Genomic DNA, 57,671 nt, shown 5'->3' with positions numbered 1-57,671 from the left:
TGCGGCCATCGAGTTCCCAGAGGAGGCTGCCGAGGGCCAGGTAAAGGTTGTTGGCGCCCGTCTCCTCCAGCTGGGTTTTGGCTTTGTACGCCAGGCCGCGCATCTTGGCGTTGTAGGCGTCCTCAGTCACCTCGGCAAACACGGCCTTCTTCGAGCTCAGCAAGGCGATCAGTTCGTCCTGAGGAAGGTCCCTGCCGAAACGGATCCCGCGTTCCTGGTGGATAGCGCTGAGCTGGTTGGCCGGGACAAGGCTGACGGGAGTGCCATTGTTTACGAGATCTTCAAATCGGCCCAGCCATGAGCTGGGAACTGCGAGCGGGAAACGGGCTGTGTCCGTGAAGTTGATCAGCCGGTTGCGGAGGCTGAGATCCAGGAGTGCGTTCTTCCATTGGGTAACCCGGGGCGGAATGCTCGACGTCGAACGGCCGGGCGCCGCTCCCCGGCCGTGTTTTTCGGGTACTACTGGCGCCGTTTTGGCTTCCGGGACGTAGTTGGTGACCACGAGCGCCCCGGACTCGTTGGTTGTCCGCGCGGGCAGAGGATAAATTCCGTCCAATCGCGCCCGCCGGACGTCGGTGACGGCTTGGATCTTTTCCTGGCCCGAGTCGATGTATTCGGCTTCAGGACTGCTCCGCAGCAGTGCCGGGGTGATGGGATGGCTGCCTGTGAGCAGGGTGGTCTCGACCAAGCCAATGAAGCCGCGCTGGACGAGGCTCACGAGTTCGAGGGCGTCGTCGGACGCGGCGGTTGGCAACGTCATTTCTTCGCGCCAGTATCCGAGGAAGGCGTGCCCCTCCACGACCCACAGGAGCGGCGCGATTCCGCAGAACTCCAGCGCTGCTGCCATCACCACGGTGGTGTCGAGACAGGTGCCTAAGCGGCCCTCAAGAACCTGGGCCGGTGTGCGCACCTGCTGGCCCTGCAAACCCCAGCTGGCGGGTGGCATGCTGTACCGGATGTCGCGGTGGCTGGCTGCCTGGGCCAGAGCGAAGACAATTTCGTCCACGCGCTCGGCGCCTTCTGTGTAGCCGTCCAGGCTGCTCCGGCCCGTAGCTTTTCCCAGGGCATCGGCAGCTTCGGAGACAAGCTGGGCAACAGCAGGGTGGTGTGGCTGGACGAAGGCTGCCAGGAATTCGTAGGAGACGAGTCCTTTACCGGCGATCCAGAGCTGCGCCGGGAGGAGCTGCAGGCTAGCTTCCGACCTGCCGATTTCGGCGGCTTCCACGCCGGCGGCAGCGGACTCGATCGTTACCAGGACGCGCCCTGGCTGCTTATCGTTGAGCTCATACATGGTCGTGGCAGACACGTGCACATCGACGTCGTCCAGGACCATCGCCTGCCCTGCGGCGAGGTCGACGTACTGCTGGAAGTCTTCTGAGATCTTGCCGGCGCTGGAGTGGACTTCGATGCGTACGACGGCGCCGCGGATCTCAACACCCGGGTTGGTGATCTTGATCTGCCGCACGAACTTGAAGCCGTTGTGCACCATTGCGTAGCTCAGAGACTCCGCCGCCGTGATCTCGACGCTGACGGCATGCTGAAGGTGCTGATGGCTCTCCACGTCGGGCTGAGCGACGGGCAGATCAACTTCGCTTCCAACGGTCGACTCTGTGGCTTTGGGGACTATGAGCGCTTCTCCGCGCGTCTTGAATTCGTCGACGAGAGCACTAAGTTCTTGGGCTGCGCCGGTTAGTTCCAGGTGCTTGGCCAGTCGCTCAGCAGTGTCGAGGGCGCGGAAGGTGTCTGCGTCGTCGAATGCCTCGTTATGGGCCCAGAGATTACGGGCCTGGCGGAGCTCGGACGTGTAGCTGCGCGCGTCGTGGGCGAGGTTGAATGGATAACCAAGGGAACCCAAAGCCTCTGTCATCGTCCGGAGCTGGACGCTCAAATCCTGGGCTGAATAATTGCTCGCAGTTCTACCCGCGGTAGCATCCTTGTGCTCCAGAATCTTTGGCCAGGCCACGCCCGGCGCAAGTGCCCCCAGAACCGACTCAATGTATGACCCTAAGCTGGCGGCCAAGATGTCCAGCGACCGGCCGACGTACTCTCGGTTGGAATGCCCCATTGTGTTCCCCCATCTTCGGCGATCGCCGACCTTCAACTCAGCTCAGAGTAGTGCGGCCAGACACGTCTTCCAACCTCAGAAACGGAGGACTAACAGGTTTGAAGGAGAAAGTAAGGACCGACAATCGCGCGTGGGGCTTCCGTCGAGAACCTGGACAGCCGCCGACATAGCCATTGAGTCCCTTCATCGCCGAGGTCATTGGTTCCGAATAGACCGGTCTTCGAAAATCCTGCTCGCTAAGCACGCCAATTTACTGTGGGTGGGCGCTTCCGTTAGTGATTGTGGAAACACGAGCTGCAGTTCATCTACCGTCCGAGCTGCTGAACGAACTCGCTTATCTCGCGCCGCGATGCCTCATCACCGGTTGACGGGGCACCCTCGACCATGAACCGCTGCCACATGGGTGGTACCGCGCTCTCACCAATCACACTGAGGAGACTGTGGATTTCCACTTGCCACGCGGTCTGGAGACTCGGGTTGTCTGGCCGCCCCTCATGAACCAGCTGGGTCAAACGTAGAGCCTGCTGAATATGAAATTGTTGTTGCGCCTGCTCTCGCGTATGCTGCCGGTCCCCCTCCGCCCGCCGATCCGCGGCGCGCCGGTCGTCGGCCGCTCGTTCATCGGCAGCCACACGATCTGAAGCCGCCACCCTCATCGCGGGCTTCCGATCTTTGGCGCCATTCACGAGCGCCACGCCGACGCCTACCAAAGTGACGATGACTGCAACAGACTGCAGCAAGTTGGCCCACGCCTGGCCGTCCATACCTCGAACGAAATCTAGGTTCACTGGGCGATCCTGAGCTTAGGCCACATCCCAGATTCTCTTACTAACCTCAAAGAGCAACCGGTGACGCGCCTCGACCTCATCCAACCCGAAGTTCTCGAACGGCCGGAAATTCAGACCTTCGCGTCGGGTGAAATCCAGGAAATCCAGTTTGCTCTTGTAAGTGTCTTCGCGAAGAGTCTCATTCCAGTAGAGAGTATTTGCGTAGGACCGCAGCTTCTCCTCATAGGGCTCGTTACTGCTTGATATGTTGTCGCGTCCCCGGAGCAGGAGTACGGCTCCAAGCCGATTTCTTTCCACCTCGAAAAGCTCTTCATTACCATCGAACTGGGCCAAATTGACTTCGTTATAAGACAGCACGTGCTCGATGTGGAAGCCGTTACGGGTGCCCGTCCTCGAAACGAGGTCATATATGGGGTGCTTCAACTCCCGTCCCATGCCTCCAGCCAGATAGCGCTCCACTCGTCCGAAGAAGTAACGTGCGAAGCGACTGGTAAGTCTATCCACTGTCATGGGGCGGAAGAGCTGGTAGCTGAACGGCTCCGTTGCACTCGTCTTCCTGCGCTCCTCAAGCTCTGCAAGAAGCTGCTGATCCATGAGGTGCCGAATCTTGTCTGCGGGTTGATCCCGGATGGCTGAACTCATCTCGTAGATTCGCCCGACGAACTCGTTGGAGTCGTACTGGCCTTGTAGGCGTAAAAGCGAAAATGCGCGGTCGAGCCCCTCTGACACTAGGGCGATCTTCTCGTCTTCCTCTGGATCATTAACGACGCATGCGGACATGATCAGCTGCATCTGGCTATTCATCTCAGTGAGTCTGCCGTTAAAGAAGACTGCCGGGAACTGCGAGGTTTCTTCGCCTGCGAGGGTCAAGACTTTGTGATAAAGCGATGAAAAGTAGTGGAAGTCTCCGGCAAGGAACTGCTTTACACCAAGAGGATTATGATCCAGTTTCAAAAGATCATTCAGATCTTTTTTGAAGATTTCTCGGTGATAGTCCATGTCAAAGCGCACGCCCAGGCCCCTGGTAGCGGCAAACTTTGCCTTGAGCCAAGAGCGGAAGAAGGCATCAATGGTGTCAGGTCCGAAGTGATTGAGTTTTTCAACCTGTCCGTCCCACAGCTCGTTGTATCCGCCGGTCGCGAGCTCACGCTTGTCGATTTGTCCCAGGAGCTTGCCCTTGAGAATCTCATGCGGCTTGAGGCGGACCCCCCGATCATTGATGACTTCAAACACCATGGGGACATGCGTCGTATCTACGGATAGGTTGATCAACACCAGGCGGTACAGAAAGTAGTGCACAAATACTTCAAACTTGCGCTGGCCTTGAATCTTAGAATCGAGGATCTGACTGATCGTCTGGAAGTTGGCAACGAGATTCTCGGCCGTCACCCCCGAGCTAACATCGATGGTCGAGGGGTCTTCCCCGTCGAGGAGCGCCTTCAGGACACTGAGGTGCCCTTCATGATTCATCCAAAATGAGCGCTCCATACCCGAGTAGCCCGCGATCCTGCTCTCTAGCCACGGGCCGGTTGGAGAACTGAAGCCCTGAGCCATGTGGGCCAACTTGATGAGCGTCAGAGTGAGCGTAGTGAGCCTCTGCTGCCCGTCCACAACAAAGACCCGACCCTCCACGGTATTGGTGACGTAGGTATTGAGGTAGTACCAGGGATAGTTGGCGTCGATGTTCGCACGATTTGGATCGAGATCTGTATTCTTCTTCCAGGACTCTTCGAACTCGTACAGGATGTCATCGAAGAGTCGCTGGACCGGTTCCTCGCCCCACTTGTAGCTCCGCTGATAGAAGTCGATGTGAAACACCGTGTTGGAGAAAGTCTGGTCAAGGTTCTGCTTTTCCGGCTGTATTTCCAATGACTTTCGCTTTCAACTTGAGCGGTCGGAGATTGCGGAACTCTGACCGCATCCGGCCGAGGAACCTTCATAAACATAGCTATCGGTGTAGGAGACCTCTTGGAGGCGGTGTGCGGCGCGCCGTTCGCATTGGCTAGGTGACCGGTGCTCCCACGGATGAAGTGCGTTGGTAGATCACATTAAACGACTTGACCCTGCGGAACTCCTGAACGCTCTGTCCGAGGTAGAGCTGCTTCTCTGACTTCTCGAACATATCCAGCCCACGTCCAAGCGAAATGTCCCAGCCGGTGTCAGCCCTCACCCAACGGTCGTGTAGCTCCGCCGGCTTCAAGAGCTGCACGTCCATCTTTATCCCGGCAGCCTCGACCGATCCCTTGATCTGCACGAGATCTCCAAGCTGTCTCTGTGCGTAGCCCGGGTCGTCATCTTGCACTGTCTTCACTAAGAGATTCACTTCATCACCCGGTTGGATCAGCCTCGCCCACGTGGCGATGAAGTCGACCAGGTTGCGCATTTGGTGCGGGGTGCGAAGATACGGATCTTCCAAGACGACACTCGTCGCGCCGGCCAGATAGGGGCCGAATATCCTCTCGTAGCTCGCCCCAGTTTCTCCGTTTTGGAACGTTAGGGTCTGCCCCAACGGTTGCGACGACGGCCGCGGGGCACCCGTCGCAGCTTCCTCTTCAGATGGAGTATGGGACGTCGACGGGATTCCGCCGTTGTCTGTCCCACGGCCTCCTTGTTGCGTGTTGCCACCGCCAGGTTCCGGCTGACCGCCTAGCCAGTTGTAGATACTGGGGTACCGAAGTTCCTCGGCTGTCGCAACGCCTCTCCACTCGCCCTCGAGCGTCTCGTAGCCGAACTTCACGGCCGACATTGTCTTATCGATTCTGAGGATCTGGTCCTTAACTCGCTTCCTGCCCTCAATTGCAAGGCGCAGTATCTCTTCGATCTCCTCTACGCTGGCATCACCGTGCGGGTACAAGATTTTCATGAGTCCCGAGAATGTCTTATGTATACCGTCGCGGTCTCGAGTGGAAATGTCCGCCGAGAGCGTGAAGAACTCCGTGTAGCGGTCGGAGTAGTCGTGGGCCCTCTGGGATTTCAGGATCTCGGCGATGTAATCGACTACGAACCCGTATCCGGCGGAGAACATCTCACCGCGGATGATGTCCACTTCCCAGCCGGGGATGTAGTGGTGCAATCGATCGAGGAAGGCAGCATCGTGGTACGACGGCGGCAGCTCGTCGAAGAGGTCCGAGTGCTTCAGCATATGGGGAACCGTGTGCTGAGTGTTGCCCACAAAGACCATTGAAGCCTCTGCACCGAGTGTCTCCACGCCCCGGGAGAACGTCTTGTTCGCCATGTAGTTCTTCATAATGTCGACCAGAGCTTTGTCCGACTTCTTTGTCTTGCCAGCAAACTCGTCGAATGCCACGGCGTCCCAGTAGCCGACGAGTCCCAGCCGCCCGTTGGCGTTGTTCACGAAAAGCTTCGGGACCGTGATTTCTCCACCGGAGATCAGCATCCCGTGCGGCGAGAACTCCGAATAGATGTGGGATTTGCCGGTGCCTTTGGGACCCAGCTCGACTAGGTTGAAGTTGCGTTCGCAGTATGGAATGAGCCGAATCAGCTGGATGAGTTTGGCGCGGCGGTCGAACATCTCCGGATTGAACCCGATCGACTGGATGAGCAAGTCAATCCACTCGTTGGTGGTGAACTCAGACCGGTTCGACAAATAGGCGTCCAGGTCAAAACTGGAGAGCTGGATTGGCTTGAGGGAGGCCAGGATCCACGGGCTCTGGCCTTTGTCGGGCGAGTGCTCGTACTCGACGTCTGCCAAGCACCATACTCCGCTGACCAGCAGCTTGGGGTGCTGCTTTACCGTCCCCGCGTCGACAAGCACTTTGCTCAGTTTCAGGTTCGAGAAGCTGGCTTCATAGACATCGTCCTTGTCGTTAAGCGTCACGCTGATCTTGTCGATGACTTTGTGGCGTCCACGTTCGCGGATGGTCGAGCGCACGAGCTCGGATTCGTTGCGGTGCACGTAGTGGTCGGCGAGGATCCTTCGCACGGATACGATACCGCCCTGGATCTGTGCCTCGTCATCTGTGGCACAGTACTGTCCAAGCAGATATTCCAAGACGTATGAGGGCACAATCGCGTTGCCTTTGACCGTTTTGACGAGGTCTTTACGCACCACAGAGCCCGCAAAGACGCCGTTAATCTTTTGATCGAGCGACACAGTGGTATGCCCCTTTTCCTGTTCCGTATCGAGGACGGTCTCAGCATCCATCAGAACCCCGTGAACTTGTTGTTTAGTGCCGCCCCAAATTTGGGGTAGTTGGCCTTCACCCCGTCGTCCAGGTCGATAGCGATCTGCTCGGTCGCCAATGGATACAGCACGCTCTGCTCCCACTCCTCCAACTCCAGCAGCATCTTCCCGATCTGCTCCGATTCCTTCCGGGCAGCCGTCTGTTCCTTCGCCGTCGACAACGTCGACATGGCCACCTGATCCAGATTCGCCCGGCGGGCGCGCAGCTTCGCTTGGAACTCGTGCAGGTAATCGTTCAGCACCACGCTAACCGTGTCGGGCCGGTACCTGTGCATGTAGATCAGCGCGTTAAACGAGCCCTTCGGCGAGGAGAACAGCCAATAGATAGGACGCTTCTTGTACCGCTGCACGTGGTCCTTGTAGAAGTCCTGTACAAAGTACTTCCGGATGTCCTTTCCCAACGCCTCCTCCACAAAACGAAGGTTCTCTTCGAAATGCTGCTCGCCGAAGGAGACCTTCAGGAACTCGCGGAACCGTTCGACGATGTCATCCTCGAACCATCCGTCCGACAGGACGGGAAGCACGTTGTCCTCGTCCGGCAGGAACGACGGCGACGGCACCTTCGCCAAATAATCCGCCAACGTGTCCCCCTGGTCGGCCAATACTAGGCCCGGGAGGTCGAGACTGTATCGACCAAACATGCACCCCACTGCGTATGAAACGAGATCGCGAATCGCATCTCCCGCGAGCATTCGGTCAGCGGCTTCGGTCCCCACCTCAAGTCCATACTCGGCCTGCGGGTTTCTATGGAGCGTCACTCCCGCCATCGAGTAGGACTCAGTTTCGATTTCTCGAAGGCCGTACGCTTCCCCCACACGACGTCGCACTGCTTGTTCCAGAGCATGCGTCCGTAGGGTCGCAGCGTTCCATTTCTCCACGACGCCCGCCAAAACCTGTTGGATGGCACTCGCCCGCATTCCCTCTGTAAGGAGGGGATGGGCGGCAAAGTTCCAGGAGGATTCGCGGCTATCCCAATCTTCTTTGGCAAACTGTATGAGCTGTTCGACCTTCTCCGAGACCCCGTTTTCCAAGTCCACAATCGGCAACAGGGAGATCTGCCCCACCTCAAATCCCATGGTCGGCGACATAGCTCCAAGCATTGCATCTGCAACCGCCGAGTTGCCGAAGGCGAGGAGATCCAAAGCAACTTCACGTGAGCTGCTGAATATGGAGGGGCCCTTGCCCGTAAATATGAAGCCCTGAGGATAGAATCGGAAGGCGGGAGACGCCGTACCTACCAAGGACCACGAGACCGACTCACGGAAGTAGAACTGAGGATTTCGAATACCAGAGCGCGGCTGAAAGCCGTACAACTCTTCCCCGTCATTTTTCCAGTTTATGACGAGATCGTGGTTTCCATACCAACGACGGCCACCGCCGCCCTTATTACATGGGAACCAGGTGCACGACGATGCTGCGGCTGAATTCCGTGAATCAACATTCATTGCGATTCCGTGAAAACTGACCTCTGACCACCCTCGCATAAACCTTTGGTCATCACCCGTGTACAGACCTAGCTTTGGATCTGCCACCGTGGACAAAGGCCGCCCGCGTTCGAAAGCGGCCAATAACTCCTCCGCGAGCCAGTATGCGACTGGAGCCCCGGGGACTCGGCGAAAGGCGTCGGACGACGTTCTGTATAAGTATTCGCCTGCGCCCCTATTGGAGGCGTCCCTTAGAACGGCTGCCTTCTCGGATTCTGATTTTCCCTCAACGAGCCGCAGATAGTCTCCCGTATGGGCAGCCAAATGGCAGTTGGACAGGACAAATGCAGTCGCCGCTACAACATCGCCCCCGATGCTGTCGAATGCTCCACGACCCAGGTGTGCCATCGTCAGCATAGTGCTGCGCGACCATAGCCGTTGACGAAGACGGCTGTACGACGTGAGGAACATCCAAGACTGCATGGTTATCATCGCTACGCTGCCGGCTCTTAGCGCGGCCTCGCCGGAGCGTTCTATGAACATGGCAAATAAGTCTGTACGTGAGTCCGGGTATTCGCGTTTGGCGAACTCGGCGAGCTTCGGGCCCATGTTCCCGGACCCCATGTAGGGCGGGTTCGCCACGACCACGTGATACCGCGTCGAGAGATACTCGGACTGGCGGAGCACGGTCCGGGCCCGGTCCAGGACATCCCCGCCGAACAGCGTCTCCGCCTCCCCCAGCGACTCCACGTGCGCAGTGAGCGGCCCGATGAGGTCCTGGTTCGGGCGGATCAATGACCCGAACGTGTCCGCGTCCTCAAATGCCTGCCAAAACGCAATCTCCGCGTGCTTGTCCCCGCCACGGGTCAGCAAGGTGTCCAGCTCATCCGCGGTGAAGCGGACCGGTTCCAGCACACAGATATTCGGCTCCGTGCCCTTCCCCGGGTTCAGGAACCACTTCTGCATCCCACGGGCCTTCATCACCAGCGCGAACGCCGCCAAAGCACCGGCCCGCGGATCAATCTCCGCACCAAACAGATTGTTCTTCAGGATCAGGCCCGGGATGTCCGAGGGCGCGTAACCTGCCTCCTCATACATCAGGAACAACAGATCAAAGGCATACGTGAGCATGTGCCCAGACCCGCACGCCGGATCCAGGACCTTCAACTCCTCCGGGCCGCTGATCTGCAGGAAGTCCGTGTCCGGCTCCCCCGGGGCAAGGTACTACTCCATCCGCGAAGCCAGGGCCGAGTGCGGGTTGTTCAGCAGCCACAACCGGCCCAGGGAGTTCTCCACCCGATACTTAACAATCCAGTGAGGCGTAAACAACTGCGTCGCCGCCGGGATCTCCTTCGCAGTCGCCTTCTTGTTCTTCTTAAACCCCGCGAAGACCTCGTCCTTCCGCGCGGCAATATAGAACTGGTACAACCACCCGATCACCTCAACATCCGAACAGACCTCAGGCGTCAGCGTCCGCACAATCCGCGCCACAATCGACCGGTCCGACAGCAGATCATCCGGAACCAGCAACTCCGTGAAATCCCCCGACCGCTCAAACATAAACGGCATCGGACCCGCCCAATGATTGCAATACGCCGCCAAAAGAAGCTTAAACGCCTCCCCCTGAGCATCCCCGGACACCACAGAACCCGACAACAAACCGATCACCCGGTCCCGGACCTTCTCCCCCACCACACCAACATCAACATGACCGGCCTTCGCATCCGCCAACACCTCCGGCTGCCCCGCCACAGCACCCCCACCGGGAGACACCACACCCACACCCGTGTAACCATTCACGTCCATAAACCGCAACGCCACCAAACGGTTAAACCACGTATACGCCACCTGATCCACTACAACGTCACGACCCGACCGCGCCACCACGCCATCAAGACGCCGCACCGCGTCAGGAAACTCCACCCGCTCCACCGACCCAGGCAACAACACCCCAGCCAACCGCGCCCCAACAACACCCACCAACTCAACCCGAACACCCGCAGCAAACCCACGCAACAACGACAAATCCATGCCTATCCCCTAGAAATCAAAGTCGCTGGTGAACGAGCGGCTGAGCTTAAGTGTTTTCGATGCATACACGCCCCAGTGTGTGGTTTTGGGGGCCTTTGCCAGGAGTCGGAGCTCGACGTTCTCCTTCATGAGGTCGTCTGCGTCCTTGCTAAGAACGAGCTGCAGAGACGCCATCCGCTCGCGCTTGTCGAGGCTAGTCAAATCGAAATCATGGATCACCTCATTTGAGATGAGCCGGTCGCCGAAGTAGAGGCCCACCTTCAGTTGCCGCGCCTGGACTTTGTCGCTGACGGGTTCTTTCTGGAACAGACCGACTACGACCTGATTGGTTGTAATGGAGTCCTTCTCCTGCATGATTTCGACGTCGACGAGCGAGACGTCCCCTGCCTTTTTCTTATTCACCCGAAGTACGGGGACAACAACTTCCTGCAGCGATGCACCGCCGTGCACGAAGCGGGCACCTGCCCCTTGACGCTTCAGTCTCTTGATGGATTTCGGGATCTGAATTTCGATCTCGCCCTCGAGACCCAGCTGAGCCGAAGTAAACATCCGGAGACCGTGCAAAGGCTTCAGGTTTCGTCCGAGCACGAAGCGACGGTTCTCAAAGAAGAATTCGTCACCCTGAGGTGCCTCAGACAGGAAGTCACTGGCGTCGATGGGCTTGTCTTGGTAGATGAACCCGTGATCCGCCGTGACCAGCATGTTGCTGACGTTGGCGCCGGCCGTCTTCTTGACCAGTGAAACCAGATCGACCAACGCCTGTTCTGCCGCATGGAATGCGGACGTCTCTGTGGCGAGCTTGTCGCCGGTGTGGTCAATGGTGTCGTGGTAGATGTAGACGACCGCGTTGTCCTTGAAAAGGGCCCTTTGCTCATCACGAGTCAGATCAACAAACGAGGTCGCCTTGATGGCCGTGCCACCGACGGACAGCAGGATTTTGGACCGATTTTCGGTGCCCCCGGACGGCACCCCGTCCAGTAGGACCAAAGCATTCTTTCCGGCCTGCTGCTCCAGCTTTGAATGCGGCAGCAGCGACGCCATGCCCAGCTGGGTGTAGCTCGGAAGGACGCCCAGCTGCGCGTCCAGAACAGCCTCATAGCCACTTTCTTGGCGCACGCGGGAGCCGAGCTCCTCGGCGATCTCATAGCGCATGGCGTCGGAAATGATGACGCAGACCTTGTTCTTCTTTGCCAGCTGAGGTTGGACATACTTGGCGAAGAAGTCGCGTTGTGATGGGACGACAGCGGATTTCCACACGTCCAGAGCATCCACTCGCACCTGCCACGCATCGTTCAACGGAATCAGGAACTTGTTTGAGTAGTGGCTCTCGACGACGTCGCGGAGCTGCTCAAGCGGCTGACTGAACTCAGTCTTGCGGACCCGATAAATGAAGCGTCGGTAGAGACTGTCAATCCGCCACCACGTTTGTGAGTACTTCGTCAGCCCGTCGTCAAAGGAGTTGATTTGCACCTGGAAGGCGTCGACTTCCTCGAGAAGGGCGACCCCGGCCTCGATAGCGAGATAGAGGTCCTCGTAGTTTGTCCACCACAGCGAACGGCGCCGGTGCCGCAAGACGGCACCGGCGTCTTTGCCGTTCAGAGTCTTGTCCGCCGCCAGACGGGCGGTCTCCGAGAGGATCTTCTGGTCCACGACTTCGAAGGCCAGATTTTCGAGCAAATCAGGGTACGGAGTGTTCTCTATAGCCTTGTCGATTAGGAGAATCTTGGACGCATCGCCCGACAGCGTGGTGAAGGCTTGGGAATGCCTAATGTCGTGGCTCCAGGAGCCGAAGAACAGCCTCGCATTGCGGGCCTGATGGCTCGCCTTTGGCTCATATCCCGGCAAGGTGGACTTGAAGAGCCAAAGAGCGAAATCCTCAAGACTGGGTTCAACCGAATCGTAACCGTAGATCGACTGCAGTCCCTCGAATAAGAAGCCGGTCAGATCACAGTCCGCGATCTTCTTAATCCGAGCGACGTTGTTCTTTGCGGAGTCATCCAGCAGAATCCCTACGATCTCGTCCAGCCGGTGGTCCGCGGCATCGCAACAGACCGCCAGCATCTTCGCTTTGACGTCGACCGGGGAGTCAGAATTTCTGAGCATCGCTTTCAGGGCTTGCCGGTTTGAATCGTCAGCGAAAAAGCCTGAATGCTGGGCCACCAAGTACTTGAGGTCCTGCGGGAGTCCGCTGACGTCCGCGGCGAGGTCAACTTTGTTGGCGCTGAACTTTGCGTAGAAGAGTTCGACATCGTAGAGCCAGTTGTCGATCCCTTCCTTGACAGGACCTGAGCGGTAGAGGACGTAGCGCGGCGCGGGATTGCTTCGGAGGGCTTCGAACTTCCGCGCGAACTCGTCGTTCTTGATCTTGCGTTTCTCAACGCCGTGCGCTTCAAACGTGTCGAAGTCCGCCTGGAACTCTCCAGACGGGTCGTTCCAGACAACAATGCGCGACTTCTTCAACGCCTCGTTGAGATGCTGATGAATCTCACTCATTGGCTTCCAACCCCACAATCTTCTTCAGCGCGGCTCCGAATTTGGGGTAGTTTGCTTTGACCCCGTCATCCAGGTCGATTGCGACCTGCTCCGTCGCCAGCGGGTACAGCACGCTCTGCTCCCATTCCTCCAGCTCCAGCAGCATCTTCCCGATCTGTTCTGATTCCTTCCGGGCGGCCGTCTGTTCCTTCGCCGTCGACAACGTCGACACAGCGGTTTGGTCCAGGTTCGCCCGGCGGCCGCGTAGCTTCGCTTGGAACTCATGCAGGTAATCGTTCAGTACCACGCTCACTGTGTCCGGACGGTACCTGTGCATGTAGATCAGCGCGTTGAACGAGCCCCTCGGCGAGGAGAACATCCAGTAGATCGGCCGCTTCTTATACCGCTGAACGTGGTCCTTAAAGAAGTCCTGCACAAAGTACTTCCGAACGTCCTTACCCAAAGCATCCTCGACGAACTGCAGGTTCTTCTCAAAATGCTCTTCCCCGAAGGAAACCTTCAAGAACTCCCGGAACCGCTCAACGATGTCATCCTCAAACCAGGAATCCGACAGAACCGGCAATACGTTGTCCTCATCCGGCATGAACGACGGCGACGGCACCTTCGCCAAATACTCCGCCAACGAATCGCCCTGGTCAGCCAACACGAGGCCGGGCACGTCCAGGCTGTAACGGCCAAACATGCAGCCAACAGCAAACGAGACAAGCTCGGCTACAAGACCTGAAGTCTCGGAAGCCTTCCCAGCCGCGGACAGACCATCACCGAAGTCGCCTCGCTTCAACGTGACCATCTCCCGGCTTACCGCTGAATCCGCCCCATCTTCCACACCATAGGCTCGGTCTACAAGCCGATTGATCTTCTCCTCTAGGTGGGCAGCTCGCGACGTCGATGCCAGGGACTTGTCCATATGTTCAACGCAAGCCCTGCCCAACTCCTTGTGTTGCGACTCTCCAATCAGCACGTTTTGTTGAAATTCCCAAGACGTCTCATATGAATTCCAGTCATGAGCGTGCATGGAAACGAGCTCTGTCGCGATCGATTCAAGTTCGTCGCCAATGTTATCCAGCGCATCTTTGTGAATCGGAAGCGATTTTATGTTTCCAACTTGAAAGTTGAGCGTCGGGTTCATAGCTCTAAGAAGTTGGAAACATAGCCGAGAACACATGAAAGCCAAAATCTGCAGCGGACGCACCACGAACAAGGATGAACCAGCAACGTCGAAGACAAAGCCAGCTGGGGAATACCTGGCCGCGAAGTACGAACTTGATATGAATGTCCACGTAATTCCGGGGACAAAATAGTGACTCTTTCCATCATGACGGTGCCCAGGGAATGTGGACATTAGCTTATTACCATACTCGTCATAGCGCAGGACGAATTCAGCATTCCCGTACCATTTGCGGTAGTCGCCGCCCTTGTTATAGGGAAACCATTTCTTGCCGCTCGATAGAGCCTCCGGGCGGGACGGGATCCCCAATCCGAGATCGCTGCCACTGACTTCAGCCCAGAAACGAACAACTTCAGAGTTTTTACCAGTTGACAGCCCATGCTTCACAGTCGCATAGTCCTCTAGCGGCTTGCCTTCGCTAAAAACTCGTTTCATCGCACCGGACAACCAAAAAGCAATTGGCGCTCCAGGGACTTTGAAGAAATCTTCAGAAGACGCCCGATAGAACCATCCGCAATCCTCGTCAGCTATGGCCTGCAGTGTACGCGGCCCTTGATTTTGCGCCCCCCTAAACGCGTATAACTGAATAAATCCCCCTCGATGACCCAACGATGGCTTCTTCCGAATCGTGAATGCGCACACTGGGACAGTTGCACCTTCGAAGCCCGAGTACTCCAGCTGAACCAGCGACGTCAATGGAGTTTCTTCGAGAACCCGTCTCCGGAATTTTTCAAATGTCGATATAAACATCCAAGTGTACGGTGTCATGAAACCGAGGTGCCCATCGGTCACAACGAGTTCGATGCCTCTTCGTACGAACATTGCGTACATGTCAGTCTTGCCATCGGGATAATTGATCTTGGCAAACGATGCCGTCAGGGCATCCATGTTACGGCCGCCCATGTAGGGCGGGTTCGCGACGACCACGTGATACCGCGTCGAGAGATACTCGGACTGGCGGAGCACGGTCCGGGCCCGGTCCAGGACATCCCCGCCGAACAGCGTCTCCGCCTCCCCCAGCGACTCCACGTGCGCAGTGAGCGGCCCGATGAGGTCCTGGTTCGGGCGGATCAATGACCCGAACGTGTCCGCGTCCTCAAATGCCTGCCAAAACGCAATCTCCGCGTGCTTGTCCCCGCCACGGGTCAGCAAGGTGTCCAGCTCATCCGCGGTGAAGCGGACCGGTTCCAGCACACAGATATTCGGCTCCGTGCCCTTCCCCGGGTTCAGGAACCACTTCTGCATCCCACGGGCCTTCATCACCAGCGCGAACGCCGCCAAAGCACCGGCCCGCGGATCAATCTCCGCACCAAACAGATTGTTCTTCAGGATCAGGCCCGGGATGTCCGAGGGCGCGTAACCTGCCTCCTCATACATCAGGAACAACAGATCAAAGGCATACGTGAGCATGTGCCCAGACCCGCACGCCGGATCCAGGACCTTCAACTCCTCCGGGCCGCTGATCTGCAGGAAGTCCGTTTCCGGCTCCCCCGGGGCAATGTAATACTCCATCCGCGAAGCCAGGGCCGAGTGCGGGTTGTTCAGCAGCCACAACCGGCCCAGGGAGTTCTCCACCAGATACTTAACAATCCAGTGAGGCGTAAACAACTGCGTCGCCGCCGGGATCTCCTTCGCAGTCGCCTTCTTGTTCTTCTTAAACCCCGCGAAGACCTCGTCCTTCCGCGCGGCAATATAGAACTGGTACAACCACCCGATCACCTCAACATCCGAACAGACCTCAGGCGTCAGCGTCCGCACAATCCGCGCCACAATCGACCGGTCCGACAGCAGATCATCCGGAACCAGCAACTCCGTGAAATCCCCCGACCGCTCAAACATAAACGGCATCGGACCCGCCCAATGATTGCAATACGCCGCCAAAAGAAGCTTAAACGCCTCCCCCTGAGCATCCCCGGACACCACAGAACCCGACAACAAACCGATCACCCGGTCCCGGACCTTCTCCCCCACCACACCAACATCAACATGACCGGCCTTCGCATCCGCCAACACCTCCGGCTGCCCCGCCACAGCACCCCCACCGGGAGACACCACACCCACACCCGTGTAACCATTCACGTCCATAAACCGCAACGCCACCAAACGGTTAAACCACGTATACGCCACCTGATCCACTACAACGTCACGACCCGACCGCGCCACCACGCCATCAAGACGCCGCACCGCGTCAGGAAACTCCACCCGCTCCACCGACCCAGGCAACAACACCCCAGCCAACCGCGCCCCAACAACACCCAGCAACTCAACCCGAACACCCGCAGCAAACCCACGCAACAACGACAAATCCATTACGGGGTCACCTTGGTTCCATTAGAGATCTCGGCCTTCAGGGCTCGGCGAACAGCATCCACAAAATCCTCGATGTCAGCCATCGTCTCGATGAGCTGGATGTCCGAGTCCAGCTCAAGGGAGACGAAAGGCACAATCCTGACGGTCTTTTTGGGCTCGGGATCGCCGTTCCGACCGGTTGGCGATCCAGTGGGCCGCTCCTTTGGATTTTGAGCCAGGATTTGGAACAACGCGGGCTTCACATCATCCTGGAAAGCGTTTGCTTTTCCTTTCAAGGTGACGATCTGTTTTTCCGCCGCGATGCCGGCTTCAAAGCCTTCAACACGTTTGAGCACATCTGCCTGCGCCGCGTCCGTTGCCTTTAGGAAGTGATCACCGCCGGTAATCGCCGCTGCTGCCTTTCCGACAGCTTCCTGGGCATCTGAGCGCGCTGCATTTACGGCCCCTTCCAGCACCTCGCGGAGCTGCAGGAGCTGCATGTTTAGCGCGGGTGTCTTTCCACCACGGAAGATCGTCGGATCATCCAGGAGCTTCTCGATAGCCCCGGGCAGCTCCGAGTCAATTTGCGTCAGGTTTGACTGCTCACCCCTCAGCAAGGCGGCGGCGTCGTCGTAAATCCTCTTCTGCTGTCCGTTGATGAAGCTTTCGATGGGGTCAATGACATCAGACTTAAAGTCTTGAAGCTCGTCCATGTGGGTCCGGAACGATGTGAGGTACCAATCGTCAGCCTGACCGCACACTTTGGCCAGCGCCTCTGTGGCGTGCGAGAGGGAGCTCATGAACGGGTAGTTGAACTTGTCGCGGTCCGACGTGAGTTTGTCCTGCAGGGACTGCAAACGGGCCTTGGTGGCAGCGGCCAATTCCAAGGGGTCAGCAGTCGGCTGCGGCTCGAGAAAGAAATCCTTGTAGAAATCCGCCAGCGCGCGGACGTCCGCTGACCGGTAGGCAACGGGGACGGTGAGAACCAGGACGGGGAAACGGGCAGTGTTCTTCAGGTCTGATCCCGCCTCCGTGCGGGCCAACTTCACGCCGTCACGGCTCACAGCAACTTTGCCGAGGCCGATCAACTTTGCAAGCTGCACCTGCATTGCAACGGTCGACCACCCGTACGGCTTCTGCACGAAGTGTTCGTCGACCGACTTAACTGTGACTTTGGCAGCTTGGGCATTCTGCAGGGTGACCCAGTTCAGGATTTCTTGTTCGCCAGCCGAGACCATTTGGGCAGCGTTGCTTTCGAGTGCGCCGTCGAGGACTTTAAGGTTCCGCTGAATCTGGTCTTCAGTGAATTTCGCACTGCCAAGCATCGAGAGCATCGGGTATGTCCGGGCAATAAGGTCCTGGAATGCCAAGTCAATCCGCGCGGCTGCGTCTTCTGAAGTCACCGCGATCTCCGAGGCGTTGGCCACCATGGTCGCTTTCGCAACCAGGTTCCGAAGTCGGTCGACCACTTCTTTCCGTCTCTCGGCGAGCTGCCGCCCCTTGACTTCCAGAATGTGCCGCACAGAGTCGGATTGCTGGCTAGAGCTTTTCAGTTTGAGGTACTTCTCCGTCCTGAGATACAGCCGCAAATCTGCCATGAGTCTGCCGTCGTCGGCGATGACTACGCGGAGCTCATCCTTGCCGGAGCTGTGGGCCTTCAGGGTCTCGAGCGAGTCTGCGTACTCGTATTCAGGGCTGATGAAGTGAAGAGTCAGCTCCTTCTGCTGGCCATAGGGGCTGTCGTCAAGTCGTACCCCGAACGGGAAATCCTGGCCATTGGAGACGTAACGCACCTTCGATGACTTCAGGATGTCGCCGGTAAGGAACGCCGCGAAATCGGATCCGAACTTGTTTGAGTCCAGAGGAGTCGACTTGATCTCGTGCTCGATGTCCTTTTCGTCGCTCGTCAGGTACTCGTAAGTGGATCCATTGAGCTGGATGTACGTTTGCTGCTCCAGCAGGTTGAGAGCGTCCTTCACTTTGTTGGAAAACTCAACCATGTTCAGACCGAAGCGGCTGAACATGAGAATGGTGAGATTCCGCGGCGTGGCTTTGAAATCTGGCACGTACTTCACTAGGAAGAGCGCTTTGAGCACCTGCACCGCAAAAAGGTTCTGTTGGCTGAGGTGATCCTCAGCGGTGATGATGGCGCCCTGAAGCTGGGATTTCAGGGAGTGCCGGATGCCCTCGAACATGCGGTCAAAGGTCGCGAGTTCGCCGACCGGGGTATCTTGCAGCTGTTGGATGACGTCCTGGAAGACTCCGAGCATGGACCGTGCTCCGACCGCAAGGTTGTTGCCCTCAAACGCATTGTGGGCGGACAGCCCCTTGAGGGCGTCCTGGAACAGGGTGTATTGGTAGGTAATGAAGGGGTAGCTCGATGTAAAATGCTCTTCATCCTGGAAGATGCGGTACTTGCGTGATCCGTCCGCGAAATCGAAGAGCGTTTTGAAGTTGTTCGCCTCTGCCGCGTAAATTCCGCCCAACTGGATTGCTCCGCTAGCGGTTTTTTCCAGCAGGCGTTTCTGGATGACTTCTTCCACATCCGCGCTTGTGAGCTTTACCCGGTTCTTGAAGCGCGCCTGGATCTTGGAAAAGTCGTTACCCTGTTTGCTCGTCCGGTCGCCGATGACGGCGTCGACGTCCTCCTGGGAAGTGACTAGTACCCATGCCCGGCCATTGCATCTAGTGGCGAGCGTCTCCGCGACAGTCTGGAGATTCAGCATGAGCTTCGTGTTGTCCGCAATGAACTGCCCGACCTCGTCGACGTAGAAGTTGAGCCGGTAGTTTCCGTCCTGGCTATCCAGCCACTCCCTAACGTCGTTCGCAAAGTCTTCGATAGAGACGCTGTAATCGGAACGGTACTTTGAAAGGATCTGTGTGGGCGCTGTTTCGTCCTGGCCCGTTACACGCGCGTACGCCTTGGCGATGTTGCCTTCTTGGAGGATGCCGAGGGTGCGCCCCTCTTCCCATGTTTTGGACGAAATCTCCTGGTAGACGCCCTTGAAGCTGCCGAAAATGCCCTCTTTGACGAGGTCCCTCTCGAACCTTGCCACGTGGCCCAGCTGCCCGTAGAAGCCGCAGGACTCGTTGAAGACTTTCACGAAGACGCTGAGCAGCGCATCCGGCTGGTCCTTGCTCTGCAAGGTCGCCTTCTGGTCGATGTTGAAGAGGATGCTCTTCGCCGGTATCTGCCGGGACTTTTCTATCGCCGCACGGAGGATGCCGTTGCCGGCGGTCTTCTGGATGAAACTCTCGACTACCTGGTCCCTCGAGACCTTTTGCCCGTCGACGTCGCCGAGTAGGTGAGCCAGCATCTTGAGCATGTGGGACTTACCGGATCCGAAGAATCCAGAAACCCAGGCACCGTTCGCGCCGGCGTAGTTGTTGTAGGCGTCCAGGAGGGATTCCATCCGCTGGCTTGCCTCGTTAGTGAGCACGTACTCACTAACTTCTGTGCCAATCTGGGACTCATCGTCGGCTTTGACGACGCCCTCAATCGTTCGCGAAATGTCCTTCGCAAAGATGTCATGAAGTTTCATGGTTCCCCCTAATTAACGTGGTAATCGAAGATGTTGAACGCGCGGTAGTACTGGTCATCCGTGAGCTGCCCAAAGAGCACCAGCGAGGACCCCTGCGAAGCTGACTGGCGGTACTCCCCTGGAAAGAACATCAGCATTGGCTTGTCTTTCGAGATGCTCAACAGATTGTTGAGCACCGTGTGCGACCGGATGTAAGGAAAGACTTCGCCAATCCCGGTGAGGAAGAAGATGTCGTGCGGCGCTTTGAGTTTCTCCCTTACGCGCGGAGCGAGCTCGTGCGCTGGATCGAAGATCTGCTGGAACAACTCTCGAAACTCGTCCTTGGAGTGCTGGGGTTCCGCCTCCAGAACACTGTCCCACAGCTCCCGTTCTTGGAGGATCTCGACTGTAAGGTCGTAGAGATTGATCTCCAGGACTTCGATGCCGTCGACTCTGAGACGGCTCTGAAGTCGCTTCTGAACCTTCTCCATCGCGAGAGCCTCAGCTGGCGCGAAGGGACAGATAAAGAAGGGAACTTCGTTCCCGGGCACCTTGTTGTCAAGGAAACGCCGGCTCGTGAGCGCCTTGAGGAGGTGCTCTTCGCGCTTAGCGAGGGGCATATCTGAGACCTTCTTATGCATGCATCAAACTTTCAATTTCGAAATCCGTGATGGGGAAAACCAGGAAAGACCCCGGACCGCGTCGGCGTAAGGCTTCGGCCACCCGTTCTCCTATCACTTGAGGAAGGATATGGCCTGCCTCTGACACTATTTGCGCTTCCCGGAGCATCCTGAACAAATTCTGCCGAAGCTTGTTCTTCGTGCTGGGCTTGAGGTCCTCCAACTCACCGTGCCAGAACGACTTCTTCACGAAGAATGTATCCAGAGCAGCGGGGCCCAGCTCGTTGCTCATGGATAGGTATTTCTCTCTGACTTCCTCTTCGGCGAAGTCAGCGACGAAGGGGTACTGGAGGCAGATAGCCAGCCAAACGAGCTGTTGGCGCTCGGGGGCGTTGCCGCCGACCACGATCTCCAGCTCGGCGTCAGTCAGCATGCGGACACGGTCCATCGCCTCGCGGCTAATGCGCGCGACGGCGGACGCGGTGCGCTTCTGGATGAGGTTGTTGGCTCTCACCGAGGCTCTGGCCTCCCGCCAGTCACCGAGGCGCAGATACTCCGCAGCGAGGACTCGGCACTCGTTCGCCAGGAGTCCGCCAGTGGTGAAGGACAGCTTGTAACGTGTCTCGTCGCTCAATCCGACGGTCCACCTTCGGCCGCCCCGCCGGCAATAACCCACGTATCAACGTCGCTGATCTTGAACTTCCACAGCCTGCCGACGCGATGAGCCGGCATTTCCCGCTTTGCGAGCCAGGCGTACACAGTGTCCTTGCTAACGCCGAGGTGCTCGGCTACGTCGTCCACTGAAGACCACGGCTCAGCCATTAGAACTGGAATGCGACTCGGATGTTTGCGGCATAGGCCCGATCTTATAGGACGAAGGCTTCTTGGCTAGTAGTTCGGGAGGCCGCCGATGCAAGGAGTCGCCTTCACGAGCCGTAGTCAACCTACAACGCCGACTGAATGCCACGGACTGGTCCGGGAATGTCGGACTGCTCTGCTTTAATTTGTTCGATAAGGCACAGGGGGAAGCATGACGGCGCAATTGCAGGACACCGACCGGGAAGCGTTTGAGGCCGAGAAGGCCGTCGAGCAGGGCTTTTTCGACGATACGAAGCTGGTTTACGACAAACATCTCGAAGATGCGGCCAAAGCCGTCGTCAGTGGAAACACCCACGAGCGATCAGCACAGCGCGCGGCGCTGCAGAATCGGAAACGACTTGAGCCGACAGAAGCGGTTGCCACTGCTCGCATGGATCTAGACAACGGCGAGACCATTTATCTCGGTAGCATTGCCATCCGCGACCATGATTATGAGCTCCTGGTCTGCCCCTGGCAGTCAGAAATCGGCAGTTCCTTTTACGCGGCGACACCTGAAGACCCTCACGGCGTCTCCCGGAAGCGCGTGTTCGCTACCACGTACAACCGGATCGATACGTTCACGGACCAAATCTTCCAAGAGCTCTCTGATGAGTTCAAAGCCGAGACGTTCGTCGGTCTGGATCCCCTTCTTGAGGATCTTGGGCGCGACCGTGGTGAGTTCATGGCTGACATTGTTCGCACCATCACGGCCGATCAGAATAGGATCATTCGCGCGCCCAGAGAGCAGCTGCTCGTTATCCAGGGCGGTCCAGGTACCGGCAAAACGGCGGTAGCCCTTCACCGCGTTTCGTGGATCTTGTTCAATTTCGCGGAGGAGCTCCAGCCCAAGGACGTATTAGTTGTGGGACCAAATCCGACCTTTACGAAGTACATAAAACGCGTATTGCCCACCTTAGGCGATGTCGATGTAGTGCAGCAGTCACTCGCGCAGTTGCTGGCTGGCAATCTGGCCCCGCGCGGTCAAGAGAGCAATGAGATCGCTCGCAAAAAGGGCTCGGCCAAAATGGAGTCCATTGTGCACAAAGGGCTTAAAGATCGTGAGCGCATCCCAGTCAATGGACTCTCTGTGAGGCGTAGTGACTCCACAATCCGAACACTTCAAATCACAAGTTTCGAGATTAAGGACGCATTGGAGCGCCTGTCCTCTAGCAAGCACAACCGACGTCGAGCCCAGTTGAAAACTGCCCTCCAAGCAGTTTTGTTGTCAAAGAATTTCGCTGGGCGCCTCGATCCCCTCGCGCTAATCGATCAAGAGTCATTTGAGGAGCAAGTCGACAGGGTTTTACCCCGGCTGTCGCCTCAGCAGTTTGTGAGGGACCTATATGGATCAAAGGAGAGGCTCGTCCATGCGGGTGCAACCGCAGCCGAGGCAGAGCTCTTGTACCGCCGACCTGCGGCGAAGACGGGCGAAGAGGCTTGGACGATGGCTGACCTCGGCGTTATTGATTGCGCAACCGACTCTATCAACGGTACGCCCCTTAAGTACGGTCACATCGTTGTCGATGAAGCGCAGGACCTCTCCTACCTGCAGCTCCGCGCTGTTCGACGCCGTAGCCAGAATGGCTCCATGACTGTCGTCGGTGACATTGCGCAGGCAACATCGGCATACGCACGGAAGGACTGGAATCAGGTTCTTACAACACTAGGCGACGAAGACAATTACACGGAAACTGAACTTACCGTCGGGTATCGAGTTCCCGCCCCTGCCCTAGCTGTCGCTGCCAAAGTCCTTGAAACGGCGGCCCCCGGTTTGGCTCCCCCTAAGGCATTCCCTCGCCCAATTGAGGAGGAACCTCAATGGCACGTCGCCGAGGAAATCGAAATGATGGACTCTGTCGTTCGGGCAGTAATGGCACATAGTTCACGTGGACTGTTCGTAGGTGTTGTCGTCCCTCCAACCCAAATGAACTCAGTTCAGGGTGCCTTCAAGGCCGCCGGCATGAAATTCAGCGAGTCGGCCACTGGTGGTCTTTCGCAGGGTATCAACTTGATATCTCCAGAGGAGGCAAAAGGGCTGGAATTCGATGCCGTCGTGGTCGTTGAACCGAAAGCCATTCTCCATATGGCCCAAGGAGCCAAGCTTCTGTACATCGCCCTGACGCGGACCGTCCATCACCTCGACGTGGTGCTTCGATCCGACCGGATTCCGGCGATGCTTGGAGAATTCATCTCAAACACCGTGCCTCAAGAGTCGGCAGTCGTCGAAAAGGCCGACGACAAGGATGTCGATGACGAAGGCCCCGAAATTCAATTCCCTGACACCTTCGACGACGGCACAACGAATGTGAACGAGGATCACTGGCCGGGGGAAGTATCTCCCGAATCGGAGGATCAAGACGACTCCGATGGGGGGTCTGACGAGGGCAGTAGTGTCCCTCAGGACAATGACTCTCAGGCCCGGGAATCAGATGCTGAGACGGACGTGACACCCGCCGGGTCCAGCAGCGGTCTTAAGCCCATGCTGGAACGAATGGCGCAGGGTATCGCATCCGACTTCTTCGACGTCCTGCGGGAGGTGAGCCCCAGCGTTCAGCAGCGCGTTGTCGACGTCCTCTGGGACAAGATTGAAGAGGCTACCCCAGACGTCTAGTTTGTCTGACCATTCGGCAGGTGCGGCCCGATGTACCCCACCACAATTCTTCCAGCAATGGCTGTAGCGTCGATGTAATGCAAGCGGGGGGACACCATTCCATGTTTTGCAATACGGAAATGGGCGCCCATGAAAGCCTGTCCGCGCGGATCAACTTCGAATGGCACGGGGAGCGTTCGCGGGACGGAAAACCCAGGATTGTTCTTCACCGTTTCGCTTTCATCACGGGCGTGACGCCCCGGAGGATAGGTGCGCCCGCCGGGCGGTGGCGACTCCAGATATGTGTGCACGCTTCCTACAGCCACGCCCTCAGCTTTGAACCGCGCATAGTCATTCAGAGCCGTCAAGATGCTCCAAGTCATCCCGCACCACCGGCCAACAGCATCGTGATCATCTAGGCCAGCGGTCGTGTCTTTGTCCCCCGTGTACAACACAAATGGGAGATCCACGAACGATTCGACAAGGCTGTTGAAGTTCTCTGGCACAGCCAATTCGGCCGGTCTGGATTCATCAAGTTCGGACCAGTCCACGTCGCCGCCAGACCTGGCAAGCATCGCCCGCAACTTCAACTCGGCGTCTTGTGCTCCTCGGGCGACCGCGGTTTGGGCCTCGAAAAGCTCCCAGGTTTCCCCTGCATCTAGCTCGAGATCTTCAATCAGGTGACGGAGCCTGTCTTGTTCCACTACAGCGGCGTCAAGATCCGCCGCGTCCTGGTCAACCCTTGCCAGTAGCCGGGAGTTCAACCTTTCGGCCGCGCGCTCAGCCGCCAAAAGCTGCCTGATTGCTTCGACGGAAGCCGCCGATGGCCCGCTACCCGTGAACTCCTCGACCAGCGCCCGGAGGGCGAGATAAACGTCGGCCTCGTCACTGACAGTCTCTTTAGGTACCTGATGCTCACCAGGCCGATCAATTTCGGAGTGGGAGCGGCTGTCGGCCTCTTTCGTTTCCGGCGTAGTCGGCTCGGCGTCGCCGGTCACTGTGCCTGTCTTTACTCCTTCTGGAGACATCGGCATCAGACGCTCTAGCGCGGGGAGTGCGGGCTCTTCTACAGGCGAGAGTATGGGCGCCATACGGAGCTCAGCTTCATCGAAACGTCGGTCCAATAGGCGAACGTTGTCATCCAGCAGGGCTGCCTGAGTGATCTCTCTCGCTTTGTAACTAAGTGTCTTGCGAAGTCGCCCGACATTTTGTGTCGCGATTGATTCGGAGGTCAGGAATCTGTGGCGCGCCGCGTCCTGCGGGTCGAGGACGTCGAGCTCCGGAAGATATGTCCTGAGCATGCCCGGGCGCACGCCGAAGGCATCCCCCACACGCTGATTGAATAGAGTCGTGGCAACAGGGTCCAGCACGTAGCCGGACGCTTGACCGACGGTCTGTTTCAGTAATTCCCCGACGAAGTCCTTCCACTCTCTCATCGGCAGCCCGGCGCTACTCCCGGCGATGAAGGATAGTGTTCGACGTCCTCCACGGCCAAGCAATCGGATAAGCTCGTCGACCTGCTGGGGGCGAACTATTACAGGACGCTTCGTGAGCCTGACGCCGCGATCTGAACACGAATACTCATCGATCAGCTGGCTCACGAGCCTGGGTGCTCCAGCCCATTCTGGTCCTTCGACGTCCATCCAGAACCATGGACGTCCGTTGACGGGTTGCCGCACCGTAAGTGTGGAGACCCAATCGCCACCAGGAGTCTCTTCCGTGAGAATCAGGCGCTGAGTCCCCGCCAAGTCTGCTGTATCGGGAGCAAGCCACTTGACTCGCGCACTTTCTGAGACGGCCACTTCGCTATTCGCCCGGAGAGCGTCTACATCGAGATTCTTACCGCGCAGCCAGTCCACGGTCTTCTGCACGACGCCCTCGACGACGTCATCTCCAGTTTGTGGATTGATCGTCAGCAAAGTCCTATAGCTCAGCACGCGGTTTCCTCTCAAGCGTTGATGAAAAGAATCCTACTTGCCGTTCGGGACGACGGTGCGTGTCCAATGGCACAACGGGTGAACGACAGTGGTGATCAATCGGATCCATTTTGTCGCGCGATGTGCAAAATTTGGTATTACTTTCCAGCGTCGGAATATTGGGGGATCTGCCGTGCCAGAAGATGTATTCGTATTTTGGAATTCCGGAGCACATCCGGGATCAGCACTGCAAGTCGAAGTTGTGCTTGGGCGAGTATCGAATGGGTTGCACGGTGCCACATCGGCAGCCAAATCGCGTTTCATAAGCGGTAGAACATGCTCATAAAGCCCGTTTCGCTCCTTGAAGACCTGCATCTGCTTGCCGACCACGTAACCTGTGTCCGCAGGTCAGCGGTACACATACTGACTGCCCGGCACAACGCATGGCACAGCACAACGACCAATTTGTACAGGACAAACGCTGCAACCTTCACGACCTCGTCATCGGCGCGCTGGGCCGCTGAGCGGCAGCGGAAGGCGGGCACCTACTTCGAAATTGACGAGATACCGTCCCTTGTCTTCGATTTAGCCGAGCGGAGTCTCGTCGTTACACAGCTGAATGTTTCTCCTTTATTCAAATCTTGGAATGCGCCGCAAGCCCTGACTCTCAATAACATCCCCATGACAGGGGTTGAAGTAGTTAACGTCTTTTCGAGCCGCAACTACCGGGAATCAACGTCAGGGTGGCCGGTTTCCCAGGGGCAGCCCGATGTCATTCTTGGAATTTTCGAAGGCACAGAGCTGACCACCTCGCATGGCCGGGGAATGCTTCATCTCGAACGCTCATCGGTGGAATCAGGAGGGTGGATGTCTTTCAGCGTCGTGCGAACGAGGCGCGCCAATCCCACTCATTTGGAACGAATTATCGGAGAACTCAACCACCTGACACCTGAACGACTGCGTGTCCATGAAGTTGCATCAAGATTCCGAATTACAAGTGCCGATGTCCTTAACCTATTAGAAATGGCTGGATCGCCAGCGAAAGGCCCTCGCAGTTGGGTGGAAGTTGCTAGTATTGACCAGATTCGGCCGCTGGCCAGGAAACAAAGAAACGACATGAAGCCAAACGTCTGATGTAGCTTCCCAGGCTCGTCGCAGCTATGCTTCCGCTCACAGATGCACAGTTCGGCACCACATTTATTGGGCAACCGCCGCCGCTGTCGCGTAAACGTCCGCCGGCATCGGCCGGTGCAGTTTCCACGTGATCGCGATCGGCTTCTCACCCGCATGCTGCACGTAGTCCACCTGCCCAAGGCACGTGTAGGGAACGGTCAGCCCGGTCTCGTCGTCTGCAGTGTCCCTTGTAAAGATGAGAACCTTGGAGCCGTGCGATGCCCGGTCCAGGTACCGGCGGCCCGTCGGGCTCCGTGGCGACGTCGCATTCTGCGACTCCCAGTGGAACAGCTCCGGGCTGATGGCATAGTCCTTGTACATAGTCGTCACCGAGTGCTTCTTGTCATCCTTGTTGAGCGTGACGAAGAACGCATCGGTGGACGTCGCCGGGCACCAGGCCACACCCTCCCGGTGCTGCACGTTCTTGCCGAGCTCCAGCGAGCCGTACTGGAGGGCCGCCAGGACCTCTTCACGGCGATACGTCGCATGCGAAAGTAGCGGAACATGCTGCAGCCCGGCACCGAGACCTTTGGCAGCATGCTTGGAGGCAGCGACTCCCAACCTCACAATCTGGCGGATCTCGCTGCACACAAACTGGTAGCCGCGCAAGTAGTCAAGTCCGGCGTCGTACGTCTGGAAACCGCCGCCGTCGTCCCACAGCGTGTAGAACAACATGCGGGCGAACGTTTGTTCACGCATTCCAAGCTCCGCGTAGCGGGGCGCGTCGGGGCTGACCAGCATCGAGTACGCCTCGGCACGTTCCCGATCGTCCACATGGATGAGAGCCGCCATCCGGCCCAGCAGCTTCTTCTCCTCGGCGTCCGTAAGCTCCGCTATGTTCCCTCGGAGCAAGGTCTCCAAGGGAGATAACCCTTCAACGAGCCCGGCTTGCCGAAGGTAGCCCGTCCACGAATCCTTAGTCGACCGGTAGATCGCCTTCACATCGTTCCCGGACTGCTCGAGGTAGGCCTCCAGCTCGGTCTCCGCGTACGATGCGATGTCCCGGACCAACTGCGCCCGGTTGAACCGCAGTTGGGCCCTAATGTTGTCCAGAACCACTTTCTGCGCCACACGGTCCAGCACAATCTGGGAACCCGACGGCAGGTAGGGGAACTCGTCCTCGACGGCTTTCTCCAACTCCTTGCGCCCGTATCCGGTCAGTGCCCGGTAGCGCAGATCAAAGCGGAACTCGCGCCGTTGCTGGCCTATGAAGTCCATGACCGTCAGCACCGCCTTGCCCTCGGCACGGCGCAGCCCCCGCCCCAGCTGTTGGAGGAAGATCGTGGCACTCTGCGTGGGCCGCAGCAGCAGGATGGTGTCCACCTGAGGCAGGTCGAGCCCTTCATTGAAGAGGTCGACGGCGAAGATGCAGTTGATCTCCCGCCGGCGGAGGCGTTCCAGCGCGGCTGCCCGGTCTGCGTCGTTGGTGCTGCCGTCGACGGCAACGGACGCTATGCCGGCGCGGTTGAACACCTCGGCCATGTAGTGGGCGTGCTGGACAGATACGCAGAAGCCGATGGCCCGCATCTGGTCGGTGCTGGTGACCTTGTCGCGGAGTTCGCGGATCACCTTGGCGGCGCGGGCGTCGTTGCCGGTGTAGAGGTTGCTGAGCTGGGCGGCGTCGTAGTTGCCGCGCTTCCATTCCAGCTGGCGCAGGTCAACGTCGTCGGACACTCCGAAGTAGTGGAACGGTACCAGCAGGTCAGCGTCCAAGGCGTCCCACAGCCTTAGTTCGCTGGCGGTGCGGCCATCGAAGAACTGCTTGGCGACGTCGACGCCGTCACCGCGTTCCGGGGTCGCCGTGAGGCCGAGAAGTTGCTGCGGCTGGAGGTGGTCCAGGAGGCGCCGGTACGTGGGTGCCATGGCGTGGTGGAATTCGTCGATGACGACGACGTCGAAGAAGTCCGGCTCCAGCTGTTCGATGCCGAGCGATGACAGCGACTGGACGGATGCGAAGATATGCTTCCACTCTTTCGGCTTGTGGTCCCCCACGTAGAGTTCGCCGAAGGCGCCGTCCTGCATGACATCCCGGTAGGTGCGCATGGCCTGCTTCAGGATTTCCTGCCGGTGGGCAACGAAGAGCAGCTTCAGATCGCGGCCAGCCGCTTCGCAGAGTCGCTTGTAGTCCAGGGCCGCGATGACTGTTTTGCCGGTGCCCGTGGCGGCGACCAGGAGGTTGTGGTTGAAGCCTTTGAGCCGCTCGGCTTCCAGCTCTTCAAGCATTTCCTCCTGGTGGAGGTACGGCTGGACTTCGAGCCCCGTGGCTGCGTCCGGCGCTGCGGTGCGCCGGCCGCCGTTGCGCTCCAGGGCAGCATCCAGTTTCTCGCCGTCCCGTTCCGGATCATAGCTTTGGAAGGCGCGCTGCTCCCAGTAGCTGTCGAACGTGACCTGGAACTTTTGCAGCAGCGTGGGGGTGCCGACAGAACTGAGCCTGACGTTCCATTCCAGGCCATCGAGGAGGGCGGCCTGGCTGAGGTTGGAGCTCCCGACGTACGCGGTATCAAAGCCGGAGTTGCGGCGGAACAGCCAGGCTTTTGCGTGAAGGCGAGTGGCCTGGGTTTCGTAATTGATCTTCACCTCAGCCCCGTAGCGGTTGACGAGCTCGTCGATGGCGCGGCGTTCCGTGGCGCCCATGTACGTAGTGGTGAGAACTCGCAGCCGGGCTCCGCGCTCCTTGAGCTGCTCGAGGGCCGGCTCCAGCAGGCGGAGGCCCGTCCAGCGGACGAAGGCGCAGAGCAGGTCCACTGTGTCGGCGGACTCGATCTCGGCCCGGAGCTCCGCGGCGAGATTGGGCTCGTCCTTGCTGTTGGTCAGCAGCGCTGAGTCACTGAGCCTGGTGGTGGGTCGGCGGAGGTGTCGGCGCTTGAGCGCGTCCGGGCGGTGAAGGGATTGCAGTTGGGTGGGGCCAGCTGCGATTCGGTCTCGGGTGTTCAGTTCGTGGAGGAGCTTGTTCGCGAGAGCTACGCGTTCGTTGGGCTTGGCTGCGGCTAGTACTCGCCGGACGGCGTCGGCCACGTGGCGGGAGAGGATATCAGGGGAGTCTTCGTCTTCAATCTCTGCGAAGACTGGCCGCAGTTCTGCCTCGCTGTTGAGCATTTTGCCGAGTGCTTCCGTGTTGAGAAGTTCGTACAAGCCCTCGGGCAGCTGCTCGGCCGCCACTCCCCCAATGGAATTAGTCACTACGCCAGGCTATTTGGCGGGAGGGACAGGAACCAACTCATTGGCAGTGTTCGGCCCATCAAATATTCAGAATTCTTGTTTACGCCCGTTCTCGATATTGTGACCGAATGAATCGGAAAACAGACGGAAACGATCATGAAGTGCAAAGCCGCGACGTCCGAGTTGCAGACTTTTCCAACGAAGAGCTTCTCGAAGAGTTGGCTCGGCGCCTTGACTCAGCATCAGAGGAGTTGAAACTCCTCCGGGCGTCCCAGACCGCAACAAGTGAGAAGGACGCAACTGACGCTTACAGTCGGCACATGCCCGAAACCGTGGACGGTCTCCTGGCGATGGTCAGTTTCGGACCGCATGCAGTTGATGACGGCACCGGTTGGGACAGCCCAGACCCATCCACGTCCCCAAAGTTACTTCGGAAGAAAGCGATCGTGAAGCTCGCACGTGTTTGGACTCGAATGGCGCTGGACCCGTCAAGACTTCGAAATGGAGAGATCAACCGCCGTCTGATGGAACGCGAGGCAGGCATCCCCCGGAATACTATGCGCCCGTACCTCGACGCTGGGCTGGAACTTCACAGGGCTGGGCGACTCTATCTCGATGACGACCCATCAGAAGTGGACATCCGCATCGTCGAAAAGTCGATGGGCTAGAAAGAACGCTCGCGCATCCTCAGAAATCTTGCCTGCCGCTGAGTCTTGTCTAGTCGGGCCCCCGCGGATGTATTCCGGTGTCAACAACAGCGAGGTTGCCGTTGCCTCAGAGCCTCAAACCGCTATGCGCCCGGACCGGTCAAGCGATATTTTGTCGGCAAGCGGCCCTAGGATGTGGGAATGCCCGTCGGAGATTGTGAAAACGCGTTCTTGGAAGCAGCTGCCCATGAAGGAATCCAGCTGATCAGATACAAACAGCCCTGGCTGAATCAGCGGGGGCATTTCGGCTTGCCCCATGAGGCGGCAGCGGCATTTGGTCCCCTGGATGATATTTTCCACGATCTTGGCGGCGACCATGAAGCTCAATCAGCTAAGCGGACAACCGCCCTGCCCGGTGACTTCATCCACCCACCCACTGGGACGATGATCGAAATCGATGAGGTTCAGCATTTCACGAGCTACCGAATGCGGACCTTCGCCCGCTATCCAGCGGACGCCAGCCTGGGTTTCGACTCTGACGAGTACGTGAACTTATGCAAAAAGTACTGTCGAACAGCGGATGCGTACCGCCTCAATAAGGCAGCCTCCGGCTTCGGCCCCGGCGGCAGACAGCGCCAGAGAGCGTATAACGACTCTCTGCGGGATCTGGTAATTCCTGCCATGGGCAAGCCGCCCTTGATCCGCATCCCAGCGCCCGACGGCAATGGTGCTGCTGCGTTTGGGTGGAACCGCGTCCGAATTCTGAGGGCACTTTCATGACCCGGCCCCACGTATTCGTCGCTATGGCAGACATGCTCAACCTCAAATGCGATGCCTGGCTGCTTCCGACGGACTCCACCGTCCGAATCGAACAGCATTGGCTGAGGGCGAACCCCGACCTCCGAGGAATCGCTGCGGCATCGGCTTCGAAAGATTTCCGAGCAGGGACAGTTCTCGCGGAGCCTGTGGCGCCCTGGGAACTGGCGGATCCACTCCCCGTTCTGACTGCGGTTCCGCTGGACGGCACTTGGGATTCCACTACTGTTGCGCTTCGACTGGAGGCATTCGTGCGTGCCGCCACCAGTGCCGCTTCCAGTCCGGCCCTGCGGCCTTACAGATTGCTGGCCGTTCCGTTCTTCGGGACGGCCGGCGGCGGCGCAGGAAACCACCTCGGGGCCATGCTGCGCGGGCTGCTGGACGTCTGCGCCAATCTAGCTTCTGAGTTCGCCGTCGACTTGGTGATTGTGCTCCGCGACAAGGCAGCCTTCTCTCTGGCCCAGAAGCTTCGCCGGGACGCGGGCGGCTCGGCGTGCTGGCCTTCGCTTGGTGACGGATTGCATGCCAAAGCGCAAGAGCTCGGCGAGCTCGCGCGATCGGGCCATTTGGTGCCTTTTCTTGGCGCAGGGGTCAGCGTCAGCGCCGGAGCGCCGAGCTGGAGAGAATTGCTTACCGCTTTGCGCGCAGGCGTCGAGTTAGAGGAGGGCGCAGCTGCTGCCTTCGAGAAGCTGGCAGTACTCGACCAAGCCGGTGTGCTGGAGCAGCTCTACATTGACCAGCACGGTTCCCGGGCAGCCTTTGGCGAAGCCGTGGCGAGGGCCGTAGACCTTCAGAGGTATGGCCTCGCCCCCGCGTTGCTGGCCGCCGTCCCCTCTTCGGGAGCAATCACGCTGAACTATGACCGACTTTTCGAGTTGGCGTGCCACGATGCCCAAAGGCCGCGAACCGTCCTGCCAGAGAACATTCCTGCAGTCGGCAACAGCTGGCTTTTGAAACTGCACGGATCTGTAAGCCAGCCTGCGTCAATTGTTTTGACGCGTGACGACTACCTTGGTTACAACAGCAACCGCGAAGCCCTGTCCGCCTTGGTTAAAGCACATTTGCTGACACACCATCTACTCTTCGTGGGTTTCGGCCTGGCAGACGACCACTTCCACGAGATCGTCCACGATGTAAGGCGAGCTCTACCGAAGGGACTGTCCGAGGGCCACCACATGGGGACGGTGCTGTCCCTCTTCCATGAACCACTTCAGTCCATGGTCTGGAAAGGAAAGCTGGATATCCTTTCGATGCCTGCGGAGTCCAGCGCCGAACACGGGAACGCCGATCAATCAAGGCTTGCGCTAGCGACATCCGGACGAGAGCTCGAAATCTTCCTGGACATGTTGGCCGCTTACGCCACCGACAATCACTCGTATTTGCTGGCACCTGCCTATGACGCCGGCATGAATCACGCTGAGACGCAGTTGCGCGCCCAACTGCTTAAACTGGCCGTGCAGCCGCGACCGCCCGGAACTGAAGAAGTATGGGCCTTGCTCGATGAGACACTCGAGCGGCTGGGTCATTCCGGCTCCAACAACGAGGAAAGCGCTTCGTGAGTGTCTAGGGCGTCCGCCCTTCGTTCGAGCGGAAGCCGTACGTACGGCCACCAGCCAAGACCGGAATTGATTTGCCTGTACTGCAGCGTTCGATGTTCCGCGTAGATCAACGCCCCCACTTCCTGGATCTATCCGTCCCGACGCAATCCGCCTCCCATTCGACGAACCATCAGCTCACTTCATTCACATAGACGGCGTTCGAAAGTCGTTCGAGATGTCGGTCCTGGGCAACCGTTAGGTCAATCAGCTGCTGAACCGTCAGGCCCGCGATCTTCTTATACCGGTAGATAAAGTCGGGATCGAAGTGGCCGAACGGGCCTTCTGACTTGGAACTGGACGATATGGCCACGCCGGTCGTCCCGAGGATCTCGTCGAGATGCTCAAACGAGAAGAATTCCGGGTGTGCTCGTGCGAACTCTGCCCGTTTCGATTTCGCCGGTTGTCCTTTGCCATTGAGATGGTCGAGTACGAGGGCAAGGCGCAGAACTCCCTCTTGATACTGCCATCCCGCGACGATTTCCTGGTCACCTGCCATGGTCCGCGTGAACCAGGAAATTTGGGGAAGCGAATGGCTCATGCCGCTCTCAACCCCGGATGGGTCGATTCCCCGATCTGCCACTTTTTCGCTAAGCACACCGGCAACGTGGGCGGCGCGCGCTTTCATCAGTCCTGTCACGGCCTGCTTGGGTTGTGCCTGAGCTAGGGATAAGGCGTCAGGGAAAGCCTCCTCCTCGGTGCTTGAAATCAATGCATGCGCCATCAGCGCTGACAAAGCGCGGAGCACAGTGCAGTAGCGACGCACCGTCTCAACCTCGTACGAATCTGGGGTTCCGTCGAATGCCAACTCCAAAGATTCGGCTAACGTCTCGAAGCTAAAGTGATGCCAGACAATCGGGGAGCCGTCTTTGAATCGAAGGCCTGTGGAGTATCCGCGCTCCAAAAAGGAGTGTCTGGTCGGGCTCAGCAGGAAAGCGCCGCCAACTTTCAAATTCCATTTCGACATCTTGCCGGCGTAATTATTGAGTTGATCGCGGTGCGGGACGGAAAAGACCTTGTTCTCGATCACCAAGGATCCCCGGTCCGGCCAATGCATGACCAGGTCGAGGTTCTCCCGCTCGCGCTCTACACGTCTGTCTCCCGAGCCCGCAGCCCCGCCAGCGACCAACGATCCGAACACTTCGTCCGCCTGCCCCGGAAAAGTCTCGAAAATCCATGCCAAGAGGTTGCTGTGAAAGAGCTCACTGTTGCCGAACATGATTCTGCCAAGGGCCTCGGTTTGCAGGAGACCCGAGATGTCTTGGGCACTTTCGTCAGCCGGGCCGGGCACACCCTCCAAGAATAGGCGGACAGGGTTGGCAGCCCCTTTCCCCGGCGCCAAGTGCCGAACGGATGCGTTTAGCCACGACCGCGTCTCGTCGGTCTCGCGGCCTTCGAAGTACCAACGGTTCGACGATCCCGCGGCCTCCCACGGCGCCGCCCCGTCGTCGGCTCTGCCCCACCTGTCAATCTCGTAGGCGGCGCGAACCACACCGTCGGCAATTCCAAGGGCAATTTCCGCTCGGTTCCGACTTCCCTCGCTGATACGCCAGTTACCGCGAGTCGCGTCGTAGAGCCGTGCCTGGGACTTATCTTCCCGGTAGGTCTTGCTGATCACGAACATCACCACTCGGCGCTGAATGGCCGGCACAGGCATTAGTTCCAGGCCGCCTTCGACAGTACTTAGTTTCAAAATACTTCCTTGGATTAGAAACGGAACGGCTTTAGGAGTTCTCTACTTCGGCAAGATGTCGCCGAGAACTTCCAGAATTAGCGGGTAAATCCGCCCGTCGAGTGCACGGTACCGCGAATGAAGATCAATCGTGCGTTCCTGGATTTCCAGCCAGCCAAAATTGTCCATGCGTGCAACGGGTTCACCGTCCCGGATCAGCGCCCAGCGTGTGTCTTCCCATGGCTGGAGACGGTCGCGCGAAGCCAATGACGCAGAGTCCAACGGTCCGCCAATGTATTCGCCCGTTGCCCAGTCCGCCCGGTCTCCCACCGTGAGCTCGAGCATCGAAGCCATCACGCGGTATCCCAGCGCACGGGGCGTTGTCGCCGGCGACTTGTTTGGACGATGGATGCCTTGGAATTCTTCCAGGGCTATCGCAATCGCTCTGGCGCTGGGCATGGCCAAAGCCCTGTCCCATGGGATCTGGAAGTCCCCAGTGGATCCGGCAGTGAAGCCCAGGCCACAACGACGTGCCTGGTACTCAAGGCCACTGGCGCTGGTCATCATCAAGGCGTCAGCGTGGGCCGCGGATCCCCCGTCACCCGTCAGCCCGATGAAGAGACCCGGGTCCCGTCGACTCAACTCGCTCGCCACCCGCCACGACAGGGCGTTGATTTGCCGATACCCAAGAGTCCCGCGTTCTGCGTGGATCATTGCACTCCCTTCGTGACGGCGACTGCCTTAGTCACCTCGTCGTTGAGACCATTCTTTATGCAGAGGACCGACCCGGCACGAACGCCTCGCGGGGCAACAGTTATTCCCAACCCCGCACCCACAACCGCGACGGCCTCCCCCTCGTCCCGTCGGACATCTGCCCGGTCCCCTTCAGCTGCGGCTCCATGTACCGCCGGAACGTGTCGCGCATGAGCGTTTCGCCCGCCACCGTCTCATGCAGCTCGCGTAGATCTTTGAGCGTGAATGGCTCGTCCAGCAGCGCCCCAGGATCCGGCGCCTCTGCATAGGCAGCCCGGAGCCACTCCACCGCCTTGGTCACAATATCCGCATGCCCATACGGCAGCCCGGCGATCAGCTCCGGCTCCACGGTCACCGAAGCCAGCCGGACGCCGTCGGACTTCAGCGCCTCCGCCAACGCCGCCAGCGGCACCACGTCCACGTGCGCCACCGACAGCACCCAGCCGCGGTCATCGCGCCCAGGTTCGTCGAACACCTGCAGCTGGCGCGGCACCCGCCCGGAGATCCCCGCCTTCTCGCGCAGGCACCGCAGCACCGCGTCCGCCAGAGTCTCGTGTTCGCGCAGGAACGTGCCCGGGAGGGCCCACTTTCCGTGCTGATGGTCCTCCGCCCGGCGCACCAGCAGCACGCACACGCTCCCGTCCGCAACGGTCAGCACCGCAGTATCCACCGCCACCGACGGCCGCGGGTAGTCGAGCAGGGACGCGCCAGGACTGTTCTTCGAAACCTTCACCTCTCATTTATCGCAGTCTTGCGCTAAATATGCAAGCCATGCATACTGGTATCAATTAGCGCAGAAATGCATTAAATCAACCGGAGGTCACCATGAAAGTCCCACAACTCCACGTCGGCGCCGGCAGCAGGCTCGGCCCCCTCAGCATCTTTCCCGTCTGGACCTCAGGCTCCGGCAGCCTCGGCATCAGCACCGGCACCCACGCCGATGTCGCCGTCACCGAACTCGCCGCCGGCGCCCAGGTGGCCCGCCTCACCGTCACCAACAACGGCCCGCACCCCGCACTTCTGCTGGAAGGCGAGCTGCTCGAAGGCGGGCAGCAGCACCGGACCTGTGCCCGCGACGTCGTCCTCGGTCCCGGCGAAACCCGCGACATTGACACCTTCTGCGTCGAAGCCGGCCGCTGGGAAGCGCGCGAGACCAGCCACCGGAGGCAGGCCCGCCGTGCCCCGCTGAACGTGTGGTCCGAGCTGGCCACCGACCTTCACGGCGAGCGCGGCCGCAACCGGCAGGGCCGCATCTGGGAGCGGGTCAGCCGCTTCGACAGCGCCCAGGGCGCCTCCGCCACCAGCTCCCTGGTCCAGCACATGGACTGGTTCAAGGACGACAAGGAGGAAAGGAACCGCTTCGACGCCTCGGACGCACCGAAGCCGCTGGAAGGCCAGCGCGGTGTGGTGATCGGCCTCGGCCGGCAGCCGCTGCTCCTGGAGGTCTTCGGCACCAGCACGCTGTTCCTCCGCCACTACCGCCAGCTGGTCGAGGCCGCACTGCTGGACCTTGAGCTCCTCTCACCCCAGGTGCTGGCATCCGGGCCGATGCCCGGCCAGCGCGCCCGCGACTTCGCAGCCCACGTCCAGGCGATGGACTTCGGAACGTTCGACGGCGGCCCGGCGGCCGTCGAGGTCCGCAACCACGGTTCCATCCGGAGCCGCAATCTCGCACGCGCCATCGGAGCGGTCACCGCCGCCGGCATCGCCGTCGAACTCCCCCAGCGCCGCCCCCAGCTGGCCCACCTGACCGGCTGGAACACCCAACACCCCCTGATGGAGATGGCATGAAACTGAACCCCCTGCAGAATGACCGCGCGGCCGGCGTCCTCGTCGCCCTGGCCGCGGGCGACGCCCTCGGAGCCGGCTACGAGTTCGGCGCACCGCTGCCGGACGGCACCGAAGTCACCATGAAAGGCGGCGGACCGTTCGGGTTCGCGCCGGCCGAGTGGACCGACGACACATCCATGGCCATCCCGATCGCCCAGGCGCTGCTGGAGTCCGCCTCCGGCGCCGGATCATCCTCGCCCGCGGCGCTCACCATGGTTGTCCGTGCCTGGACTGCGTGGGCGTCGGAGGCGAAGGACGTCGGCGCTCAGACCAGCTCCGTCATCGGGGCTGCCCGCCGGTTGGCTTCCACTGACGGGCGGAGCAAGGTCCACGCTGCAGACTTCACCGCCGCCTCCGCCGACTTCCACGCCCGCACCGGCCGCAGCGCCGGCAACGGTTCGCTGATGCGCACGGCCCCGCTTGCCCTGGCGTACCTGAACCGTGAGCCTGCCGAACTGATGGCAGCCGCCGGGGTGATGAGCGCGCTGACCCATGCCGATCCTGATGCGCAGGAAGCCTGCGGCCTGTGGTGCGTGGCCATTCGAAGCGCGGTGCTGACCGGACGGCTCGACGTCCGGGCAGGGTTGCCGCTGCTGCCTTCGGAGCGGGCTGCCGTGTGGCTGTCGCGGATCGAGACGGCCGGGCGGTCCCGGCCGCGGGACTTCACGAACAACGGCTGGGTGGTGGAGGCCTTCCAGGGTGCGTGGAGCGCCATCCACTATGCGGGCCTGTCGGCGTCCGGCCCGGCGCACCTGCGGGCCGCGCTGGAGGAAGCCGTGCGTGGTGGGCGGGACACCGATACGGTTGCTGCGATCGCCGGCGGCCTGCTGGGTGCTGCCTACTGCTACACCGCGGTGCCGTTCGAGTGGCGGCAGCGCCTTCACGGCTGGCCCGGGATGCGGGCCCGCGACCTGATGGTCCTGGGCATGGAGCTGGGCCGTGGCGAGGGCCGCCGGCCGGCCTCCTGGCCGCGGGCTGACAGCCACGAGTACAGCATGTGGAGCCGCACCGATGTGCTGGTCCAGCACCCGCACGACGACGGCGTGTGGCTGGGCGGAGTCGGCTCGCTTGCGCGGGTTACGGAACTGGGGATCGACGCGGTGGTGTCGCTGTGCCGGCTGGGGACGCTGGATGTTCCTGGCGTGGCCCCGGAAGACCATGCCTCGTTCTGGGTCATCGACTCCGCTGTTGACGGCGACAACGCACACGCCGCCTTTACGCTGCAGGAGGCGGCGGCCGCCGTCGAACGCTACCGGGCGGAAGGAAAGACCGTGCTGCTTCACTGCGTCCGGGCGGAGTCCCGCACACCTACTGTGGCTGCGCTCTATGGGGCGGCGGTTGCCGGGGTGTCTCCGATGGAGGCGTTGGAGGATGTGCGGCGGGTTTTGCCCGGGGCGCGGCCGAATGAGCTGTTCATGAGGGTGCTGGCAGATCAGCGGGCGCCATAAATGTCAGTGGTCGTTTGTAACCTTCCCAGTAACCGATCATCCGCTGCAAGGAGGACCACAATGCCGCTTCCCGCCCCGCCGCTTCGCCGAGCCATATCCGCCGCAGAAGCCGTCGCAAAGCGTTCCGGACTGACGGTCCTCATCGTGCCGCGGCGGGGCCTCGTCATATGGGCCGTCGCAAGAACGGCCGAAGCGACCGTCCTTGGAGTTCGATCCGGCTGGATGCCCGAGGCCGAAGCCGGTCCGAGCTGGGGAAAGGCCTACGCCGCTGCCGTCCAAGCCGTCTCAGAGCTGGCTCCGGGGCGGAACCAACCCGTCTATTCCGTACTGGATGCTGTGGGCGAACGGTTGCTGGGACTGGGGCTGCCGGTGGACTTTTCGTATCCGCCGGCGGCCGGCGTCGTGGCCACTGATAGGGCTGTAGCCGAGGTGCTTGCTGCACTGTTCAGCAGTTTGGAGATCGCCACCGATGCATCGGTGGGACACCGCACCGCTTGGGCTGGGCACGGCTGGGTGCTGGATTTCGGAAGGGGCCTGCCGCTTCGCGCAGGCCTGAAAGCGGTGAGCGGCGGAAGCATTTTGGAGAGCGAACTGCGGGCAATCCGCCTCGCCCTCAACGCTGGTAAGAACGCCCACACCGGCGTCCTGGACGGAAGCTGCGCCGTCACCGTTTCATCCGATAACCTCACCGCCGTCAACATGCTCAACGCGGGCGGCCTCCACCGCGGACAGTCAACGTTGGCGTGCCTGGAGGAAGTAGAGCGGATCCGGACGCTGGTTACCTTTGCCAATGTTCAGTTCCGCTGGGTCAAAGGCCACTCGGATCACCGGCTAAACAACTTTGCTGACCGGCTCGCGGTCATGGCCCGCCGACACAAGGAGGCCGACCTTCCAGCAGACGAAACGTGGCGGATGGCCGCCGGCATAGTCGAACAGGGACATCTGGGCCTGGCGGCTTGACCGAGTCTGGCGAAGCCATTGGAGCCACGCCACCGGTTGCCAACAAATGTCCGGGCCTGCTGATAGGAATATGACCATGACAACAACCCCTGAACTCAGCCGGGAACAGCGCGACGCTGCAATGGTTGAGCGCTATTCGGACGGCGAAACGCTCGACGCCATCGGCCAGAGCTTCGGCCTTACACGCGAGCGCGTCCGACAGATCATCGCAAAGGTCGGCGGCACGAACGCCGAGGAATCCCGCAGCAACCGGATTGCAGCCAGGGAGGCGGCCCTGAAGGCAAGCCATGATGCCTTTATGGGTGTCTACGGTGACCTTGCCCGCCAGATGGCCAAGCGCGGCGTGACTCGGCCCGATGCCGTGCTGAAGCTTCAAGCACTCTTCCCGACGATCGACGTCGACTTGGCCGAGGATGCATTGAAGGAGTCGGCGATTCTCTTCTCGAAAGCGCAGATCGATGACATCTTCTCCAAGGAGGCCTTGGCCGCCGGCATCTGGTTCCTGCCGGGCTCGGACCGGAATCTGTCACCAGACCGCGAGTGGGCAGCGGTCAACCTGGATCTGTCCCTCATGAACGAGCTGCGTGCAGCCCTGGAATCCGCCGATGCGTCTCCTGGCGATGTGGCCACCATCTTGGGCGTCATCGGTGCCGCCCAGAAGCTCGTCACGGAAAATCCAACGGCAAGTATCACCGGCGCACGGTACCAGGATCTCCGCGAAGAGCTGGTTGGGGCGCTAGGTCTGGTGTCCAGGCAAGGAGCCTTCCCTTGGCCGCCCACCCGGCAAACCGTGATGAAGCGCTTCGGTGGCTGGAACGAGGCATTGGAAGCTATGGGAATCGGGACCACAACACAGGGACGCCCAAAGGGACTGCTGAAATTCACGCACGAAGACTACGAACACGCCGTGCGCGACTTCTGCTTTTTTGCTTCGGCCGCCGAAACGAAGGCCACCTATTCCGGGTACGACACTTGGGTCAAGCAGGAGATTGCTACAGGTCGCGAAAGGCCATCCGGAGCTTCGGTCCGGAACATCTACGGCACCTGGGCCGATGCAGTCCGTTCGGTGCAAGAGTAGGTGCAGGCGTTGGGGGAAGCCGATGATGGGCCCGACGCTGAATTCTGGGCTGCCCTCTTGGGCATGCCCGATGAAACCGAGGCTGGGATGAAGGCGGCCTACCGGAACGGTGAGCCGCTGCGGGCCATGGCCAGTATCCATGGCCCGGACATCTCCGACGTGTGCAGAACGTTGGCAAGCATCGTCGACGCGTCGGACGAACTGGCTCGCTGCCGGTCCGTCCGACGGCGAAGCGTGGCCGCCGCCGTCGCGCTCAAGGCCCAAGAAGAATTGGTCGATCGGTTGTCTGCCTCAGGTATAGCCCGGACTGACATCCCGACGATCCTGACTGCGCTCGGCACCCAAATCGACACCGAGATGGCGATCGAATTGTTGGGCATACCCAGCGGGCCTTTACCCGTTGAACCTCGCCGCGCCGGGGACAAGCTGAGCCTTCTCTACGTGGCGGGGAAGCATCACGGGATCGAACCCGACTACCAGCTTGCCCTCGGAAAGATGTCGCTGGATGCCGTGGCCGAACTCAGGGTCCTGTTGCGCCCGGAGGTCCCGTACCGGCACACTGCGGACATTCTGGCGGTCATAGAGGCCACCGCGCGCGCTATCCGAACGGGGAGGATCACGACCCTCTCTTATCAGGATTATGAGGACACCGCCCGGAGAATCACTCATGAACTGGGCATGATCACGCGAGACCAAGCCGCTCCATGGCCGGTGCCTGCACCTAACCTGCGCGGCCGCTTCGGCCGGGGGTTCTGGGAAGATGCCCTTACGGCAGTGGGCATGTCGCTCCCTTCCGGCGAAGCCCGTCTTAGCCCGGAAGACTTTTTCCACGCCCTCGACGACTTCACCGAGGAATGCATTGGCGCCGGTTTTCAGATGGACATTGGGACCTACGATCGCTGGGTCGTGGCCGACTCTGCCATGGGCACCGACCGGCCGTCGGCCATCGAGATGCTGCGACACTACGGAAATTGGGAAGCGGCCATTGAGATGATTCTCCCGTCGGACCAGCAGGAGGAAACGACGAAGGCAACCGGCGAGCCCACGTACATTGACTACGACTCCGGCTGGGGAACGCTGGAGGAGCTCAATGAATGGGAAGCTAGGGAATTTGAAGAATGGCGGGTAGTCGAGGACCTCGTTGGCGAAGCAATCGACGCACTGCCATCGGGTTCCTTTTTGCACATCCAGTACAGTCACACCGCCGCGCCCTATGCCCGGGCGACGCCTGGCAGCAACGGAGTTATGTGCGAAATCGTCTCCAATCTGGGTATTCCTTCTCACGAGTGGCGCGTGAGCACGCATTGGCTCTCCGCCAACGGTTGGTCGGCTCCCAGCTCCGAAAACAACAATTGGCTCAAGGAAGGGGTACCGCGAACGGAAGCCGCTGCCCAAATTCTCCTGGCCATCCAACGAGGCGGACATCCGGTCGAGGCGACGGAACTGAGGTGGAATGTCGGGACGCATCCCTGATGGTCCCGGCCCTTCCCGAGTCAGCGTGCATGACGCGATGCACGGAGTGGTCCAAACACTGCAGAATGCTTCGTAATTTCGCGGTCAACGGTTCGCACGCAGCGACTAACACAGGAAAGGTCGGCATGAAAGATAACGAAGACCCCGTGAGCCCGGCCAATTACCCAAATCCGCGCAACGACGATCCCTTGGACAACGACGCCGTTCACTGGCTGCTCTTTCAGGATGGTGGCACTAAGTGGACCCGCGGATCGCTTATGGAGGCGCTCCGACGTCAGGAACGCCTTGTCAGAGACCAGCCACGCCTTGTCGCCGACGCAGCACGGTTCGCTGCCCGTTTCGGCGTTCGCCAAGTAGAGCTTCCGTGGGGCACTCGGACCATTACACGGCTTGTCAGAACGGATGCTAAGGCGCCTCCGTACCCAGCGGACCGGGTCCGGTGACTCCACAGCTACGAAAACTGGAGATCGGACGGCATTGGTGTCGCACCAGCGAAAGAGTTGCGCCCCGCTAACGTGGGAAGAGTGCAAAACCGAACGGCCGGTTGATCAGTATGGGGGCAACAATGAGGTGCATACCGGAAAAACCGGAATTCGGCGAGGGACAGCTGGCGGAAAAAGCTGTCTGGACCGCTTTGAAAAACAGTCTCCCGGAAGACGCTGTGCTGGCCCATTCGGTCCACATCCGCGACGGTCGGAACGAATACGAGATTGACCTGCTCGTCCTCTGGCCCAATGTCGGCATGGCGGCTATTGAGGTCAAAGGCGGCCAAGTCAGCATTACCGACGGCCAGTGGTATCAGTCAGACCGCAGCCAAAAGCGCAAAATCCTTAGCCCGGTGGCGCAGTCACAGAGCTCATTGCACGCACTCAAGAACTGGCTTGAGAACCAGCTCGGCTCCCGTCTCAGCAGCCGTTGTGTCTACATGGTCAGCCTGCCTTACACCGATGTACGTCCCGAGTGGGCCATGGCTGGCTGCCCCCGGACCCTCATCCTTGACCAAGCTGAGAGCAAGTCCCCCGCCGATTTGGTGCGCCGGGCAATAGAGAACGAGGGCGGCGGAGCCGCCCCGCTGGCGCCGGCATTCTTGGAACGCATTGTCCGTCAGCTGGGCGGAAATCTGGCTGGCGCCGTCGGGACCTCCGGGAATCCGCAGGAAGACGAAGCCGCTCAGGATCATCTCACTGAGCGCCAGTCAGTGCTGCTTCAAGCAACCCGGTCGCTCCCCCGCATCCGCTTCACCGGTGGCGCGGGCAGCGGCAAGACTTGGCTGGCAGTCGAAAAGGCGCGCCTGCTAAGCAAGGACGGCAAACGCGTAGGCCTCTTCTGCTATAACAAGGGGCTCGGCCAATACCTGCAGGACCGCGTCACCACCTGGCGCCAGGCAAAGCCGGTGTTCACCGGTGAGTTTCACGAGTATGTTCGTGGCTTAGGCGTCCCTGACGGTGCGGGCCAGAAGTACTTTGACGTGGACATGCCCCGCATGTTCAAGCAGCTGGCCGCGGGAATGAAGCCTGAGGACAAGCTAGATGCCGTCATTGTCGATGAAGCCCAGGACTTCGCCCCGCTGTGGTGGGACGCCCTGCTTGCATGCACCAATGACCCCGACGGCGGTGAGGTCTACGCGTTCATGGACGACCGCCAGGACGTTTACCGCAGGTGGGAAGGGGCAACAGCCGACTTCGCCTACGGCCCGACCGCGACATTTCTTCCCATTCACATCGACGACAACCTGCGGAACACCCGAAGGATCGCCGAGACGCTCAAACCCTTTGCGGGCGAACACTTCACACCCCGCGGCAGTACCGGGCTGCCCGTTCGACGGGTGGAGTGCACAACCGAGGATGCGCTCGACATCGCCGGAGACTGCGTGGACGCACTCATCGCCGAAGGGTGGGCCAACAATCAGATCGCGTTGCTGACCACCAAGGACCGGCACCCGATACATCTTGACTTCTACCAACGCGATGCCACCGAAGAGTACTGGCGGGAATTCCACGCCAAGGAAGCCGAATTCTACGGCCACGTCCTCGGCTTCAAAGGCCTGGAACGCTCCGTTGTGGTGCTCTGCGTCAACGGTTTCAAGGACATGGAACGGGCGGCAGAGCAGCTCTACGTGGGACTGTCCCGGGCGCGGAGCCTATTGGTAGTAGTTGGCGACTCTGACCTGCTGGAGCAAGCCGGCGGACGGGAGCTGAAGGCCGTGTTGGGGCGGGCGCAGGCCTGGGTGCCGGCGCAGCATTAGGACCAAAGAGCGCGAACTGAGGTAAAGCCAGATGGCGACTTCTCTGGATTCCGCATCGCCATCCGGCGCCGTGAATCATCCATCACTCTAGGAAGAAGACGATGAGCACACACGTTCAAATGGATCTGTCCCCCGGCATGCCCGGAGGAATTGGGGTCGTACCGATACACGACCTTGTGGCACGAGTCGTCGGCTACTGCACACACCCGAGGAGCGGCTGGCATACATACGACATGCCAGGATTGGTAGCCCGGCGAGATGGCCACTTTAAGCAGATCGCCCCTTGGTCGCTGCTGTGGGCCACTGCGCTGTCTGGACGACTGTCCGCGTCAGACGTGGCAGGCTTCACCCACGAATTCAGAACTGAGTTGGTGCAACGACTCACCTCGCTGTCCGCCAAAGACCTAGCCGAAATGGACGATGCCGAGGTGAAGGGCCTGACTCTTCTTTGCAGGTCCGGCTTTAGCGGCCTGTGGGCACCGAAGGTCACAAAGATGCTTGCCCTCTACAGGCCGGACGCCGTACCAGTTCTCGATGGCCACGTAGCGATGGCCATGGGTTTCAGGAGGGACGGCTTCCGTTCCGGCAAGGAACCTCGCTGGGGACGCATCGAGCAAACTCTTTTGACACTTCGCTGCGTCCTCCGCCAACAGCAGGGCGAACTCACACAAATCCGTGAACAAGTCGCCCATGCGGTATCCGATATCGGCAAAGTAACGGACCTGCGACTGCTGGACATCGTTATCTGGACTTCCCAAGATGACCGCATGTCCCGTCCTGGGAGCCCAACCGACTTCTGGCTCAATAGCCCACGTCGCGACTATCAGCCGGGCGGCTTTGACCCGCTGCCTTTGCAGTGAATCTTGCAGGGGCAACGATTGTCAGCCCCTGCCGCTAACGTGATGGAAACGACCACCGGTCAGAGCATGGGGGAAGAATGAAAATTGAGTTCGGATTGCATCTGGACCGCGCGCCTTGGGCCTACACCCGGCCCGGCCTCAACCAGATCCGGGTAGGGCGGAAGAACTTCACCGCCCTGCTGCAGACACGTCTGGGAATCACCCGTCCGGATACGGGGCACGCCGAACGCGTCAGCCAGTATCTGGACCGCCTTCGGTCCTTCGACTCTCCCGGCGCATGGTTCCACGAGTCATTACAGGTCGACCCTTGGTCCACTGCCCAGGAGCTACTGGCCGCTCGCGACGACGCAGTGGCAAACGGCTGGATCGGTGTGCTTCCCGCCCAGCGGCCAGACTCGGAAGCGCCGTCCCCGCTGCTGCGGACACTTGCGGCGGCGGAACAAGCGCAAGGACGGCTCGCGCCGTCCCTGGCCGATGACATCGCGGAGCTCGTGACAGCGCTTGACTCACCGCTGCCGCTAGGCATCGACGAGCTCGTGCTTCACCACCCTGAGTGCAGCTTTCCAAAGATCTGGCAGATCATCATCGCAAAGCTCCGTGACCGCGGGGTGAACATCAGCGAAGTCATTCCATCTGCCACGCCTCCGAAACTGACAATCCTTTCCGCTGAAACGGAATGGGACGCCGCCGAGATAAGCGCCAGATGGCTCGCCTCAGGCGACAACACCAGCACCGCCGTCGTCTGTTCTGACAGGAGCGCCCTTCTCGACAGCTACCTAGCCGGGCACGGAATGCCAGCCATCGGCGTTGGCGCCCCCTCAGCGTGGCGGCCGCATGACCAGTCGATTCCGCTGTTTTTCGAAGTCATCTGGTCACCGGTAAGCGTACAGCTCCTCGCCGAACTGCTCAGCCTTCCAGGGTCGCCGGTCCGCCGGCGCCCCGCGAGGCACCTGCTGGGTGCGCTCAAGGCTGAGCCAGGAGTCGGCGGTGACGCCTGGGCCGCGGCAATCGCAAACATCGAAGGCGACGAGCGGCTCGGCCCCGACGTGTCTGGCGTCCTGGACGACGTTTTCAGTGCAGGCCTGCTTGTTGAGGAAACGAATGTCAGCGGCACCCAGTTGGCTGAAAAAGCCGAATGGCTGGCGGCGCGGCTACGTGCCCGCGTAGCCTACGACGAGACGGCGACGGGAACGGGGGTGCTGCTCCAACGGATCCTCGCATTGATCAAGCCGCTTCCCCGTGTATCCCGCAGGGACCTTCGCAGGATCATCGCCGCCGTGATCACTCCCTCGCCCGGATCCCTGATCCACGCTGAATCAACACCTTGGCTGCGGCTCAGCCATCTAGCCGAGTTGACCGACGACGTCGATCAGGTGCTCTGGTGGGGTTTTCAGAGCGCAGGAATGCCGCGCCGCCGCCGCTGGGACTCCCATGACATCGAAACCCTCGCCCAGGTTGGTGTGCAGCTACCGGCTCCCGAAGAGCTGAGTGCTCTCGAAGTCACCCAAACCCTCGCCGGAGCAAACCGGACCGGCAATCTGGTGCTCGTCCAAATACAACAGCGCGACGGGGAACGGGTAGCGGGCAACCCGCTCCTGGAGGCACTCGTAGCCGCCCAGCCGAGCACGCAGACAGAATCGGAATCTGTTGCAGATCGCCTCGCCGCGTTGACTGTCGCCCCCGAAGAGCTGACAAACAACAGCGGCCGCTGGTCGTTGGCGGGACGGCACGTCCAGCTCGTTCCTGTTGCACAGCACCGCCCTATTGCCCCACCTCCCGTCCACGAGGTTGGTCCGAATGCCGCGCTCATACCAAAACGCCTCTCCTACACCCAGCTCTCCACTCTGCTCGGCTGTTCGTTCGCGTGGACGCTCAAACACAGGTCCCAGCTTCGGGTGCCAGACGCCGCGGGCGTGCCCACAGAAAACCAAATGCTTGGCATTTTCGCCCACAAGGTTGTAGAGGTCCTGCACGGTCAACTTCGGCCGCAACACCGGGCGGTGCCGTCAGCATCCGAGGTGAGCGCCGTCGTCGACCGTCTCCTCCCACAGCTTGCATCGGAACTGCTACTGCCCGGCCAGCTGCACCGGCTTGCTGGTGTCCGTGCAACCATCGAAGCCACCGTCATGATGTTCTTCCAGCAGCTGCAACGCGGCGGAATTGTGCTGCAGGATATGGAGCAAGAGTTCAGTAAAGACCTGACACTAAATGTGCACGGTTCCGAGCTGACTGTTTCAGTCGGTGGCCGTGCCGACGCCGTGGGCATCGATGCCCGCGGCCGAACCGCCGTCGTCGACCTTAAGTGGAGCAACACAGAGAAGTATTACCGTGAGGACGTCCAGCGGGGAGAAGCTCTCCAGCTGGCGCTGTATCAGTGGGCTCTCAACGAAGGGGAGTTACCTCCCGATTTCCCGGCCGCGTATTTCCTGCTCAAACAGGGAACATTTGCTTCCTCCCATACGGAATTCGGCACAGCCCTGCAGCCCGCGCAGGACACACCGGAGTTGTGGCGCCGAGCTCTACGTGCCGTGGAGTTCACGGTGGAGGAAGTACTCACCGGGCGAATCACGGCCGCGCAGCCGGCCGAAGCCGCTCTAGCCGAAGGTGAGCCCACCGCCGCCGGGCTGGCTGCGGAGAATGAGCGGTTGCACCGGAAGCCGAACTGCCGGTACTGCGATTTTGGAACTCTGTGCGGACTAAAAGGGGATTACTCGTGAACTTGCTGGACAACGTCACCATGGTCTCGGCCAGCGCCGGCACCGGCAAGACTTACACGCTGACTGGCAAGATCGTGGACCAGATCGCGGGAGGACTGCCTGCCGGGGCAGTAATGGCTACCACGTTCACCAAGAAAGCGGCCGGTGAGCTCCGGGAGCGCATCGCAGCCAGGCTCTTGGAACAGGCTGGGGTAGCGGGCGACGAATCCGCTGCGGCCGCGCTTCGGCTCGCTTCCCAACAGCTCCCGGCTAGCCTCATCGGCACCGTGAACAGTGTCTGCGGCCAGTTGCTCCAGGAACATGCGATCGACGCGGGACTGTCCCCCGCCCTCGAGGTCATAGGCGAGGAACAGCTTGCCGGCATCTTCATTCTGGCAACCGACGAAATCCTGGCCGAACACGCTCCGGCCATTCTCCCCATCGCCCGCCGCATGGGGACCGACGACGCTGGCGCCCGGGATGCCAAAACGTGGCAGGAGATGGTCCGGTCCGTTGTGGACGCTGCCCGCACAAACCTGCTGGACGCGGAGGACCTGTCCGATTGCGCAGAAAGGTCCTGGAACGGTTTCCGCGAGCTCCTCGATACCCCCAGTCAAGACGACCGGGAGAAGTGGTTGCGGGACCTGCGCGCTATCGTGCCCGACCTTGAAGCGACGGCTCGGGACGGCAAGACGCCTGCCGGGAAGACGGTGAGCGTCACCTCAGCATCCTTTACGGAACATGCGCCAAAGATCCTTCACAAGGTTGCGAAGATGGGCGAAATCGAAAGCATCACCTGGGAAGAGTGGCGCGGCGTCGTGGGATCAGGGGCTCCCTCGGCTGTCAAAGCACTCTTCGCACTAGCCACGGATGCCATCAAGGAAGGTCTACTGTCCAACCCTGCCTTCCATCACGATCTGGAGCAATACACCCGGCGAATCTTCGCTTGCGCGGCAGATTGCCTTGATGCCTATTCCGAGTTCAAACGGCTTCATGGCCTCATGGACTTTGTTGACCAGGAGACCCTGGTCCTCAAGCTGGCACGCGACAATGAAGCCTTCCGACGCTCGTTCCCCGGACGCGTCCGGTTCCTTGTCGTCGACGAGTTCCAGGACACCAGCCCCCTCCAGTTGGAACTCTTCCTGCAGCTCAGCAGTCTCGTAAATGAGGCCGTCTGGGTGGGCGACCCCAAACAGGCCATCTACGAGTTCCGCGGCACTGACCCTGAACTTATGGAAGCGGTCGTTGCCAAGGTCAGCCGCCGGGAACAGCTGTCCGAAACCTGGCGGTCGCATCAGGCCGTCGTGGACTTGAGCAATGCTGTCTTCGAGCCGGTGTTCCAAGGACATGGGATGCCGCCCGAGACAGTCCACTTGATGCTTCCGGATGCACACGCGGACTGGTCCGCAGGCACGCTTGAGGCCTGGACCCGGCCCCAGACCAACGACGGTGAACGGCTCAAGGCAACCGCAGCAGGCGTGGCGTCTCTGCTGGGGAGGCGGCCGGAACTGAGAGCCGGCGACGTAGCCATCCTTGCCCGCTCAAACGCAGATGTGGAATCACTCTCCTCAGCACTGGATGCTTTGGGGGTCCGGGCCAGCCGCAACCCACGCAAGTTGTCCGATGCACGGGAGGTGCAGCTCGCGCGGGCGGGCATGGCTTTCGTCGCTGACGGCTATGACACGGTGGCGCTGGCCGAGATCGTTGCACTCCATCCTGACCACTCCGCCCACGCGATCTGGCAACAGCAGCTCCTTGCTGCCCCGGAGGCCGCCACCGTGCTGGAGTCGTGGAATGCCGACCCACTGATCGCAGGGCTCGATGGTCTCCGCGAACGTGCAGCCCGGGCTACTCCCACCGAGGTCTTCGAGGCGGTGACCGGTGTACTGAGGCTGAACCGTCTGATCAGCAGCTGGTCGACGCCGGCTACCCGATTGAGGAATCTCGACGCCGCCCGTGGCGCGATCCATACATACTACGAGCGGTGTCTGGCGCTCCGATCGCCAGCGACACTGCGGGGCTTCCTCGCCTTCTTCGGCAGTGAGGAGCAGCAATCGGCCGAGAACGCAGGGGACGACGTGGTCAACGTTCTGACCTATCACAAGGCCAAAGGGCTCGAATGGCCCGTTGTGGTCTTGGAGGGGCTGGACAAAGATCTGCGACTCGCAGCGTTCGGCGCCGCAGTGGAGCAGGACGGCAGCTTCGATCTGGAGCAGCCGCTGGCCGGCCGCTGGATCCGCTTCTGGCCCAGCCCCTTCCCGTACGGTGGCTCCCCGCTCGACGCCAAGGGCAAGACGAGCGACGTGGCGGAACGGGCGCAGGAACGCGATCGCCGCAACATGTCACGGCTTATGTACGTGGGCATGACCCGGGCGGTAGAAACGACGGTCCTTACAGCCAAGAACGGCAAGCCAGACCTGCTGAACAACCTGGGTGTTGCCTCGCTGGTCTCGTGGGTCAACCAAGACGAAGACAGCACCGACGGTGTTATTCAGGTGGCGGATAATGACGGCTTCCGCGCGTTGGTAGCAGAACTTGAGCCGCTGGATACGGTTTTGACAGCTGCCGTTTGGACTCCGAGGTTCACTGATGCCGAGTCGTCCCCCTCCGGAGCTGCTGCGTTGCCAGCCCGCTTCGCGGCGTCGTCCTTGGACTCTTCGGGACACGACGCGGCCGTAACCGCGGTGGCGGAGCTCGGCTCTCGTCTTGCTGAACATGGTTCCGATGACTGGGGTGCGGTGGGCAGCGCAGTCCATGCTTACCTGGGAACGCAGTTCTCGGCGCTCAGTCCAGCTGACCGGCAGGATTTGGCGGAACGGATCGTCGAACGCTGGCACGTCGAAGGAACCGTTGATCCTCTGTTGCTGATCACGTCCGGGGACCGGTTCGAGGCTTATCTCGACTCGGAGTTCCCGGGGTGGGTGCGCCATCGGGAGGCAGCGATAGGCTGGCGGCCGGAGAACCAGGTCATGGAAGGCTGGATCGACCTTCTGCTGGAAGGACCAGAAGGATTCGTGCTCGTCGACCACAAGACATACCCCGGTAACAACCCCGGAGGCCATATCCGCGAAAAGTACCTGGGCCAGATGGCTGCCTACAGGAGCGCGGTACTGGCTGCCACCGGAAAGCCCGTGGTGCGAACGCTAATCCATTTCCCAGCACTGGGAAGTATCTACGAGATCAGCGCGGTCTAGGTGAGTTGGCGCGGCTTTACCACCAGCGGTGGCGGCACTCGTCATCTTGGCAAGCCCACTTCGGCAGGCCCCATTCAACCTGGCCGGTCGCGGGATAGATGCGCTGTTCGTGCATCATGACGCAGCCAGCAAATTCCGCTTTCGGATATTGCTCCACTGTGTCGGGCATAACCATGCCGTAGATGATGCGCCAGGCCTCGTGCCCACACACCGGGCACCGTCTTGTCGCAGTTTTTCGTTTGGGGTTTCCGTTCTCCGCCATCTTAGAAACGTAGCCTTGGCCACAGACATTCTGCCCACTTACAAAAAGTTCTAAGCCCGACATCGCTACAGAGGAAACAGGAGCAGAAACCTCGTGACCACCCCTGATCAGCGAATAGCAGTGTTGCCGGACTCGCCCGAAACGAGGCTCTTGGTAGCACTAACCAGTCATGCTTCCGACCTTTCGGAAGCCGCGCATACCCTGCGCCATGCCTTCGAGGCCGGTGAAGGTTCCGAGCTATGGCTCCCACTGACTTCGCATGCAGTCACGGCTTACATCCGCCCGTTCATCGATTCGAGCGTTCGGACACGCCTCGACAAAATGCCGGAAATCCCGGCGTTGCCGCCTACCCTCGCTGGGGTGCACGAGAAGATACGGAAATATCGAAACACAACCGTCGCGCACTCACAGTCAAGATTGACCCTGCCGCTACCCGTTGCCTTCCTCGATGCTGAGGGGCGCGGAGTTAAGGTCAGTGGAATCTCGATCATTCATCCGATGCCTCTGGCAATTGCCGAGAGCTTCTCGGACTTGATCTCAGTAATGGAGGACTTGGTGGACCAGGCGACGCAGCCAGTCCTCAAGAGCCTGCGCGTCTGGTTGCAAGGTAAGGCCCCGGACACCATCAAAAGTTGGGACCATCCGGAGTTTATCCACGCAACCGACTCGGACTTCAGCGCTGCCTCTACTCGAACGGCGGCGCCTCGGTTTACCGCTTATTGGCACGTGGAGCCCTGACCAACGACGGCACACAACCAGCCGCTTTAGGCCGTCAGCCGCTCCGTTGCGTACTTGTTGAGGGGCACTCCGTGATTGGCGGCCTCGATAGCCAGCTTGCGGTGAAGTTCCGGGGGACGCGAAGGTTGAGTCTGCCACTAAACGTTTGGGCTGCAATTGGCTGAGGCACAGGTTCGCCCGACTTGCCGAGTTCGGCGATGACATCGGACACTAAGCGTTCTATGCCGCGGAGCGCCTCGAACTGATCCTCACCCAGCCAGGAGAGGGACGGAAACTCAAGAACAGTGGCTACAAACTCTAGGTCCTCCGGCGACCACTGGACCGAGTAACGATATTGCGCCACCGGCGACGGTAAGGCAGCTGCTTTTCGGATGGACATCTACTTCTCCTTGCTCCCAGGGATGGCTTGTCGCATTGCTGTGGTGCCAGTTTTGGCACCACATCTCAAGGCCCCTGCACCCTTGGGAGGCTGCTCCGGCACACATCGCAAGGGCGCGCGCGGCCAAAACCGGACGCGCCCTCCGCCGCATGCACGGAACCCACGAAGTGGGTCAAAACACCATGTTCAGTCGATCAGCACCGGCTGCTTGGCATCATCCGATGATTCGACAACGGGCAAAACCTTGCGGTTCCGGTTGTTCACCCAGTTCGCCACCGCCAGAAGAGCCACAAGTCCGAAGGTGCTCAGGAGCTGGGGGCGGGAATCCTCGCCGATGAAGCCAACCGTTAAGATCGCAGCGAGGATGACCAGGCCAACCACCGTGAGCCACGGGAAGCCAGGCATCCGCAGCGGAAGCGCCGTTCCCTCGCGGTCGGCACGGAGGCGCAGCGCGAGCTGGGCGAGGAGCGCGGACGTCCACACCAGCAAGCAGGTCGAGCCCACGATGTTGAGCAGAACCGGCAGGACCATCTCGGGGAATGCCAGCTCCAGCACAACAGTGACCACTCCGAAAGCGACGCTGGCAAGGACTGCGACAACCGGGACCCGCGCCTTGGACACGGAAGCCAGCAGGCGTGGTGCCTCACCCCGCTCCGCCAAGGAGTAGGCCATCCGGGAGGCACCGTAGAGGTTGGCGTTGAGGGCGGAAAGCAGTGCCGCGACGGCCACCAGGGTGATGGCGGTGGCTGCGCCGGGCATGCCGGCCGCGTCCAGCACTGCGGCGAACGGGCTCTTCAGCCCCGCCGAACCCACGGGAACAACAGCCGCGATAATGAAGATCGCACCGATGTAGAAGACCAGGATGCGCCACAGCACGGTCCGGACTGCCTTCTTCACGCTGCGGGCAGGCTCTGCGGTCTCAGCTGCAGCCACGGACACGATCTCGGTGCCGCCGAATGCGAACGCCACCACGAACAGTGCCGTGGCAATTCCGGCGAAACCGTTGGGCGCGAAGCCGCCTCCGGTGAAGTGGGCCAGGCCCGGCGACTGGACGCCCGGCAGCCAGCCGAAGAGCAGGGCAACGCCCACGAGGAGGAACCCGACGATTGCCACCACCTTGAGCAGGGCGAACCAGAACTCGAATTCACCGAAGTTCTTCACGCTGGTCAGGTTCACGGCGGTGAGCACCACGATGAATACGAAGGCCATCAGCCACACAGGCAGGGCCGGAAAGATGGTGGCCAGCAGTCCTGCCGCACCGAGGGCTTCGGCCGCGATCACCACCACAAGCTGCAGCCACCAGAGCCAGCCCACGGTGGCGCCGGCCACCGGCCCGTAGGCCTTGGCGGTGTAGACGGAGAAGGCACCGCTGTCAGGATTGGCGGCGGCCATCTCGCCGAGGGCCCACATCACCAGGATGATGAGGGTGCCGGCCACGAGGTAGGAGATCAGCACGGCCGGGCCGGCCGCCTGGATGCCTGCACCGGAGCCGATGAAGAGGCCCGCGCCGATGGCGCTTCCGAGGCCCATCATCGTGAGCTGTCGGGGCTTGAGTGCGGCGCCAAGTGGGCGGGCAGACGTCTTTGTCTGTTGTTCCATGAGGATTCCTCTGGTTGTCGGTGGAACGGATTGGGGATTGAGGGTCAGTTAGTTGTCAGGCTGCGTGGGCTTCCAACACCCGGAGCACGCGGTCGTTGGAGGCGGGGCCGGCGACGGTGATCCGCACGCCGTCGCCCGGGTAAGCGCGGACCATAATGCCCGCGTGGTCGAACGCGTCCACCAGGCTCGCGATGAGGTGATCATCGGCACGGATCCAGAGGAAGTTGCCCTGGCTCTCCTGCAGTTTCCAGCCCTGGGCTTCCAGCTGCGCGGCCATCCGGGCGCGCTCCTGCTTGACGGTGGCAACCCGTGCTTCCATCTCCCCGCCGGCGTCCAGCGACGCGATGGCAGCCTTCTGCGCCAGCGCGCTCACGGCGAAGGGAAGAGCGGTCCGACGCAGTCCCTCGGCGATGGCCGGCGCCGCCACGGCGTAGCCCACGCGCAGGCCGGCCAGCCCGTAGGCCTTCGAGAAGGTGCGCAGGATGCAGACGTTCGGGTACTCGCGGTAGAGGGCCAGGGAATCGGGGCCGCTGCCCGCTTCGCCGTATTCCACGTAGGCCTCGTCGATCACCACGAGGATGTCGGAGCGGACGGACTGCAGGAACGACTCGATGCGCTCATGGCTGATCGGCACGCCGGTGGGATTGTTGGGGGTGCACAGCAGGATCACCTTGGTGTGGTCGGTGACGGCCGCGGCCATGGCCTCGAGGTCGTGGCCCTCAGTGCTGTCCAGCGGGATGCGGACCGGCCGGGCGCCTGCCAGCTCAACCAGGATGGGGTAGGCCTCGAAGGAGCGCCACGCGAAGATCACGTCATCCCCGGCGTCGCACAATCCGGTGATGATCTGCTGGAGGACGCCCACGCTGCCCGGCCCCACCGCGACTTCCCCAGCGGTGACGCCGAGGTGGGTGGCGAGCCGTTCACGGAGTTCGACGGCGGCCGTGTCCGGGTAGCGGTTCATGGCACCTGCCGCTGCGGTCACCGCAGCGATGGCCGCGGGCAGGGGCTCGTAGTGGCTTTCGTTGCTGGCGAGGGCTGCGATGTCCATGCCGGCGCTGCGCCGGCCCGGGACGTAGGACGGAAGGCCGGTCACTGCGTCACGAAGGGTGGGGTGCGCGGTTTCCGGTGTTGTCCGGAACTGAGTGATGGTCATGAAGACCGATCATGGTTGTGACCCGGAGCACATTGCAACATACACTCAACCTATTGGGACTTCTGCTCAACTTCTACTGCATGTGGTGAAAATATGACCATCGCGAACCCCCGCACCCTCGATTCCCTCGACGGCCGCATCATCCTTGCCCTGGACAAGGATCCGGAAGCCAGCGCCCTGGCACTCTCCCGCACGCTCGGCGTCGCACGGAACACGGTCCATGCCCGGCTGGCACGGCTGGAGCGCAGCGGCGCCCTCCGCTCCTTCAGCCGGCGGCTGGACCCCGCCGCGCTTGGCTATGACCTGATGGCCTTCCTCTCACTGTCCATCAGCCAGACCCGGACAGGTTCGGTGGAGGACGGGCTCGCCGCGATCCCGGAGGTCATCGAGGTGCATGCCACCACCGGGGACGCGGACCTCATGGCAAAGGTGGTGGCGCGCGGTACGGCCGATCTCTACCGCATCACCAACCAGATCCTGGAAATCGAGGGGATCCAGCGGACCAGCACGGCCATTTCCGTACTCGAACTCATGCCGCCCCGGTACGACGGCCTCCTGAACCGGCTGTCGGAGCAGGAATCCCGCCCCTCCACCTAAAGGCGGGTGATGCACGCCACAAGTGGGCATATTTTCACTTCTAACCTGCTTCTCCTGCCAAATCTCCCAACCCGACTCCACTCTCTTGCCGATCTGTGAACCAGCGCACAAGATTCCTGCATGACTACTCTCACTGTCTCCGGCCGCGTGGCGCAGGTTCTCAGCAGCTACCTCAGCGACGTCTTCGGCGTCATGGGCAACGGGAATGTCTACTTCCTGGACGCCGCAGAGAAGCTGGGCCTCCGCTTCTCCCCCGTCCGCCATGAAGGCGCCGCCATCGCCGCGGCCGATGCCTACTACCGGACGTCGGGACGCCTCGCCGCGGGCACCACCACCTACGGGCCCGGCTACACCAATGCACTCACCGCCCTCGCCGAGGCGGTCCAGGCGCAGATCCCCGTGGTGCTGGTCACCGGGGACGCCCCGAGCAGCGGCGCCCGGCCCCAGGACGTGGACCAGGCGGCCATCGCCGCCGCCCTCGGCGCGGCCACCTTCACCGTCACCCGCGACGACGCGGGCTCCATCACCCGGCAGGCGGTGGAGTACGCACTCACCCGGCGCACCGCCGTCGTGATTGCCATCCCCTACGACCTCGCGGCACTCGAGGCCGGGGACGAGGAGCTTCCGGCGCCGCACGCACCAAAGGTGACGGACGACGTCGACGGCGGCCTTGGGCAGGCAGCCCGCCTGCTCGCCGGGGCGAAGCGGCCGCTGATCCTCGCCGGCCGCGGTGCGCACCTCGCCGGAGCCGGCCCGGAACTCCGGGAGCTCGCCGACCGCCTCGGCGCACTGACCGCCGGAACCGCCCTAGCGCTCAACCTCCTCAAAGGCGAGGGGTACCTGGGCGTCGCCGGCGGTTTCGGCACCGACACCGCGGCCGGGCTCATGGGCGAGGCCGATGTGGTCCTGGTGGCCGGGGCAAGCCTGAGCCCGTTCACCATCCGGTTCGGGCACCTGCTCGGCCCGGACAGCACCGTTATCCAGATCGATGCCGCCCTGCAGCCAACGCACCCCCGGGTGGATACGTTCGTCAGCGCGGACGTGAAGTCTGCTGCGGGACACCTGCTTCAGTTGCTGGGTGGCGGGGCTCCGGATGCCGGCCGCGGATCAGCGTGGCGCGCGGAAGCCCGCAGGCGCCTGGCCGAGGGACCGGGCCACGAGGCTGGCTCAGCGGAAACTTCCGACGGCCGGCTGGACCCGCGCTCCCTAGCCACGGCCCTGGATGCGGTGCTGCCGGAGCGCCGCACGGTGGTCCAGGATGGCGGGCACTTCGTCGGCTGGGCGCCGATGTACTGGAACATCCCGCGGCCCCAGGACCTCATCATGGTGGGGACCGCCTTCCAGTCCATCGGGCTGGGTCTTGCCAGCGCCGTCGGG

General features: G+C 60.6%; 38 protein-coding genes (2 of these 38 only partly in view). 17 read left to right on the top strand and 21 right to left on the bottom strand.

Annotation, left to right across the window (positions count from 1 at the left end; genetic code table 11):
- The 12 genes from proA to ABIA70_RS07025 all read right to left on the bottom strand — a co-directional run.
- On the bottom strand, positions 1-2,065 hold the start of the coding sequence (gene proA, locus ABIA70_RS07080; protein WP_354146884.1) for an anti-phage protein ProA. The gene continues 4,358 nt to the left of window position 1, outside the view; only the first 2,065 of its 6,423 coding nucleotides appear in the window; the start codon lies at positions 2,063-2,065; the stop codon falls past the left edge of the window.
- Positions 2,066-2,370: 305 nt separating this feature from the next.
- The gene (locus ABIA70_RS07075; RefSeq protein WP_354146883.1) at positions 2,371-2,853 is read right to left on the bottom strand and encodes a hypothetical protein; all 483 of its coding nucleotides are present in this window, start codon (positions 2,851-2,853) and stop codon (positions 2,371-2,373) included.
- A gap of 15 nt (positions 2,854-2,868) precedes the next feature.
- Entirely contained in the window at positions 2,869-4,722 is a 1,854-nt protein-coding gene (locus ABIA70_RS07070) for a DUF262 domain-containing protein (protein WP_354146882.1), read from the bottom strand.
- Positions 4,723-4,855: 133 nt separating this feature from the next.
- Positions 4,856-7,018, bottom strand: coding sequence for a BREX system Lon protease-like protein BrxL (brxL, locus tag ABIA70_RS07065; RefSeq protein ID WP_354146881.1), 2,163 nt, complete (start codon positions 7,016-7,018; stop codon positions 4,856-4,858).
- Entirely contained in the window at positions 7,018-9,648 is a 2,631-nt protein-coding gene (gene pglX / locus ABIA70_RS07060) for a BREX-1 system adenine-specific DNA-methyltransferase PglX (RefSeq protein WP_502917182.1), read from the bottom strand. The genes brxL and pglX (ABIA70_RS07060) overlap by 1 nt, the downstream gene beginning before the upstream one ends.
- 57 nt (positions 9,649-9,705) lie before the next feature.
- Entirely contained in the window at positions 9,706-10,512 is an 807-nt protein-coding gene (locus ABIA70_RS07055; RefSeq protein ID WP_354146880.1) for a BREX-1 system adenine-specific DNA-methyltransferase PglX, read from the bottom strand.
- A 9-nt stretch (positions 10,513-10,521) separates the two neighbouring features.
- The gene (gene pglZ / locus ABIA70_RS07050) at positions 10,522-13,005 is read right to left on the bottom strand and encodes a BREX-1 system phosphatase PglZ type A (RefSeq protein ID WP_354146879.1); all 2,484 of its coding nucleotides are present in this window, start codon (positions 13,003-13,005) and stop codon (positions 10,522-10,524) included.
- On the bottom strand, positions 12,998-16,483 hold the full coding sequence (gene pglX, locus ABIA70_RS07045; RefSeq protein ID WP_354146878.1) for a BREX-1 system adenine-specific DNA-methyltransferase PglX: 3,486 nt from the start codon (positions 16,481-16,483) through the stop codon (positions 12,998-13,000). The genes pglZ and pglX (ABIA70_RS07045) overlap by 8 nt, the downstream gene beginning before the upstream one ends.
- Positions 16,483-20,004 carry a BREX system P-loop protein BrxC gene (brxC, locus tag ABIA70_RS07040; protein ID WP_354146877.1) on the bottom strand — a complete coding sequence of 1,174 codons (3,522 nt, stop codon included), beginning with the start codon at positions 20,002-20,004 and terminating at the stop codon, positions 16,483-16,485. The genes pglX (ABIA70_RS07045) and brxC overlap by 1 nt, the downstream gene beginning before the upstream one ends.
- A gap of 8 nt (positions 20,005-20,012) precedes the next feature.
- Complete coding sequence (locus ABIA70_RS07035) at positions 20,013-20,624, bottom strand: DUF1788 domain-containing protein (protein ID WP_354146876.1); 612 nt, start codon at positions 20,622-20,624, stop codon at positions 20,013-20,015.
- Positions 20,617-21,237 (bottom strand): DUF1819 family protein, encoded by a 621-nt coding sequence (locus ABIA70_RS07030; protein WP_354146875.1) that lies wholly within the window; start codon positions 21,235-21,237, stop codon positions 20,617-20,619. The genes ABIA70_RS07035 and ABIA70_RS07030 overlap by 8 nt, the downstream gene beginning before the upstream one ends.
- On the bottom strand, positions 21,234-21,425 hold the full coding sequence (locus ABIA70_RS07025; protein WP_354146874.1) for a helix-turn-helix domain-containing protein: 192 nt from the start codon (positions 21,423-21,425) through the stop codon (positions 21,234-21,236). Before ABIA70_RS07025 ends, ABIA70_RS07030 begins: the two co-directional genes overlap by 4 nt.
- Before the next feature lie 208 nt (positions 21,426-21,633).
- Between ABIA70_RS07025 and ABIA70_RS07020 the strand changes: the two genes are divergently transcribed.
- The gene (locus ABIA70_RS07020; protein ID WP_354146873.1) at positions 21,634-24,072 is read left to right on the top strand and encodes a HelD family protein; all 2,439 of its coding nucleotides are present in this window, start codon (positions 21,634-21,636) and stop codon (positions 24,070-24,072) included.
- Here the strand turns inward: ABIA70_RS07020 and ABIA70_RS07015 are convergent.
- The gene (locus tag ABIA70_RS07015) at positions 24,069-25,988 is read right to left on the bottom strand and encodes a hypothetical protein (RefSeq protein ID WP_354146872.1); all 1,920 of its coding nucleotides are present in this window, start codon (positions 25,986-25,988) and stop codon (positions 24,069-24,071) included. The two genes, ABIA70_RS07020 and ABIA70_RS07015, sit on opposite strands and share 4 nt — an antisense overlap.
- 315 nt (positions 25,989-26,303) lie before the next feature.
- On the opposite strand from ABIA70_RS07015, the gene ABIA70_RS07010 reads away from it, so the two are divergent.
- Positions 26,304-27,101 carry a hypothetical protein gene (locus tag ABIA70_RS07010; protein ID WP_354146871.1) on the top strand — a complete coding sequence of 266 codons (798 nt, stop codon included), beginning with the start codon at positions 26,304-26,306 and terminating at the stop codon, positions 27,099-27,101.
- A gap of 63 nt (positions 27,102-27,164) precedes the next feature.
- Here the strand turns inward: ABIA70_RS07010 and ABIA70_RS07005 are convergent, their stop codons facing one another.
- Positions 27,165-30,236: a DEAD/DEAH box helicase gene (locus ABIA70_RS07005; protein WP_502917189.1), complete on the bottom strand. Its 3,072-nt coding sequence runs from the start codon at positions 30,234-30,236 to the stop codon at positions 27,165-27,167.
- Between the two features lie 191 nt (positions 30,237-30,427).
- On the opposite strand from ABIA70_RS07005, the gene ABIA70_RS07000 reads away from it, so the two are divergent.
- From ABIA70_RS07000 to ABIA70_RS06990, 3 genes are all read left to right on the top strand, one after another.
- The gene (locus ABIA70_RS07000; protein WP_354146870.1) at positions 30,428-30,967 is read left to right on the top strand and encodes a hypothetical protein; all 540 of its coding nucleotides are present in this window, start codon (positions 30,428-30,430) and stop codon (positions 30,965-30,967) included.
- A gap of 180 nt (positions 30,968-31,147) precedes the next feature.
- Entirely contained in the window at positions 31,148-31,726 is a 579-nt protein-coding gene (locus ABIA70_RS06995; protein ID WP_354146869.1) for a DUF7255 family protein, read from the top strand.
- A gap of 23 nt (positions 31,727-31,749) precedes the next feature.
- Entirely contained in the window at positions 31,750-33,321 is a 1,572-nt protein-coding gene (locus ABIA70_RS06990) for an SIR2 family NAD-dependent protein deacylase (protein ID WP_354146868.1), read from the top strand.
- A gap of 169 nt (positions 33,322-33,490) precedes the next feature.
- Here ABIA70_RS06990 and ABIA70_RS06985 read toward each other — a convergent pair whose 3' ends face one another.
- The 3 genes from ABIA70_RS06985 to ABIA70_RS06975 form a co-directional block, all read right to left on the bottom strand.
- Positions 33,491-35,050 carry a PD-(D/E)XK nuclease family protein gene (locus tag ABIA70_RS06985; protein WP_354146867.1) on the bottom strand — a complete coding sequence of 520 codons (1,560 nt, stop codon included), beginning with the start codon at positions 35,048-35,050 and terminating at the stop codon, positions 33,491-33,493.
- Between the two features lie 42 nt (positions 35,051-35,092).
- Complete coding sequence (locus ABIA70_RS06980) at positions 35,093-35,743, bottom strand: TY-Chap2 family putative peptide chaperone (protein ID WP_354146866.1); 651 nt, start codon at positions 35,741-35,743, stop codon at positions 35,093-35,095.
- A gap of 100 nt (positions 35,744-35,843) precedes the next feature.
- Complete coding sequence (locus tag ABIA70_RS06975; protein WP_354146865.1) at positions 35,844-36,515, bottom strand: NUDIX hydrolase; 672 nt, start codon at positions 36,513-36,515, stop codon at positions 35,844-35,846.
- A gap of 92 nt (positions 36,516-36,607) precedes the next feature.
- On the opposite strand from ABIA70_RS06975, the gene ABIA70_RS06970 reads away from it, so the two are divergent.
- The 9 genes from ABIA70_RS06970 to ABIA70_RS06930 all read left to right on the top strand — a co-directional run bounded on the left by ABIA70_RS06970 (position 36,608) and on the right by ABIA70_RS06930 (position 51,566).
- Positions 36,608-37,573: an ARPP-1 family domain-containing protein gene (locus tag ABIA70_RS06970; RefSeq protein WP_354146864.1), complete on the top strand. Its 966-nt coding sequence runs from the start codon at positions 36,608-36,610 to the stop codon at positions 37,571-37,573.
- The gene (locus ABIA70_RS06965; protein WP_354146863.1) at positions 37,570-39,060 is read left to right on the top strand and encodes an ADP-ribosylglycohydrolase family protein; all 1,491 of its coding nucleotides are present in this window, start codon (positions 37,570-37,572) and stop codon (positions 39,058-39,060) included. The genes ABIA70_RS06970 and ABIA70_RS06965 overlap by 4 nt, the downstream gene beginning before the upstream one ends.
- Positions 39,061-39,120: 60 nt before the next feature.
- Entirely contained in the window at positions 39,121-40,020 is a 900-nt protein-coding gene (locus ABIA70_RS06960; RefSeq protein ID WP_354146862.1) for a ribonuclease HI, read from the top strand.
- A gap of 76 nt (positions 40,021-40,096) precedes the next feature.
- Positions 40,097-41,098 carry a sigma factor-like helix-turn-helix DNA-binding protein gene (locus tag ABIA70_RS06955; RefSeq protein ID WP_354146861.1) on the top strand — a complete coding sequence of 334 codons (1,002 nt, stop codon included), beginning with the start codon at positions 40,097-40,099 and terminating at the stop codon, positions 41,096-41,098.
- A 63-nt stretch (positions 41,099-41,161) separates the two neighbouring features.
- Positions 41,162-42,571 (top strand): TY-Chap domain-containing protein, encoded by a 1,410-nt coding sequence (locus ABIA70_RS06950; protein ID WP_354146860.1) that lies wholly within the window; start codon positions 41,162-41,164, stop codon positions 42,569-42,571.
- A 565-nt stretch (positions 42,572-43,136) separates the two neighbouring features.
- A complete protein-coding gene (locus ABIA70_RS06945) occupies positions 43,137-44,816 on the top strand; it encodes an NERD domain-containing protein (protein ID WP_354146859.1) in 1,680 nt (559 codons plus the stop codon).
- Between the two features lie 101 nt (positions 44,817-44,917).
- Positions 44,918-45,676, top strand: a complete 759-nt coding sequence (locus ABIA70_RS06940; protein ID WP_502917181.1) for a DUF6308 family protein — start codon at positions 44,918-44,920, stop codon at positions 45,674-45,676.
- Positions 45,677-45,753: 77 nt separating this feature from the next.
- Complete coding sequence (locus ABIA70_RS06935; protein WP_354146857.1) at positions 45,754-48,393, top strand: PD-(D/E)XK nuclease family protein; 2,640 nt, start codon at positions 45,754-45,756, stop codon at positions 48,391-48,393.
- Positions 48,390-51,566, top strand: coding sequence for a UvrD-helicase domain-containing protein (locus ABIA70_RS06930; RefSeq protein WP_354146856.1), 3,177 nt, complete (start codon positions 48,390-48,392; stop codon positions 51,564-51,566). The genes ABIA70_RS06935 and ABIA70_RS06930 overlap by 4 nt, the downstream gene beginning before the upstream one ends.
- A gap of 16 nt (positions 51,567-51,582) precedes the next feature.
- On the opposite strand, the gene ABIA70_RS06925 is transcribed toward ABIA70_RS06930, so the two are convergent.
- Positions 51,583-51,828: a hypothetical protein gene (locus ABIA70_RS06925; RefSeq protein ID WP_354146855.1), complete on the bottom strand. Its 246-nt coding sequence runs from the start codon at positions 51,826-51,828 to the stop codon at positions 51,583-51,585.
- 93 nt (positions 51,829-51,921) lie between these two features.
- Here ABIA70_RS06925 and ABIA70_RS06920 point away from each other — a divergent pair, with 93 nt between their 5' ends.
- Positions 51,922-52,566, top strand: coding sequence for a hypothetical protein (locus tag ABIA70_RS06920; protein WP_354146854.1), 645 nt, complete (start codon positions 51,922-51,924; stop codon positions 52,564-52,566).
- Between the two features lie 26 nt (positions 52,567-52,592).
- Here ABIA70_RS06920 and ABIA70_RS06915 read toward each other — a convergent pair whose 3' ends face one another.
- From ABIA70_RS06915 to hisC, 3 genes are all read right to left on the bottom strand, one after another.
- Entirely contained in the window at positions 52,593-52,655 is a 63-nt protein-coding gene (locus tag ABIA70_RS06915; protein WP_354147330.1) for a hypothetical protein, read from the bottom strand.
- Positions 52,656-53,131: 476 nt separating this feature from the next.
- Complete coding sequence (locus ABIA70_RS06910) at positions 53,132-54,544, bottom strand: amino acid permease (protein WP_354146853.1); 1,413 nt, start codon at positions 54,542-54,544, stop codon at positions 53,132-53,134.
- Between the two features lie 55 nt (positions 54,545-54,599).
- Positions 54,600-55,697 (bottom strand): histidinol-phosphate transaminase, encoded by a 1,098-nt coding sequence (gene hisC / locus ABIA70_RS06905; protein ID WP_354146852.1) that lies wholly within the window; start codon positions 55,695-55,697, stop codon positions 54,600-54,602.
- Positions 55,698-55,790: 93 nt separating this feature from the next.
- Here hisC and ABIA70_RS06900 point away from each other — a divergent pair, with 93 nt between their 5' ends.
- Positions 55,791-56,294, top strand: a complete 504-nt coding sequence (locus ABIA70_RS06900; protein WP_354146851.1) for an Lrp/AsnC family transcriptional regulator — start codon at positions 55,791-55,793, stop codon at positions 56,292-56,294.
- Positions 56,295-56,414: 120 nt separating this feature from the next.
- Positions 56,415-57,671, top strand: the 5' portion of a protein-coding gene (locus ABIA70_RS06895) for a thiamine pyrophosphate-binding protein (RefSeq protein WP_354146850.1). It continues 414 nt past the right edge of the window; only the first 1,257 of its 1,671 coding nucleotides appear in the window; it begins with the start codon at positions 56,415-56,417; its stop codon lies off the right edge, out of view.

The organism is Arthrobacter sp. 754, assembly GCF_040548695.1.
Taxonomy (GTDB): Bacteria; Actinomycetota; Actinomycetes; order Actinomycetales; family Micrococcaceae; genus Arthrobacter.
The sequence above is the reverse complement of the archived record's forward strand: the minus strand, read 5'-3'. Positions and strand labels throughout refer to the sequence as shown.

What these genes read in the sequence shown, in the direction of transcription:
- ABIA70_RS06990 (WP_354146868.1), top strand. Translation starts at nt 31,750, where the DNA reads ATGGCAGACATGCTCAACCTCAAATGCGATGCCTGGCTGCTTCCGACG.
- ABIA70_RS06925 (WP_354146855.1), bottom strand. Translation starts at nt 51,828, where the DNA reads ATGGCGGAGAACGGAAACCCCAAACGAAAAACTGCGACAAGACGGTGC.
- brxC (WP_354146877.1), bottom strand. Translation starts at nt 20,004, where the DNA reads ATGAAACTTCATGACATCTTTGCGAAGGACATTTCGCGAACGATTGAG.
- ABIA70_RS06940 (WP_502917181.1), top strand. Translation starts at nt 44,918, where the DNA reads ATGAGCACACACGTTCAAATGGATCTGTCCCCCGGCATGCCCGGAGGA.
- ABIA70_RS06945 (WP_354146859.1), top strand. Translation starts at nt 43,137, where the DNA reads ATGAGGTGCATACCGGAAAAACCGGAATTCGGCGAGGGACAGCTGGCG.
- ABIA70_RS06995 (WP_354146869.1), top strand. Translation starts at nt 31,148, where the DNA reads ATGCCCGTCGGAGATTGTGAAAACGCGTTCTTGGAAGCAGCTGCCCAT.
- ABIA70_RS06955 (WP_354146861.1), top strand. Translation starts at nt 40,097, where the DNA reads ATGACAACAACCCCTGAACTCAGCCGGGAACAGCGCGACGCTGCAATG.
- ABIA70_RS06950 (WP_354146860.1), top strand. Translation starts at nt 41,162, where the DNA reads ATGCCCGATGAAACCGAGGCTGGGATGAAGGCGGCCTACCGGAACGGT.
- ABIA70_RS06970 (WP_354146864.1), top strand. Translation starts at nt 36,608, where the DNA reads ATGAAAGTCCCACAACTCCACGTCGGCGCCGGCAGCAGGCTCGGCCCC.
- ABIA70_RS07010 (WP_354146871.1), top strand. Translation starts at nt 26,304, where the DNA reads ATGCTCATAAAGCCCGTTTCGCTCCTTGAAGACCTGCATCTGCTTGCC.
- pglX (WP_354146878.1), bottom strand. Translation starts at nt 16,483, where the DNA reads ATGGATTTGTCGTTGTTGCGTGGGTTTGCTGCGGGTGTTCGGGTTGAG.
- ABIA70_RS06910 (WP_354146853.1), bottom strand. Translation starts at nt 54,544, where the DNA reads ATGGAACAACAGACAAAGACGTCTGCCCGCCCACTTGGCGCCGCACTC.
- ABIA70_RS07035 (WP_354146876.1), bottom strand. Translation starts at nt 20,624, where the DNA reads ATGCATAAGAAGGTCTCAGATATGCCCCTCGCTAAGCGCGAAGAGCAC.
- pglZ (WP_354146879.1), bottom strand. Translation starts at nt 13,005, where the DNA reads ATGAGTGAGATTCATCAGCATCTCAACGAGGCGTTGAAGAAGTCGCGC.
- hisC (WP_354146852.1), bottom strand. Translation starts at nt 55,697, where the DNA reads ATGACCATCACTCAGTTCCGGACAACACCGGAAACCGCGCACCCCACC.
- ABIA70_RS07005 (WP_502917189.1), bottom strand. Translation starts at nt 30,236, where the DNA reads ATGCTCAACAGCGAGGCAGAACTGCGGCCAGTCTTCGCAGAGATTGAA.
- ABIA70_RS06965 (WP_354146863.1), top strand. Translation starts at nt 37,570, where the DNA reads ATGAAACTGAACCCCCTGCAGAATGACCGCGCGGCCGGCGTCCTCGTC.
- ABIA70_RS06935 (WP_354146857.1), top strand. Translation starts at nt 45,754, where the DNA reads ATGAAAATTGAGTTCGGATTGCATCTGGACCGCGCGCCTTGGGCCTAC.
- brxL (WP_354146881.1), bottom strand. Translation starts at nt 7,018, where the DNA reads ATGGATGCTGAGACCGTCCTCGATACGGAACAGGAAAAGGGGCATACC.
- ABIA70_RS07020 (WP_354146873.1), top strand. Translation starts at nt 21,634, where the DNA reads ATGACGGCGCAATTGCAGGACACCGACCGGGAAGCGTTTGAGGCCGAG.
- ABIA70_RS07000 (WP_354146870.1), top strand. Translation starts at nt 30,428, where the DNA reads ATGAATCGGAAAACAGACGGAAACGATCATGAAGTGCAAAGCCGCGAC.
- ABIA70_RS07055 (WP_354146880.1), bottom strand. Translation starts at nt 10,512, where the DNA reads ATGGATTTGTCGTTGTTGCGTGGGTTTGCTGCGGGTGTTCGGGTTGAG.
- ABIA70_RS06900 (WP_354146851.1), top strand. Translation starts at nt 55,791, where the DNA reads ATGACCATCGCGAACCCCCGCACCCTCGATTCCCTCGACGGCCGCATC.
- ABIA70_RS06960 (WP_354146862.1), top strand. Translation starts at nt 39,121, where the DNA reads ATGCCGCTTCCCGCCCCGCCGCTTCGCCGAGCCATATCCGCCGCAGAA.
- ABIA70_RS07025 (WP_354146874.1), bottom strand. Translation starts at nt 21,425, where the DNA reads ATGGCTGAGCCGTGGTCTTCAGTGGACGACGTAGCCGAGCACCTCGGC.
- ABIA70_RS06980 (WP_354146866.1), bottom strand. Translation starts at nt 35,743, where the DNA reads ATGATCCACGCAGAACGCGGGACTCTTGGGTATCGGCAAATCAACGCC.